The 57,480-nt window shown below is 73.2% G+C and carries 51 protein-coding genes and 1 pseudogene (1 of these 52 only partly in view); 33 read left to right on the forward strand and 19 right to left on the reverse strand.

Features of this window, described 5'->3' with window-relative positions; translation table 11 throughout:
• Together VGI02_RS14930 and scpA are read left to right on the forward strand one after the other, a co-directional pair.
• Positions 1-609 (forward strand): annotated as a pseudogene (locus VGI02_RS14930) (methylmalonyl-CoA mutase family protein); the annotation flags it as partial.
• Positions 606-2,846, forward strand: a complete 2,241-nt coding sequence (scpA, locus tag VGI02_RS14935) for a methylmalonyl-CoA mutase (protein ID WP_331628185.1) — start codon at positions 606-608, stop codon at positions 2,844-2,846. The pseudogene VGI02_RS14930 and the gene scpA, both read left to right, overlap by 4 nt.
• 6 nt (positions 2,847-2,852) lie before the next feature.
• On the opposite strand, the gene VGI02_RS14940 is transcribed toward scpA, so the two are convergent.
• Positions 2,853-6,164 carry a DEAD/DEAH box helicase gene (locus VGI02_RS14940; protein WP_331628186.1) on the reverse strand — a complete coding sequence of 1,104 codons (3,312 nt, stop codon included), beginning with the start codon at positions 6,162-6,164 and terminating at the stop codon, positions 2,853-2,855.
• Positions 6,165-6,303: 139 nt separating this feature from the next.
• Between VGI02_RS14940 and VGI02_RS14945 the strand changes: the two genes are divergently transcribed.
• From VGI02_RS14945 to VGI02_RS14965, 5 genes are read left to right on the forward strand one after another with little or no spacing between them, the layout of a single operon-like run.
• Positions 6,304-6,564 carry a type II toxin-antitoxin system Phd/YefM family antitoxin gene (locus VGI02_RS14945; protein WP_331628187.1) on the forward strand — a complete coding sequence of 87 codons (261 nt, stop codon included), beginning with the start codon at positions 6,304-6,306 and terminating at the stop codon, positions 6,562-6,564.
• Positions 6,561-6,962, forward strand: a complete 402-nt coding sequence (locus tag VGI02_RS14950; protein ID WP_331628188.1) for a type II toxin-antitoxin system VapC family toxin — start codon at positions 6,561-6,563, stop codon at positions 6,960-6,962. The genes VGI02_RS14945 and VGI02_RS14950 overlap by 4 nt, the downstream gene beginning before the upstream one ends.
• 10 nt (positions 6,963-6,972) lie before the next feature.
• On the forward strand, positions 6,973-7,965 hold the full coding sequence (gene meaB / locus VGI02_RS14955; RefSeq protein WP_331628189.1) for a methylmalonyl Co-A mutase-associated GTPase MeaB: 993 nt from the start codon (positions 6,973-6,975) through the stop codon (positions 7,963-7,965).
• Positions 7,966-7,991: 26 nt separating this feature from the next.
• Positions 7,992-8,249 carry a type II toxin-antitoxin system Phd/YefM family antitoxin gene (locus tag VGI02_RS14960; protein WP_331628190.1) on the forward strand — a complete coding sequence of 86 codons (258 nt, stop codon included), beginning with the start codon at positions 7,992-7,994 and terminating at the stop codon, positions 8,247-8,249.
• Positions 8,246-8,632 (forward strand): type II toxin-antitoxin system VapC family toxin, encoded by a 387-nt coding sequence (locus tag VGI02_RS14965; protein ID WP_331628191.1) that lies wholly within the window; start codon positions 8,246-8,248, stop codon positions 8,630-8,632. Before VGI02_RS14960 ends, VGI02_RS14965 begins: the two co-directional genes overlap by 4 nt.
• Here VGI02_RS14965 and VGI02_RS14970 read toward each other — a convergent pair.
• Positions 8,610-9,539 carry a LysR family transcriptional regulator gene (locus tag VGI02_RS14970; RefSeq protein WP_331628192.1) on the reverse strand — a complete coding sequence of 310 codons (930 nt, stop codon included), beginning with the start codon at positions 9,537-9,539 and terminating at the stop codon, positions 8,610-8,612. The genes VGI02_RS14965 and VGI02_RS14970 overlap by 23 nt on opposite strands.
• A 72-nt stretch (positions 9,540-9,611) precedes the next feature.
• Between VGI02_RS14970 and VGI02_RS14975 the strand changes: the two genes are divergently transcribed.
• The gene (locus tag VGI02_RS14975) at positions 9,612-9,848 is read left to right on the forward strand and encodes a hypothetical protein (protein WP_331628193.1); all 237 of its coding nucleotides are present in this window, start codon (positions 9,612-9,614) and stop codon (positions 9,846-9,848) included.
• 108 nt (positions 9,849-9,956) lie between these two features.
• On the opposite strand, the gene VGI02_RS14980 is transcribed toward VGI02_RS14975, so the two are convergent.
• Entirely contained in the window at positions 9,957-10,562 is a 606-nt protein-coding gene (locus VGI02_RS14980; RefSeq protein ID WP_331628194.1) for a TetR/AcrR family transcriptional regulator, read from the reverse strand.
• A gap of 76 nt (positions 10,563-10,638) precedes the next feature.
• Here VGI02_RS14980 and VGI02_RS14985 point away from each other — a divergent pair, with 76 nt between their 5' ends.
• From VGI02_RS14985 to VGI02_RS14995, 3 genes are all read left to right on the forward strand, one after another.
• Positions 10,639-12,015 carry a cytochrome P450 gene (locus VGI02_RS14985; RefSeq protein WP_331628195.1) on the forward strand — a complete coding sequence of 459 codons (1,377 nt, stop codon included), beginning with the start codon at positions 10,639-10,641 and terminating at the stop codon, positions 12,013-12,015.
• Between the two features lie 66 nt (positions 12,016-12,081).
• The gene (locus tag VGI02_RS14990; protein WP_331628196.1) at positions 12,082-12,810 is read left to right on the forward strand and encodes a response regulator transcription factor; all 729 of its coding nucleotides are present in this window, start codon (positions 12,082-12,084) and stop codon (positions 12,808-12,810) included.
• A 31-nt stretch (positions 12,811-12,841) separates the two neighbouring features.
• Entirely contained in the window at positions 12,842-14,377 is a 1,536-nt protein-coding gene (locus VGI02_RS14995; RefSeq protein WP_331628197.1) for a sensor histidine kinase, read from the forward strand.
• Between the two features lie 4 nt (positions 14,378-14,381).
• Here the strand turns inward: VGI02_RS14995 and VGI02_RS15000 are convergent, their stop codons facing one another.
• Together VGI02_RS15000 and VGI02_RS15005 are read right to left on the reverse strand one after the other, a co-directional pair.
• Positions 14,382-14,717: a DUF1918 domain-containing protein gene (locus VGI02_RS15000; RefSeq protein WP_331628198.1), complete on the reverse strand. Its 336-nt coding sequence runs from the start codon at positions 14,715-14,717 to the stop codon at positions 14,382-14,384.
• Between the two features lie 143 nt (positions 14,718-14,860).
• Complete coding sequence (locus VGI02_RS15005) at positions 14,861-17,401, reverse strand: ATP-dependent Clp protease ATP-binding subunit (RefSeq protein WP_331628199.1); 2,541 nt, start codon at positions 17,399-17,401, stop codon at positions 14,861-14,863.
• Positions 17,402-17,588: 187 nt separating this feature from the next.
• Between VGI02_RS15005 and VGI02_RS15010 the strand changes: the two genes are divergently transcribed.
• A complete protein-coding gene (locus VGI02_RS15010; RefSeq protein ID WP_331628200.1) occupies positions 17,589-18,611 on the forward strand; it encodes an NADP-dependent oxidoreductase in 1,023 nt (340 codons plus the stop codon).
• 16 nt (positions 18,612-18,627) lie between these two features.
• Here VGI02_RS15010 and VGI02_RS15015 read toward each other — a convergent pair whose 3' ends face one another.
• From VGI02_RS15015 to VGI02_RS15040, 6 genes are all read right to left on the reverse strand, one after another.
• On the reverse strand, positions 18,628-20,187 hold the full coding sequence (locus tag VGI02_RS15015; RefSeq protein WP_331628201.1) for an MFS transporter: 1,560 nt from the start codon (positions 20,185-20,187) through the stop codon (positions 18,628-18,630).
• On the reverse strand, positions 20,184-20,873 hold the full coding sequence (locus VGI02_RS15020) for a FadR/GntR family transcriptional regulator (RefSeq protein WP_331628202.1): 690 nt from the start codon (positions 20,871-20,873) through the stop codon (positions 20,184-20,186). The genes VGI02_RS15015 and VGI02_RS15020 overlap by 4 nt, the downstream gene beginning before the upstream one ends.
• A gap of 61 nt (positions 20,874-20,934) precedes the next feature.
• A complete protein-coding gene (locus VGI02_RS15025; protein WP_331628203.1) occupies positions 20,935-22,596 on the reverse strand; it encodes a prolipoprotein diacylglyceryl transferase in 1,662 nt (553 codons plus the stop codon).
• Positions 22,597-22,922: 326 nt separating this feature from the next.
• Positions 22,923-23,777, reverse strand: coding sequence for a MaoC family dehydratase (locus tag VGI02_RS15030; RefSeq protein ID WP_331628204.1), 855 nt, complete (start codon positions 23,775-23,777; stop codon positions 22,923-22,925).
• Positions 23,778-25,163: a 3-oxoacyl-ACP reductase gene (locus VGI02_RS15035; protein ID WP_331628205.1), complete on the reverse strand. Its 1,386-nt coding sequence runs from the start codon at positions 25,161-25,163 to the stop codon at positions 23,778-23,780.
• Between the two features lie 31 nt (positions 25,164-25,194).
• Entirely contained in the window at positions 25,195-26,484 is a 1,290-nt protein-coding gene (locus VGI02_RS15040) for an acetyl-CoA C-acetyltransferase (protein WP_331628206.1), read from the reverse strand.
• Between the two features lie 58 nt (positions 26,485-26,542).
• Between VGI02_RS15040 and VGI02_RS15045 the strand changes: the two genes are divergently transcribed.
• The 3 genes from VGI02_RS15045 to VGI02_RS15055 all read left to right on the forward strand — a co-directional run bounded on the left by VGI02_RS15045 (position 26,543) and on the right by VGI02_RS15055 (position 30,127).
• On the forward strand, positions 26,543-27,346 hold the full coding sequence (locus VGI02_RS15045; protein WP_331628207.1) for a TetR/AcrR family transcriptional regulator: 804 nt from the start codon (positions 26,543-26,545) through the stop codon (positions 27,344-27,346).
• A gap of 207 nt (positions 27,347-27,553) precedes the next feature.
• Positions 27,554-29,584 (forward strand): acyl-CoA dehydrogenase family protein, encoded by a 2,031-nt coding sequence (locus VGI02_RS15050; protein WP_331628208.1) that lies wholly within the window; start codon positions 27,554-27,556, stop codon positions 29,582-29,584.
• 75 nt (positions 29,585-29,659) lie between these two features.
• Positions 29,660-30,127 carry a DUF4190 domain-containing protein gene (locus VGI02_RS15055; RefSeq protein WP_331628209.1) on the forward strand — a complete coding sequence of 156 codons (468 nt, stop codon included), beginning with the start codon at positions 29,660-29,662 and terminating at the stop codon, positions 30,125-30,127.
• Between the two features lie 212 nt (positions 30,128-30,339).
• Here the strand turns inward: VGI02_RS15055 and VGI02_RS15060 are convergent, their stop codons facing one another.
• Positions 30,340-31,569, reverse strand: a complete 1,230-nt coding sequence (locus VGI02_RS15060; RefSeq protein WP_331628210.1) for a phosphodiester glycosidase family protein — start codon at positions 31,567-31,569, stop codon at positions 30,340-30,342.
• Positions 31,570-31,787: 218 nt separating this feature from the next.
• On the opposite strand from VGI02_RS15060, the gene VGI02_RS15065 reads away from it, so the two are divergent.
• From VGI02_RS15065 to VGI02_RS15105, 9 genes are all read left to right on the forward strand, one after another.
• Positions 31,788-32,879, forward strand: a complete 1,092-nt coding sequence (locus tag VGI02_RS15065) for a TerC family protein (protein WP_331628211.1) — start codon at positions 31,788-31,790, stop codon at positions 32,877-32,879.
• Positions 32,845-33,339, forward strand: a complete 495-nt coding sequence (locus tag VGI02_RS15070; RefSeq protein ID WP_331628212.1) for a DUF309 domain-containing protein — start codon at positions 32,845-32,847, stop codon at positions 33,337-33,339. The genes VGI02_RS15065 and VGI02_RS15070 overlap by 35 nt, the downstream gene beginning before the upstream one ends.
• 86 nt (positions 33,340-33,425) lie before the next feature.
• Positions 33,426-33,965: a type 1 glutamine amidotransferase domain-containing protein gene (locus VGI02_RS15075; protein WP_331628213.1), complete on the forward strand. Its 540-nt coding sequence runs from the start codon at positions 33,426-33,428 to the stop codon at positions 33,963-33,965.
• 48 nt (positions 33,966-34,013) lie between these two features.
• Complete coding sequence (locus VGI02_RS15080) at positions 34,014-35,357, forward strand: lyase family protein (RefSeq protein WP_331628214.1); 1,344 nt, start codon at positions 34,014-34,016, stop codon at positions 35,355-35,357.
• Positions 35,354-35,740 carry a 4-carboxymuconolactone decarboxylase gene (gene pcaC / locus VGI02_RS15085; RefSeq protein WP_331628215.1) on the forward strand — a complete coding sequence of 129 codons (387 nt, stop codon included), beginning with the start codon at positions 35,354-35,356 and terminating at the stop codon, positions 35,738-35,740. Before VGI02_RS15080 ends, pcaC begins: the two co-directional genes overlap by 4 nt.
• Positions 35,741-35,847: 107 nt before the next feature.
• Entirely contained in the window at positions 35,848-36,534 is a 687-nt protein-coding gene (locus VGI02_RS15090; protein WP_331628216.1) for a hypothetical protein, read from the forward strand.
• 220 nt (positions 36,535-36,754) lie between these two features.
• Entirely contained in the window at positions 36,755-38,764 is a 2,010-nt protein-coding gene (locus VGI02_RS15095; protein ID WP_414638283.1) for an MFS transporter, read from the forward strand.
• A gap of 82 nt (positions 38,765-38,846) precedes the next feature.
• Complete coding sequence (locus VGI02_RS15100) at positions 38,847-39,947, forward strand: DUF1275 family protein (RefSeq protein WP_331628218.1); 1,101 nt, start codon at positions 38,847-38,849, stop codon at positions 39,945-39,947.
• Positions 39,948-40,515: 568 nt separating this feature from the next.
• A complete protein-coding gene (locus tag VGI02_RS15105; protein ID WP_331628219.1) occupies positions 40,516-41,214 on the forward strand; it encodes a type IV toxin-antitoxin system AbiEi family antitoxin in 699 nt (232 codons plus the stop codon).
• 232 nt (positions 41,215-41,446) lie between these two features.
• Here the strand turns inward: VGI02_RS15105 and VGI02_RS15110 are convergent, their stop codons facing one another.
• Positions 41,447-42,268, reverse strand: coding sequence for a YceI family protein (locus tag VGI02_RS15110; protein ID WP_331628220.1), 822 nt, complete (start codon positions 42,266-42,268; stop codon positions 41,447-41,449).
• Entirely contained in the window at positions 42,265-43,248 is a 984-nt protein-coding gene (locus VGI02_RS15115; protein ID WP_331628221.1) for an MSCRAMM family protein, read from the reverse strand. The genes VGI02_RS15110 and VGI02_RS15115 overlap by 4 nt, the downstream gene beginning before the upstream one ends.
• A gap of 380 nt (positions 43,249-43,628) precedes the next feature.
• On the opposite strand from VGI02_RS15115, the gene VGI02_RS15120 reads away from it, so the two are divergent.
• Positions 43,629-44,924, forward strand: a complete 1,296-nt coding sequence (locus tag VGI02_RS15120; RefSeq protein WP_331628222.1) for an acyl-CoA dehydrogenase family protein — start codon at positions 43,629-43,631, stop codon at positions 44,922-44,924.
• Between the two features lie 6 nt (positions 44,925-44,930).
• On the opposite strand, the gene VGI02_RS15125 is transcribed toward VGI02_RS15120, so the two are convergent.
• Genes VGI02_RS15125 through VGI02_RS15135 form a run of 3 tightly spaced genes read right to left on the reverse strand, consistent with a single transcriptional unit; the run spans position 44,931 to position 47,034 of the window.
• Complete coding sequence (locus VGI02_RS15125) at positions 44,931-46,340, reverse strand: chloride channel protein (RefSeq protein ID WP_331628223.1); 1,410 nt, start codon at positions 46,338-46,340, stop codon at positions 44,931-44,933.
• 8 nt (positions 46,341-46,348) lie between these two features.
• Complete coding sequence (locus tag VGI02_RS15130; protein ID WP_331628224.1) at positions 46,349-46,666, reverse strand: DUF202 domain-containing protein; 318 nt, start codon at positions 46,664-46,666, stop codon at positions 46,349-46,351.
• Positions 46,663-47,034, reverse strand: a complete 372-nt coding sequence (locus VGI02_RS15135; RefSeq protein WP_331628225.1) for a YidH family protein — start codon at positions 47,032-47,034, stop codon at positions 46,663-46,665. The genes VGI02_RS15130 and VGI02_RS15135 overlap by 4 nt, the downstream gene beginning before the upstream one ends.
• Before the next feature lie 146 nt (positions 47,035-47,180).
• Here VGI02_RS15135 and VGI02_RS15140 point away from each other — a divergent pair, with 146 nt between their 5' ends.
• The 3 genes from VGI02_RS15140 to VGI02_RS15150 all read left to right on the forward strand — a co-directional run bounded on the left by VGI02_RS15140 (position 47,181) and on the right by VGI02_RS15150 (position 50,223).
• Positions 47,181-48,086 (forward strand): DMT family transporter, encoded by a 906-nt coding sequence (locus VGI02_RS15140; protein WP_331628226.1) that lies wholly within the window; start codon positions 47,181-47,183, stop codon positions 48,084-48,086.
• Positions 48,087-48,892: 806 nt separating this feature from the next.
• Complete coding sequence (locus VGI02_RS15145; protein WP_331628227.1) at positions 48,893-49,546, forward strand: hypothetical protein; 654 nt, start codon at positions 48,893-48,895, stop codon at positions 49,544-49,546.
• A gap of 53 nt (positions 49,547-49,599) precedes the next feature.
• Positions 49,600-50,223: a flavin reductase family protein gene (locus VGI02_RS15150; protein WP_331628228.1), complete on the forward strand. Its 624-nt coding sequence runs from the start codon at positions 49,600-49,602 to the stop codon at positions 50,221-50,223.
• Here VGI02_RS15150 and VGI02_RS15155 read toward each other — a convergent pair.
• Entirely contained in the window at positions 50,202-50,660 is a 459-nt protein-coding gene (locus VGI02_RS15155; RefSeq protein ID WP_331628229.1) for an acyl-CoA thioesterase, read from the reverse strand. The genes VGI02_RS15150 and VGI02_RS15155 overlap by 22 nt on opposite strands.
• Before the next feature lie 29 nt (positions 50,661-50,689).
• Here VGI02_RS15155 and VGI02_RS15160 point away from each other — a divergent pair, with 29 nt between their 5' ends.
• From VGI02_RS15160 to VGI02_RS15170, 3 genes are all read left to right on the forward strand, one after another.
• On the forward strand, positions 50,690-51,745 hold the full coding sequence (locus tag VGI02_RS15160) for an LLM class F420-dependent oxidoreductase (protein ID WP_331628230.1): 1,056 nt from the start codon (positions 50,690-50,692) through the stop codon (positions 51,743-51,745).
• Between the two features lie 77 nt (positions 51,746-51,822).
• The gene (locus tag VGI02_RS15165; RefSeq protein ID WP_331628231.1) at positions 51,823-52,275 is read left to right on the forward strand and encodes a MaoC family dehydratase; all 453 of its coding nucleotides are present in this window, start codon (positions 51,823-51,825) and stop codon (positions 52,273-52,275) included.
• Between the two features lie 34 nt (positions 52,276-52,309).
• Positions 52,310-53,521 carry an acetyl-CoA C-acetyltransferase gene (locus VGI02_RS15170; protein WP_331628232.1) on the forward strand — a complete coding sequence of 404 codons (1,212 nt, stop codon included), beginning with the start codon at positions 52,310-52,312 and terminating at the stop codon, positions 53,519-53,521.
• Between the two features lie 37 nt (positions 53,522-53,558).
• Here VGI02_RS15170 and VGI02_RS15175 read toward each other — a convergent pair whose 3' ends face one another.
• On the reverse strand, positions 53,559-54,374 hold the full coding sequence (locus VGI02_RS15175; RefSeq protein WP_331628233.1) for an enoyl-CoA hydratase/isomerase family protein: 816 nt from the start codon (positions 54,372-54,374) through the stop codon (positions 53,559-53,561).
• A 212-nt stretch (positions 54,375-54,586) separates the two neighbouring features.
• On the opposite strand from VGI02_RS15175, the gene VGI02_RS15180 reads away from it, so the two are divergent.
• Positions 54,587-55,117 carry a MarR family winged helix-turn-helix transcriptional regulator gene (locus tag VGI02_RS15180; protein WP_331628234.1) on the forward strand — a complete coding sequence of 177 codons (531 nt, stop codon included), beginning with the start codon at positions 54,587-54,589 and terminating at the stop codon, positions 55,115-55,117.
• Positions 55,117-57,480 carry the 5' portion of an MFS transporter gene (locus tag VGI02_RS15185; RefSeq protein WP_331628235.1) on the forward strand. 450 nt of this gene lie beyond the right edge of the window, so the window shows 2,364 of its 2,814 coding nt (coding positions 1-2,364); its start codon is at positions 55,117-55,119; its stop codon lies off the right edge, out of view. The genes VGI02_RS15180 and VGI02_RS15185 overlap by 1 nt, the downstream gene beginning before the upstream one ends.

Below are 57,480 nucleotides of genomic sequence, written 5' to 3' on the forward strand. Positions count from 1 at the left end.
TGGGCCAGCCGTGAGGCCAGCCTGGCCCGCCGCCGCGAGGCCGTCACCGGCGTCAGCGAGTTCCCCAACCTGGCCGAGCAGCCGGTCACCCGCCCGCCGGCCCCGCCCGCCCCCGGTGGCGGCCTGCCCCGGGTGCGCCGCTCGGCCGCGTTCGAGGCGCTGCGCGACCGCTCGGATGAGATCCTCGCCGCGACCGGCGCCCGCCCCCGCATCCTGCTGGCCGCGCTCGGGCCCGCCGCCGTGCACACCGCCCGCACCACCTTCGCCGCCAACCTGTTCCAGGCGGGCGGCATCGAGCCGGTGCTGAGCGAGGAGGCCGGCGGGACCTCCGGCGACCCGCCCGACTACCAGGCGCTGGCGGCCGCCTTCACCGCCAGCGGCGCCCGGGCCGCCTGCATCTGCTCCAGCGACTCCTTCTACGGCCGCTACGCGGCCGACGCAGCCGCCGCCCTGAAGGCAGCCGGGGCCGACTGGGTGGCCCTCGCGGGCCGGCCGGGCGACCGCCGCGACGCCTACGCCGCGGCCGGCATCGACGCGTTCGTCTACGCGGGCGGCGACGCCCTCGCCGCGCTCACCACCGCGGCCGAGAAGATCGGAGCAGCGCGATGATTCCCGACTTCAGCGCCCTCGGGCTGGACGACTCGCAGGGCCCCTCCTCCCCTGGTGGCCCCTCCTTCCCTGCTGGCAGTGCGGAGCAGTGGCGGGAGGCGTGGCGCCGGGAAACCGGCAAGGACGTCGACGAGGCGGTCTGGGACACCCCCGAGGGCATCGCGGTCAAGCCGCTGTACACCGCGGATGACCTGGCCGGGCTCGACTTCCTCGGCACCTACCCCGGCATCGCGCCCTACCTGCGCGGCCCTTACCCGACGATGTACGTCAACCAGCCGTGGACCGTCCGCCAGTACGCCGGGTTCTCCACCGCCGAGGAGTCCAACGCCTTTTACCGGCGCAACCTGGCAGCCGGCCAGAAGGGCCTGTCGGTCGCGTTCGACCTGGCCACCCACCGCGGCTACGACAGCGATAACCCCCGGGTGTACGGCGACGTCGGCATGGCGGGGGTGGCGATCGACTCCATCTACGACATGCGGCAGCTGTTCGCGGGCATCCCGCTGGACGAGATGTCGGTTTCGATGACGATGAACGGGGCCGTGCTGCCGGTGCTGGCGCTGTACATCGTGGCGGCCGAGGAGCAGGGGGTGCCGCCAGAGAAGCTGGCCGGGACCATCCAGAACGACATCCTCAAGGAGTTCATGGTCCGCAACACCTACATCTATCCGCCGAAGCCGTCGATGCGGATCATCTCCGACATCTTCGCCTTCACCTCGCAGCGGATGCCGCGCTACAACTCCATCTCCATCTCCGGCTACCACATCCAGGAGGCCGGGGCCTCGGCCGATCTGGAGCTGGCCTACACCCTGGCCGACGGGGTGGAGTACCTGCGGGCGGGCCGCAACGCCGGGCTCGACATCGACAAGTTCGCGCCGCGTCTGTCCTTCTTCTGGGGCATCGGCATGAACTACTTCATGGAGATCGCCAAGCTCCGCGCCGCGCGCCTGCTGTGGGCCAAGCTCGTGCACGGCTTCGGCGCGCAGAACCCGAAGTCGCTGTCGTTGCGGACGCACTCGCAGACCTCGGGCTGGTCGCTGACCGCCCAGGACGTCTACAACAACGTCGTCCGGACCTGCGTCGAGGCGATGGCCGCGACCCAGGGACACACCCAGTCGCTGCACACCAACGCCTTGGACGAGGCGCTCGCGCTGCCCACCGACTTCTCCGCGCGCATCGCCCGCAACACCCAGCTGCTGCTCCAGCAGGAGTCGGGCACCACCCGCACCGTCGACCCGTGGGGCGGGTCGGCCTACGTCGAGCGCCTGACCCGGGAGCTCGCCGGCCGCGCGTGGGCCCACATCGAGGAGGTCGAGGCCACCGGTGGCATGGCCCAGGCCATCGACGAGGGCCTGCCCAAGATGCGCATCGAGGAGGCGGCCGCCCGCACCCAGGCGCGGATCGACTCCGGGCGCCAGGCCCTGATCGGCGTGAACAAGTACCCGCTGCTCGGCGGCGAGGACGTCGAGGTGCTCAAGGTCGACAACGCCGACGTGCTGCGCCAGCAGGTGGGGCGGCTGAAGGAGCTGCGCGACGACCGCGACTCCGACGCCGTCGACTCCGCGCTGAACGCCCTGACCAACGCCGCGCAGGCCGCCCAGGACGGCTCGCGCGAGAGCGGCCTCGACGGCAACCTGCTCAAGCTCGCCATCGACGCCGCCCGGGCGCACGCCTCGGTCGGCGAGATCAGCGACGCCCTGGAGAAGGTCTACGGCAGGCACCGTTCGGACGTCCGGACGATCTCCGGGGTCTACCGTGACGAGGTGGGTGAGAACTCCGCGGTCGAGCAGGCCCGCGAGGCGGCCGCGGCGTTCGAGGAGGCCGAGGGTCGCCGTCCCCGCATCCTCGTCGCGAAGATGGGCCAGGATGGCCACGACCGCGGCCAGAAGGTCATCGCGACCGCCTTCGCCGACCTCGGTTTCGACGTCGACGTGGGCCCGCTGTTCCAGACCCCCGAGGAGGTCGCGCGCCAGGCGGTCGAGGCCGACGTGCACGTCGTCGGGGTGTCCTCGCTCGCGGCGGGCCACCTGACCCTGGTGCCCGCGCTGCGCGACGCGCTCGCCGAGCTGGGCGCCGAGGAGATCCTCATCGTGGCCGGCGGCGTGATCCCGCCCGGCGATCACGAGGAACTGCTCGAGAAGGGTGCCGCGGCGATCTTCGGGCCGGGCACCGTCATCGCGGACGCGGCGACGGAGCTGCTCGGTCAGCTGTCGGAGAAGCTGGGACATACGAAGGCCTGATCCGGCTCAGGACACCAGGGCGCGGATGTCGTCGGCGTCGAGGGCGGCGGCGAACGTGGCGCCGTCGTCCATCACGCCGGCGACGAGCGCCTCCTTGCGCTCGGCGAGCGCGCGGACCTTCTCCTCGATGGTGTCCCGCGCGATGAGGCGGTAGGCCATCACGGTGCGGTCCTGGCCGATGCGGTGGGTCCGGTCGATCGCCTGCGCCTCGGTCGCCGGGTTCCACCACGGGTCGAGCAGGAAGCAGTAGTCGGCCTCCGTGAGGTTCAGCCCGAACCCGCCTGCCTTCAGGCTGATCAGGAAGACCGGGGCGTCGCCGTCCTTGAACCCGGCGACGACCTCTCCCCGGGACCGGGTGCTGCCGTCGAGGTAGGCGTACGCGATCCCGGCGGCGTCCAGCGCCCTCCGCACGTGGGCCAGGAACCCGGTGAACTGGCTGAACACCAGCGCACGGTGACCGGCGCCGATGATGTCGTGCAGCTGCTCGACGAGGACGTCGATCTTCGCACTGCCCCCGGACTCGTCGGACTCCCCGATGAGCGCGGGATGCAGGCTGAGCTGCCGGAGCCGGGTGATCGACTGCAGGATCGTGAACCGGTTCCCGTCGACGTCGTCGAGCAGCTTGAGGATCTTCTGACGTTCCCGCTGCAGGTGGCGCTGGTAGATCCGCCGGTGGCTCGGGGTGAGCTCCACCGGAAGGACCTGGGTCTGCTTGGGCGGGAGCTCGGGCGCCACCTGTTCTTTCGTCCGGCGGAGCATCAACGGCCGGACCCGGCGTCGCAGCCGCGCGAGCAGCTCCGCCTCGCCGCCCCTCTCGATCGGCCGGGCGTAGGCCTCCCGGAACCGCTGCGGACTCGGGAACAGGCCCGGCGCGGTGATCGAGAGCAGCGACCACAGCTCCATCAGGTCGTTCTCCATCGGCGTGCCCGTGATGGCGAGCTTGAACGCGGCCGGGACGCGACGGGCGCACTGGTAGACCTTCGACTGCCGGTTCTTGAGGAACTGGGCCTCGTCGAAGAGCACCCCGCCCCAGTCCACGAGCTCGTGCGCCTCGGCATCGAGCCGGAAGAGCGTGTAGGAGGTGACCACCACGTCCGCGCCGGCAATCGCGGTCGCCAGGTCCTGACCGCGGCGGCGGCTCGTGTCGGTCAGGGCGACCACCGAGAGCCCGGGCGCGAACCGCGCCGCCTCGCGCTCCCAGTTCGGGACGACGCTCTTCGGCGCGACGATCAGGAACGGGCCACCGGCCGGTCCGCGCTCCCGGGCGTGGCAGATCAGGGCCAGGGCCTGCACCGTCTTGCCGAGCCCCATGTCGTCCGCGAGAACTCCGCCGAGCCGGTGGCGCCAGAGGAACGCCAGCCACTCGAAGCCCTCGCGCTGGTAGGTCCGCAGGTCCGCGGCCAGCGACGCCGGGACGGGCTCCGGATCCAGCGCCCCGGCCGCGAGCAGGCCGCCCACCTGGTCCTGCCACGCGCGGGCCTGTCGTTCCACGACGCCCAGAGCCGCCAGCTCCTCCCACCACCCGGCCTGGAACCGGCTCAGGCGGATCGGGCCGGACGGATCGTCCTGCAGCGCCCGGGCCTCCTCGATCAGGGCGCGCAGCGCGACCAGCTCCGGCTTCTCGAGCGAGAAGTAGGCGCCGTCGGGCAGCAACAGGTGGGTCTCGCCCTGGCTCAGAGCCGTGATGAGGGCCGCGAACGGGATCTCCCGCCCTTCCACGGTGATGCTGATGCCGAGGTCGAACCAGTCGGTGCCGGTGTCGGACTCGGTGGTCGAGACCCCGATCTCCAGCGCGTCGCCGACCTCGCGGTAGTCCACCGGCTCGCCGGTCCGCTCCACCCGGACGGACCCGGTGTCCTCGAGGACGGGAAGGACCTCCGTCGTGAACGCGACGGTGTCGAGGCCGGTGAGCCGTGCCGCGGCGAGCCCGTGCCGTCCCCGCAGGCCGAAGCGGTCCCAGTCGACCGGCACGTCGTCGAGACCGCGGAGCACCGCTCGCTCGGCTGTGGCGTCGCGGTACTCCTCGGCGGCCCCGGCCTCCCCGGGCGCCGCCCGCACGTCGTTGCCGCCGACGTCGTAGGACCACTCCCAGCTCAACCCGAGCGCGTGGTCGGCCTCGAACGCCGTCCGGAGAACCAGGACGGGCGGGCCGATCTCGGGCGCGGCGAACGAGCCGTCGGACGAGGTCACCGAGCGCAGCTCGGCCAGGCGCCGCCCGAACCGCTCCCGGAACCGGTCGAGCGCCTCGGGCGGGACGGTGATCCCGAGGTCGTCCAGCGCCGCCTGCCAGAGGGCGCGGGGCACCCGGCGGTCGAGACGGGCCAGCCACAGGCGGGACGAGCCGGGGGCCAGCCCCTCCGCCGTGGAGCGGTACACGACCCCGTGGGCGGTGTCCCCACCGAGGAACGCCACCGGCCGGGCGTCCGGATCGGGTCCGTCGTCCCCCGCGAATCGCAGGGCAGGCCGGATGGCCAGCGACTCCCCGTCCGGCTGCTGTGCCGGGTCCTGCTCGGGGTCCCGGGTGACGTCGAGCGAGAGCTCGGCGTGCCGGTAGCGCCCGAGGGGGCCGAGCCCGCGGCGGGCCTGCCGGAGGTCCAGGCCGATGTCGGCCGCTTCGTCGAGCAGGGGCCACAGCCGCTCGCTCGTGAGGGCGGCGAGGTCGATCCGCAGTTCGTCGGACCCGTGTCCGTAGTAGCGGTACGGGGAGAACCCGGTGTCGCCGCGTGCCGCGTGGTGGAGCAGGTAGAGCTCGCGGATCAGAGCCACGTGATCGGGCCGGTGCTCCCGCTGGGCCTGGGGGCGCAACATCCGGTTCCAGAGCAGGCCCCCGTTGACCCAGCCGCTCGACCCCGGCCGCAGCAGGCGGGCGTCGAGGCGCCCGTTCCCGTCGGCCGTGACCTCGATGGCGAGCGCACCGTCGGCCGTCGTCGACCTCGTCGTCCCGGGGAGCAGCGCCTCGAGCGCCGTCTCCCAGGACGGGGGGACGGGAGCCGCCGGGACGGCGCGGGAGTCCTGCGGGCAGGCGTCGAGCGCCGCGGCGGCGACGTGCTTGCACATGTCCCGCACGGGGCACGAGCACTCCCCGTGGACGAGATCGAGGTTCCCGTGCCCGTCGGAGTCGAAGGACACGATCGTCGAGTACACCTGGCCCTGCCCGCCGCGGACGACCGCCCGGAGCTGCATCGCGGCCTCGTGCCATTCGGCGAACAGGACGGCGCCGCCCTGGGCGTACCGCCGCCCGCGGGCGAGGTTCACGACACCGACCGCCCCGGCCACGTCATCGGCCCGGATGCCCGCCACCTGCACGTATCCCGCCACGTCCGACCCCCTGCCCACCGGCGATGGAGCGGACGGTAGCGAGGGGGTCCGACAGTCTCGTCACGTCGAGCGGGACCGGGACGGGCACGGCGTGGCCTACACTGTGCTACAGGCTGCTACAACTGTGGGAGGCGGTGCCATGACCGAGATCGCGTCACGCGAGCTGCGCAACGACACGGCCGGTGTGCTGCGTCGGGTCGAGGCCGGGGAATCGCTGACGGTGACCTCGAACGGGCGCCCGATCGCGCAGCTGGTCCCGGTGCCGCGAACCCGTCGCTCGGGAATGTCACGAGCCGAGCTCATCGATGCCGTCCGTGAGGCGCAGGCCGATCCGGGACTCCGTGACGACCTGCGACGTCTGGCCGGCGACACCACGGACGATCTCGGTCCCATCCGGTGAGCCCGGGGCGGGCGGTCATCGACACGAGCGTGGTGATCGCCTCGGAGAGCGGTCGCGCGCTCGACGAGTCCCGGTTTCCCGAGGACCCGGTCGTCTCGGTGGTCACTCTGACGGAGCTGCAGGCCGGGGTCCTCGCAGCTCCGGATTCCGAGTCGAGGGCCCGGAGGATGGCCACCCTCCAGCGGTTCTCGACCATCGAGGTCCTGGACGTGACCGAGGTCGTGGCGTCGGAATGGGCCCGCCTGCGGGTCCACCTCGCCGAGCAGGGCCGACGCGTCAACGTGAATGATCTCTGGATCGCCGCCAGTGCCGTCGCGCACGGGCTGCCGATCGTGACCCAGGACGACGACTTCGACCCCCTCGACGGCGTGCGCGGTCTCGTCGTCGTCAGAGTCTGAGGAGGCCCCCGTGAGCGACATCGATCTGGCGAAGTACGTCGAGGGCGTCCGCTCCGGCTCGCGGCTGTGGATCGGGCGGGCGATCACCCTCGTCGAGTCCACGCGGGCCGACCACCGTGACGCGGCCCAGGAGCTCCTCGTCGAGCTGCTCCCCGACGCGGGCGGCGCCCGGCGGATCGGGATCTCGGGGGTGCCCGGCGTCGGGAAGTCCACGTTCATCGGGGCGCTCGGCTCGCAGCTCACGGCGTCGGGCAGCAAGGTCGCGGTGCTGGCCGTCGACCCGTCGTCGTCGCGCTCCGGCGGGTCGATCCTCGGCGACAAGACCCGCATGGACGCGCTCGCCACCGACGACGACGCCTTCATCCGGCCCTCGCCGACGGCGGGCACGCTCGGCGGCGTCGCGAAGGCGACCCGGGAGACGATGGTCGTGATGGAGGCGGCGGGCTACGACGTCGTCATCGTCGAGACCGTCGGTGTCGGCCAGTCGGAGACCGCCGTCGCGGAGATGGTCGACTCGTTCCTGTTCCTCACCCTCGCCCGCACCGGCGACTCGCTGCAGGGCATCAAGCGCGGCATCCTCGAGATCGCCGACGTGATCGCGGTGAACAAGGCCGACGGCCCGCACGCCCGCGAGGCCAAGCGCGCCGCCCGGGAGCTGGAGTCGGCGCTGAAGATGCTGCGCGGGGAGCGCGACCCGTGGCAGGTGCCGGTGCTGACGTGCAGCGCGCAGGAGCGGTCGGGTCTCGACGACGTCTGGTCGGCGCTGGTCGGGCACCAGGAGTTCCTCTCCGAGCGCGACGAGTTCGCCGCCAAGCGCGCACGCCAGCAGGTGGACTGGACGTGGCAGATGGTCCGCGAGCGGCTGCTGGGGCGGCTGCGCGACCACCCCTCGGTCAAGGAGATCCGCTCCGAGCTCGAACGGGAGGTCCTCGACGGCGAGCTCACGCCTGCCCTGGCGGCCGACCGGATCCTGGACGCGTTCGGGAAATCTGACCAAGGTTGACCAAGTGACGGCGTAGTCTCGTCGTCGTGACCGACCAGGTGAACGTCTACGAGGCGAAGACGCAGCTCTCGAAGCTGCTGGAGCGCGTCGAGGCGGGCGAGGAGATCGTGATCGCCCGGCACGGCAAGCCGGTCGCGCGCCTCGTTCCGGAGCAGCGGAAGGCGTCGGGCAAGCGACGGCTCGGCACGTTTCCGGGGAAGATCGAATACACCGGTGAGTGGTGGGACGGCGACGATGAGATCGCGGACCTCTTCTACGGCGGTGAGATCGAACCGCCGCGATGAGAGTGCTGCTGGACACCCACGCCGTGGTCTGGGTCCTCCGGGAGCCCGACCGGCTCTCGGACCGGGCTCGTGCCGTCATCGAGGATCCTGGATCCGTGGTCGTCGTGTCGGTCGTGAGCCTGTGGGAGATCGTCACCAAGACGACCGTGGGGAAGATGAAGATCGGTCAGGATGTCCGATCGTGGTTGGCGGACGAAGGCATCGTCGAGCTCCCGGTGACCGGTGATCACACGCGTGCCCTCGCCGACCTACCCCTCCACCACCGCGACCCGTTCGATCGGATGCTCGTCGCTCAGGCACGCCACGAGGGCCTCACCCTGGTGACGGCCGACCGGCGGCTGGAGGTCTACTCCGTGGCGGTCATGCGGGCCGACGGGACGTGAGGACCTCGAGCATCGCGGCCGTGGCGGGGGAGGGCTGCGGCGGGGTGAGCGCCCGAATGCGCCGGACCAGACGCGGGCGCAGCCGTCGCAGCACCAGGCGCCGTCCCATCTGGTGCACGGCGAGGTCCGGGACGAGGGCCACCCCGACCCCGGACTCGACCAGCCCGCTCACCATCGGGAAGTCGTCGGAGTCGAAGGCGACGTGCGGGGTGAACCCGGCCGCGGCGCACATCTCGACCAGCTGCTCGCGGCAGACCTGACCGGAGTCCCGGATCCACGCGGCGTCGCGCAGCGTGCTGACGTCGATCTCGTCGGTCGGCGAGACCCCCGCGTCCTCGAGCGCCGGGTGGTGGGGCGGGAGGGCGACGTTGACGACGTCGTCGAGCAGCCAGGTCGCCGTCAGGCCCTCGGTGTCGACCGACGGGCCGGACGCGACCGTCGGGTCGCTCCCGGTGAGGTAGTCGAAGGTGATCGCGAGGTCGAGCTCGCCCTCGCGGACCAGGTCGGGGACCTCCTCGGGCTCCCGCAGCTCCAGGGAGAGCCGCACTCCGGGGTGGCGTCGGCGGAAGACACCGATCGCCCCCGGCAGCAGCCGGGCGCCCGCGCTCGCGAAGGCGGCCAGGCGCAGTCGGCCTGCGCGCAGCGCGGTGAGGTCGGCCACCTCCTCGTGCGCGCGGGCGAGGCGGGTGGCGACGACGTCGGCGTGCTCGACCAGGAGCGCCCCGGCCTCCGTCGGGACCACCCCGCGGGAGTGGCGGACGAGCAGCGGCGTCCTGACCTCCCGTTCCAGCGTCGCGACCTGCTGCGACACCGCGGAGGGGGTGTAGCCGAGCTCGGTGGCGGCGGCGCTCATCGAGCCGGCCCGGATCACGGCGCGCAGCACGAGCAGGCGGCGCGGATCAAGCATGAAGCTCAGCTTAACGCCGCATCCGTCGATTGTCGCTGGTCGCGAGGCGGGAACGGCCGGAGCATGGGGAGCGTGAAGACGACGTGGAGCGCTCTGACCCGGCTCTGGGAGGAGCAGAAGGAGATCTCGGAGCGGCTCAGCCTGCTCGACCGCCCATGGGAGGAGCGCTACCTCCACTGGGCGTTCGAGGGCGGCGAGTACGTCCTGCACGGCGACCTCATGCCCTCGACGCGGCGGCGCATGTCGACCACGCGGGGCGGCTGGTGCCTGCGCGCCGCCGGGCGTCCGTCGCCGCGCCCGCACCGGTAGGTCCGCGAGCCGGCGAGGTCGCGGCCGGCGAGTGGACCCGCATGGCTACCGCCGCAGCCCTCAGGGTCCACTCGACGATCTCCGACAGGCCTCCGGCCCCCGAAGTGCTCAGGTGACGGCGAGCCCGGCGAGCAGCGCCACGAACGGCGCGCGGCACTCGGCCCGGACCCGCTCGCGGTCCGCGGCCGGGGTGCGCGCGAGCAGCTGACCGGCCGCGCTGAGCATCCCGAACGCGACGCTGGTCAGGGCCTCGCCGCGCTGGGCCGGGATGCGCCCGGCCACCGCGAGCGCGTCGAGCATGTCGCTGACCAGGGCGTAGGAGTACTTCTCCTCGCAGAGGCGCCAGGCGTCCCAACCGAGCGCGAGCGGCGCCTCGCGGAAGACCAGCGTGCCGTACACCGGCTCGGAGCAGGCGAGCAGGAACTGGTCGAGCGCGGCGAGGGCGCCGACCGTCGGATCGTCCTCGGCCACGAAGGCCGCGCGGGCCGCGCCGTTCTCGGCGATCTCGAGCTCGTCGAAGAGCGCCTCGAACAGGCCGGGCTTGCTCGCGAAGTGGTGGTAGATCGCGCCCTTGGTCACCCGGGCGACCGCGGCGATGTCGTCGAGCGAGGTCCGGCCGAAGCCGCGCTCGGTGAACAGCTCGGCGGCCGCGTCCAGCAGGGCGCGCCGCGTCGCCTCGGTGTACTCCCCGCGGCGGCTCTTGACCTCTGGCACGACCCCGGAGCATAGTCCCGGTCAGTCACATACTCTGAGTATGTCTCTGACGGATGGTTCGCGAGAGGTGGTCCACATGTCCTCGGCTCCGGTGTCCACCCCGCCGCGCGCGGCGGCCGGGAAGCCCGTGCGCGGGTCCGCAGCGGTCCCCACGACGCCGGCCCTCGCCGCCCGTTGGGGGCTCTCGCACGGGCTGCTGCGCACCCTGCTCGCCTCCCGGGCCCGCGCAGGCAGCGCCGACGCGCGCCTGCTGCGCAACCCGGCGCTGCAGGCCGAGCCCTGGGAGCACTACCGGGACCTGCGCGCGCAGCGGCCGTTCGCGCAGGCGCCGCTGGGGAGGATCACCGCGCACCACGAGGTCGCGACCGCCGTGCTCCGCAGCGACGACTTCGGTGCGGCCGACCGCGACCAGGTGCTCCCCGCGCCGGTGCGTGCCGGGATGCGGCTGATCGGGCCCCGTCGCTACGCGGGCGTCGACACGCCGCCGTCCATGCTCGTCGTCGACCCGCCCGACCACGCCCGTTACCGCAGGCTCGTCTCGCGGGCCTTCACCGCCAAGGCGGTCGCGGCGCTGCGGACGCGCACCGAGGAGATCTCCGCCGAGCTGCTCGACGAGCTGGCCGGGACCCTCGAGCGCGACGGTGCGGCCGACCTGGTCCACGAGTACGCGGCGCTGGTGCCGGTCACCGTCATCGCCGAGATGCTGGGCGTGCCGCAGGACATGCGCGGGACCCTGCTGACCTGGGGCGACGGGGCCGCGGCGAGCCTGGACATGGGCCTGCCGTGGCAGCGCTACGCCCGCGCGGAGCGCTCCCTGGCCGCCTTCGACGGCTGGCTGCGCGGCCACCTGCGCACGCTGCGGGCCGCGCCGGGCGACGACCTGCTCTCGAAGCTGGTCGGGGTCTCCGACGACGACGGGACGGGTCTGTCCGAGCAGGAGCTCGTCGCCACGTCGATGCTCATCCTGGCCGCCGGCTTCGAGACGACGGTCAACCTGATCTCCAACGGCGCCACCCAGCTCTTCGCGCACCCCGATCAGCGGGCGCTGCTGGCCGAGGACCCGTCGCGGTGGCCGAACGCCGTCGACGAGGTGCTGCGTTTCGACTCCCCGGTGCAGCGCACGGCGCGGATGGCGCGTCGCGACACCGTGGTCGAGGGGGTCCCGGTCGCGCAGGGCGAGATCGTCGTGACCGTGCTGGGCGGCGCCAACCGCGATCCCGCGGTCTTCGCCGACCCCGACCGCTTCGACGTCACCCGCGCCAACGCCAAGGACCACGTCGCGTTCTCCAGCGGCATCCACTACTGCCTGGGGGCGGCGCTGGCGCGCATGGAGGGCGAGGTGGCGCTGCGGGAGCTCTTCACCCGCTTCCCGGATCTCGCGCCTGCCGGGGGAGCGACCCGGCGCCCGACGATCATCCTGCGCGGGTGGGAGACCCTCCCCGTCCAGGCGTGAGGCCGCACAGCCGACACACAGGAGGTCCTCAGCCCGGGCGAATCGGTCGGTGCCAAGGTGGTGCCCATGAACGCGACCCGTGCCGAGCTGCGGCGGCCCGACGGCAGCCCCGTCCGCGCCCTCGTCGTCGACGACGAGCCGACGCTGGCCGACCTCCTCTCCATGGCCCTGCGCTACGAGGGGTGGGACGTCCGCAGCGCGGGCGACGGGCTCGGCGCGGTGACGCAGGGGCGGGAGTTCCGCCCCGACGTCGTCGTGCTCGACGTGATGCTCCCGGACATCGACGGCTTCGAGGTGCTGCGCCGTCTGCGCGCCGACATCCCCGAGGTCCCGGTGCTCTTCCTGACCGCGCGTGATGCCGTGGAGGACCGGGTCGCGGGCATCACCGCGGGCGGCGACGACTACGTCACCAAGCCGTTCAGCCTCGAGGAGGTCGTGGCCCGGTTGCGGGGCCTGCTGCGCCGGGCCGCCGTCGCGACCGCGGTCCGCGGCGACGCGGGCCTCGTCGTCGGGGACCTCACGCTCGACGAGGACTCCCACGAGGTCTTCCGCGCCGGTGCGCAGATCGACCTCACGGCCACGGAGTTCGAGCTGCTGCGCTTCCTCATGCGCAATCCCCGCCGCGTGCTCTCCAAGGCCCAGATCCTCGACCGGGTGTGGAACTACGATTTCGGCGGCCAGTCGAACATCGTGGAGCTCTACATCTCCTACCTGCGCAAGAAGATCGACGCCGGCCGCGCCCCGATGATCCACACCGTGCGCGGCGCCGGGTACGTCCTCAAGCCCGCGGGATGACCGGCCGACGCCGAGGACGGGGAGGCGCCCGATGACCTGGATGCGCTCCCTGCAGGCCCGCATCGTCCTCACCACCGTGATCCTCATGGCCGTGGTGTGCGCGGTCGTCGGCGTCGGCGCGGCACTCTCGCTGCGGCACTATCTGGGCGAGCAGCTCGCCCAGGAGGTCTCGCGCACCGTCGGCTTCGCGGCCAACCCGCCCGACGACGGCACCGGGACGCACGGACCTCCCCCGCCCGACGCCGGCAGCGGCTTCGGCGGCGGGGACGGCACCAGTCGCATCCAGGTGCGTAGCGTCGACGGGCAGGTGGTCTCGGCGTCGACCCTCGGGAACTTCCGGTCCGCCGACCAGGCCCTCGACGCCGAGCAGGTGGCCCCTGTCCTGGCCGTCACCCCGCAGCCCGGCGGGCCGGGTGGGGTCGACCCGGACACCGCCCAGGCGGTCACGTTGCCGAGTCTCGGGACCTACCTCGTCGAGGCCCGTGCGGCGCCCGACGGTTCGGTCGTCGCGGTCGGCATCTCGACGGCGCGGATGGACGCGACCGTCGGCAGGCTGGCGGTCATCGAGATCGTCATCTTCGCGATCGGGGTGGCGGTGGCCGGCGTGATCGCGGCGTTCGCCACCGGCGCCACCCTGCGCCCGCTGCACCGCGTCTCCGCCACCGCGCGCCGGGTCTCGGAGCTGCCGCTCGAACGCGGCGAGGTGGAGCTCGACGACCGCGTGCCGGAGGAGGACGCCGATCCCCGCACCGAGGTCGGGCAGGTGGGCGTCGCCCTCAACCGCATGCTGGGCCACGTCGCGGGCGCGCTCGAGGTCCGCCAGGAGAGCGAGACCCGGGTGCGCCGGTTCGTCGCCGACGCCTCGCACGAGCTCCGCACCCCGCTCGCCGCGATCCGCGGGTACTCGGAGCTGGCCCGGCGCCGCGCCGACGAACTGCCGCCCGAGGTCGCGGCGATGCTCGAGCGGGTGGGATCGCAGACCGAGCGGATGACGCTGCTGGTCGAGGACCTGTTGCTCCTGGCCCGTCTCGACGCGGGCCGACCGCTCGCCCGCGAGCGGGTCGACCTCGCCCGGATCGTCGCCGACGCGGTCGCCGACGCGCACGCCGTGGCGTCCGACCACCACTGGTCGCTGCAGCTGCCCGAGGACCCGGACGAGATCGGGTTCGACGTCGTCGGGGACCCGGAGCGCCTGCACCAGGTCGTCGCGAACCTGCTCGCCAACGCCCGCACCCACACCCCGCCGGGCACCCACGTCGAGGCCGGGCTGAGCCGTCGCGGCGACCGCGTCCGGCTCGAGGTGTCCGACGACGGCCCGGGGATCGCCCCCGACCTGCTCGACCACGTCTTCGAACGGTTCGCCCGCGGCGACACCGGGCGCGCCCGCACCACCGGCAGCACCGGGCTCGGGCTGTCGATCGTGTCCGCCGTGGTCACCGAGCACGGCGGCACGCTGGGCGTCACGAGCGTGACCGGACAGACCTGCTTCGCCGTCGAGCTCGCCGCCGCGGACCGGGGCGGAACCGAGCTGCCCCCGGTCGCCGCGCCTGCGGCGCGGCGGGGCTGATCGCTCAACGCCGGAAGCGCTCGGCGACCTTCGTGGCCGCGTCGGCGACCGCGCGAGCGGCCTTCCCGGTGGTGTCACCCGCGGCGGCCCTGGCCTTGTCCTTCGCCTCGCTCGCGATCTCCCCGGCCCGGTCGGCGGCCTGCTCGAGACGCTCCGCGGGTGACGGTGGCTCGATCGTCGCGTCCGGACCCGGCGTCACGATGGACTCGGCCCCGGAATCGAAGCGCACCCGGTAGGGCGGCCCCTCGCTGCCCAGGACGGCGACGATCGTGCCCTTCCGGTCAGGGGTGTCGACGGTGTTGGCGTGCATGGTGATGCGGTCCCCGACGTTCGCGCTCATGACGATGCCTCTTCCCGACGATGTGGCTGGTAGCGCCCCAGTACCCCGTCACGTCCGGGAGATCACGGTCGTACCCGCACGAAGGGCCCCTCCGGTCGAGGAGATCGACCGGAGGGGCCCTGCGCTTGCGGACGTGCTGCGGGTCAGCCCGCGAGTGCGGGCTCACCCACCGAGAAGGTCAGCTCCTCGCCGCCGGGTGCGACGTCCACCCGGACCGACCGACCCGCGGTGAGCTCGTCGCCGAGCAGCATCGACGACAGCCGGTTGCCGACCTCGCGCTGGATCGTCCGGCGCAACGGCCGCGCCCCGAACTCGGGCTGGTAGCCGTGCTCGGAGAGCCAGTCGACGGCGGGCTCGGCGAACTCGATGCCGATCTCCAGCGACGCCAGCCGGTCCCGCGTCTCGGTGAGCAGCAGGTCGGTGATGGTCCGGAGCTGCGTCGAGTCGAGCCGCTTGAAGACGATCACCTCGTCGATCCGGTTGAGGAACTCCGGCCGGAACGACTCGCGCAGCCGCGGCATGAGCCGCTCCTGCAGCGACCGGTCCGGGTCGCTGGTGGCACCGGCGAAACCGAGCGCCTGGGTGTTCGTCGTGATCAGCTCCGAGCCCACGTTGCTGGTCATGATCAGCACCGTGTTCCGGAAGTCGACCGTGCGGCCCTGGGAATCGGTCAGCCGGCCGTCGTCGAGCACCTGCAGCAGCGTGTTGAAGACGTCCGGGTGGGCCTTCTCCATCTCGTCGAGCAGGACGACCGAGTACGGACGGCGCCGGATCTCCTCGGTCAGCTGCCCGGCCTCGCCGTAGCCGACGTATCCGGGAGGCGAGCCCACCAGGCGCGACACGGTGTGCCGCTCGGAGAACTCGCTCATGTCGACGCGCACCATGCGGTCCTCGTCGCCGAACATCGTCGCGGCCAGCGCCTTGGCGAGCTCGGTCTTCCCGACACCGGTCGGGCCGAGGAACAGGAAGCTGCCGATCGGCCGCTCCGGGTCGCCCAGTCCGGCCCGCGAGCGACGGACAGCCTCGGCGACCGCGCGCACGGCGTCGTCCTGACCGACGACCCGCTCGTGGAGCTGGGCCTCGAGGCCGAGCAGCTTGGACCGCTCGGTCTCGGTGAGCTGGCTGACCGGGATGCCGGTCGAGCGCGAGACCACCTCGGCGATGTCCTCGACGGACACCTCGAGCACTCCACCCTGACCGGAGGTCCGCTCGTGGCGCGCCTCCTCCAGGGCCGTGGTCGCCTGAGCGACCTCGTCGCGCAGCGCGCCGGCCCGCTCGTAGTCCTCGTCGGCGACGGCCTGGTCCTTGTCGCGGTGCAGCGACTCGACCTTCCGTTCCAGCTCACGGGTGTCGGTGTGCGGCGCCTTCGAGCGCAGCCGCTTGCGGGCACCCGCCTGGTCGACGAGGTCGATGGCCTTGTCGGGCAGGAACCGGTCGGTCACGTAGCGCTCGGAGAGCTCCGCGGCCGCGGTCAGGGCCTCGTCGGTGAACCGCACCTGGTGGTGCGCCTCGTAGCGGTCCCGCAGCCCGTGCAGGATCGCGATGGTGTCGGCGACGCTCGGCTCGGGGACCATCACCGGCTGGAAACGGCGCTCGAGCGCGGCGTCCTTCTCGATGGACTGCCGGTACTCGTCGAGCGTCGTCGCACCGACGATGTGCAGCTCGCCGCGGGCCAGGGCCGGCTTCAGGATGTTGCCGGCGTCCATGCCGCCACCCTCGCCGTTGCCGCCGGCACCGACCATGGTGTGCAGCTCGTCGATGAAGACGATGAGCTCGTCGGAGTGCTGCCGGATCTCGTCGACGAGCTTCGTCATGCGCTCCTCGAAGTCACCGCGGTAGCGGGTGCCCGCCACCATGCCGGTGAGGTCGAGCTGGACGATCCGCTTGCCGGTGAGCTGCTCGGGGACGTCGCCCGCGACGATGCGCTGGGCGATGCCCTCGACGACGGCGGTCTTGCCGACGCCTGCCTCACCGATCAGCACCGGGTTGTTCTTGGTGCGCCGGGAGAGGACCTCGAGGGTCTGGTCGACCTCGTCCTCACGACCGATGACCGGGTCCAGCTCGCCCGCCCGCGCCTTCGCGGTCAGGTCGACGCCGAACTGGTCGATGGTGGGCGTGTCGCTCTCACCCTGCTGGGCGCCCTGTCCGGCGCCACCCGGGCGGCCGCCGCTCGACGCCGAGCGCTGCAGCGACTGCGGGTCGACCCCGCGGGACTGCAGGGCCTTGCCGGTCGGGGAGTCGGGGTTGGCGGCGAGCGCCAGCACGATGTGCTCCGGCCCGATGTAGCTCGCCCCGAGGGCGCGCGAGATCTGGTGGGCGTCGAGCAGCGTGCGCTTCGCGGTGGGGGTCAACGTCGGGGCGTCGTCGCTGGCCTCGCTCCGCGGCAGCTGGGCGTCGGCGTACCGGGCCAGGTCCTCGACGTCCGCGCCGGTCCCCGCGATCAGGGCGCGCAGCGGGGGCACGGCCAGGCCGGCCAGGAGCAGGTGCCAGGCGTCCAGGTCGTTGTTGCCGCGCTCGGCTGCCTGCTGGGCCGCCGCACCGACCAGGCCACGGGCCTGCTCGGTCATGAGCGCGGTGATGTCGATCCGCTGATCACCCCGGGCCGACGCTCCACCGAGGAAGCGGGCCAGGAAGTCGTCGAACGGGCCGGACCCGGGTCCGCCGGGACCGAATGCGCTGGTCATGCGTACCTCTCTGGAGGGGTCCTGCCGCCTGCGGCCTGGTGCCTGCGGCGGCTGTCTTGGTCCTCAGCAAACCGGGCCGCGGATTCATTCCTGAGTCGATGTGACTCATGTCTGGCCGTGGCAGGGAAGTCTCGTTCCAGACACTGGACGTCCGATAATCGGCTCTCATCCCGGGTAGGCGAGGGGCATGAGCACTGCCCACGAGATTCACCTCGCCCGCCGGCCCCACGGCTTCCCCGACGCCGCCGACTTCACCCTCGTCGAGCGCGAGCTCCCCGAGCCCGGGCCCGGCGAGGCCGTCGTCGTGAACCGCGCGTTCTCCGTCGACCCCTACATGCGCGGCCGGATGAACGACGTGCCGAGCTACGTCCCGCCGTTCCGGCTGAACGAGGCGATGGACGGCCGCTCGGTCGGCGAGGTGGCGGCGGTGGGACCTGACGTCTCCGAGGTCGCCGTCGGGGACCTGGTCCTGGCCAACCTCGCCTGGCGGGACCGGGGCATCTCGAAGGCCGAGCACCTGCAGCGGGTGCCCGACGTCGCGGGCGTCGACCCGAGGGCCTACCTCGGCGTGCTCGGGGCGCCCGGGCTCACCGCGTGGGTCGGACTGCTGGACAAGGCATCCTTCCGGCCCGGGGACGCCGTCTTCGTCTCCGGTGCCGCCGGGGCCGTGGGCAGCCTCGTCGGGCAGATCGCGAAGGCGAAGGGCGCCTCGCGCGTGGTCGGCAGCGCCGGGAGCGCGGAGAAGGTCGCGTGGCTGACCGGCGAGCTCGGCTACGACGCCGCGTTCAACTACAAGGACGGGCCGGTCCGCGACCAGCTCCAGAAGGCCATGCCCGACGGCCTCGACGTCTACTTCGACAACGTCGGCGCGGACCACCTCGAGGCCGCGATCGCCGTCGCGAACGACCATGCCCGCGTGGCCGCCTGCGGGGCGATCGCGCACTACAACGACACGGCCGACGCCCCCACGCCCGGCCCGAGCAACCTCTTCCAGATCGTGAAGAAGCGCCTCGCGATCCAGGGCTTCATCGTCACCGACTCGCTGGACCGGTTCGCGCCGTTCCTCGAGGAGGTCACCCCTTGGGTAGCCGACGGCCGGGTCCGGTTCGCGGAGACCGTGGTCGACGGCGTGGACCACGCGGTCGAGGCGTTCCAGGGCCTGCTCCGCGGCGAGAACACCGGGAAGATGCTCGTGCAGGTCGGTGGCTGACGTCTCGCCGACCCACCTACGGAACGGGCGCCGCGCGCGGCTCGAGCACGACGTCGACGCGCCCGGGGGCGGCCCGGCGCGCGACCGGGGAGTGCTCGGGCGCGGCGCACACCAGCAGGCACGGGATCGGCGGCACGGCGAGCTCGTAGGCGCCGGTCCCGTCGGTATGCGTCGCGCCGAGCTGGCGACCGTCGTCGTCGACGAGGGTCACGGTCGCCCCCGACAGCGCCGTGCCGCCCGCGGTGCGGACCGTCCCCCGGAGGGTGCGCCGGACGGCGGTCGGGTCCGGCTCGGCCGGGCGCTCAGCGGGATGCGTGAGTGGCCCTATCGGCGTGCTCCCCTGTCCCCGCTCGTCAGGTGAGAGCAATAGGCCATCGCTGCCATCGGCGGGCGCCGTCCCGTGCACGTGGCGGTTCCGCGCGGCGCCGGCCCCCGCGGCGGCGAGTGGCACGAGCAGGACCAGCAGCGTGATGATCGGCGCGGTCCAGCTCCCGGTCGCGTCGTGGATCGCCCCGAGGGCCAGCGGGCCGGCCGCGGCGAGCACGTACCCGACGCCCTGGGCCATCCCCGAGAGCTCGGAGGTGTGCGCGGCGTCGGGGGAGCGCAGCGTGATGAGCGTGAGGCCGAGGCTGATCCCGACCCCCTGGCCCAGCCCGATCAGCGCCATCCACAGCGGCGCGAGCGACCCGGGCGCGAGGAGCAGGCCGAGGAGGCCGACCACCCAGAGCGTGATCAGCAGCGCGACCAGGTGGTACTGGGTGCGGCTGCGGGCGGCGAGCACCGGGGTGATCGCCGAGGTCACCAACGAGCACAGCCCCGCGAGCGAGAGCAGCAGCCCGGCCTCGGTGGCCGAGCGGCCCTCGTCGACGAAGATCGTGGGCGCCCAGGCGGTGAGCGCGTAGAACTGCAGCGACTGCAGGCCCATGACGAGCGTGACCTGCCACGCGAGCGGGTTGCGCCACAGTCCGCGGACGGGGGCCACCGGGGCGGCGGGCGGTGCGGCCGCGGCACGACGCCGGGCGCGGACGACCCACGGGACCCAGAGCACGACCGCGAGCGCCACGAGCACCGCCCACAGCGCCAGCGACGGACGCCACCCCAGCCCCGTCGCGTGCTCGACCGGCACCATCACCGCGGCGGCCAGGGCCCCGCCACCGGAGATCATCGTCGAGTACGCGCCGGTCATCACACCGGTGCGGTGGGGGAAGTCGCGTTTGACGACGACGGGCATCAACGTGTTGCCGATCGCGATCGCGATCCCGGCGAGCAGGCTGCCCGCGAGCAGCGCGGCCAGCGACGGGACCAGGCGCACGAGGATGCCTGCGGTGAGGACGAGCAGCGCCGCCAGCAGTGCGGTCTCGAGGCCGATCCGGCGGGCCAGCCGTCCGGCGAAGGGCGCGAGCAGGCCGAAGCAGAGGACCGGCAGCGTCGTCAGCAGACCGCCGACGGCGCCGCCGAGCGCGAGGTCGTCGCGGATCTGGGCGAGCAGCGGGGACACGGCGACGACGGCCGGGCGCAGGTTCAGGGCGATCAACAGGACCGCGGCGACGAGCACCGCGGTACGGGTGCGGCTCACGTCGGGTCCCCGAGGAGGGCGAGCAGCTCGTCGAGCAGGGCGTCGGACGCGCGCCCGGCGGTCTCGGCGTCGCCGGCGCGGATGGCCTCGACGAGATCGGTGTGCACGTGGAAGAGCGGCGAGCCCACCGCGTGCTGCTCGTCGACGGTGAGCGCGATGGTCGCGCCCAGGGCGTCGCCGAGGTGCTCCAGGAGTTCGGTCAGCACCGGATTGTGGGCGGCGGCGGTGACCAGCCGGTGGAAGGCGAGGTCACCGCGGACGAAGCCGTCGCGGTCGTCGGCGGCGGCCAGCTCGTGCTGGCGCCCGAGTGCGGCGGTGAGCCCGGCGAGGTCGTCGGCGGTGCGGTTCCGGGCGGCGAGGCGCGCGGCCTCACGCTCCAGGCCCCGGCGGACCTCGAGGACGTGGCGGGCGTCGGCGCGGCGGACGTAGCGGTCGAGGGCCGCGCCGAGGCCGCTGGCGGCTCGCACCCAGGTCCCGTCGCCCTGGCGGACCTCGAGCATCCCGGAGTGCGCGAGGGCGCGGACGGCCTCGCGCACCGAGTTGCGGCCGACGCCGAGCGCGGCGACCAGTTCGGGTTCCGGCGGAATCCGCGTGCCCACCGGCCACTCGCCGGAGACGACCATCGTCTCCATCTGGGTGATCACGTCGCCGATGACGCTCGCGCGCCGAGGGGTCTCCAAGGGCACGCAGACATCCTGACATCCCATGTCTGTCGGCGCTCGTTCCGGTGGGCCCGGTCACCGGGGATCAGGAGTGGTGCTTCGGCGCCGCGTGCTTCGCGCCGTGGTGCTGGGACGAGGGCGGAGCGCCCGCGGTGTCGGCGACCGAGCGCAGGTCGAACGACACGAAGTCGCGGCTCGAGGTCTGCAGGTAGTGCTGCGCGCCGACCTGCTCACCCGGGAAGAGCTGGAACGCGTCGGGTCGCGCCTGGCCCGTCGGGTGGAAGTACGCGCCCGACACCCACGCCGGGTTGATGTCGAGCTCCATCCCGCGCACCGCGCCCGCCGAGCGGAGGATCTCGCCGAGGGTGCACACCGACAGCGCCGGACCGGCGACGTAGACCTCCGCGCCGCTCGCGGTGACGCCGAACCCGGACCGGTTGATGTAGGCCGCCTGGCCGACGGTGGAGCCCCACTCGGCGGTGCCACCGGTCGCGCAGGTCGGGTTCACCACGCCGTGGTCGACCAGGGGGATCAGGTTCTGCCGGACCGCGGCGACGTCGGGGGACATGCGCACCTCGCTGCCCCACGCGCCCACATCGGCCGCCCCGTTCCTGTCGATCACCAGGCTCGCCGCCCCCGGCACGAGCGGCCGGGCCTCGCGGCCGTCGAGGTACCAGCCCCCGTGGCTGTCGCCCTGCAGCCGGAAGCCCGCGGAGAAGGCGCTGACGACGGTGCGCTGCTCGGTGGTGTCGACGGAGGTGGGCACCGACCAGTCGCCGCCCGGGTCCTCGGTGCCCGGGTGCAGGACGCCCCGCACCAGGGTCGGGTCCATCCACAGCACGCCGACCAGGAACGACGTGTGCGCCGGGTCCGGGCGGACCGTCGTCAGCCGCACCGCGTCACCGCGCGGGGTCGAGACGACGGGCTGCCACTGGCCCTCGCCCGGCAGCGGCGGGACGCCGGCCGGGGCCGGTAGCGGCCCGGGCGCGGGGTTGCCGCCGGGGTGATCGGCCACCGCGCCGTTCGCGAACGGGATCCCGCCCGAGGGAGCGCCGCCCGTCGCGGGCTGGTCCAGGTCGTACTGGCGCGCCTCGGCCCAGGTCACGAGCGGCCCGAGCCCGTGGTCGCGGCCCCACTCCGCCAGCCGGGCCGCCACGGTGTCCGACCCGGGCCGGGTGAGGGCGTGCACCAGCGACGGGGTCGCGGCCGCGGCGAGCACGAGGAGGACGACGGCGAGCGCGGCCGCCGTGCGCAGCAGCCACGGCGAGCGGAGCCGTCGGAATCGGCGGGGCCCGTCCTGGACCGGGATCGCCGTCGTGTCCTCGTCGGTCCCGTCGTGGACGGTGGCACCCGCGACGGTCGCGACGGGGACGGTGCCTGCGGCCGGCGGGCCGTCGTCGGCGGGCTCGACGGGGACCGTGTCGGACCCGGTGTCGACGCTTTCGGCCTCACCGGGGTCGGCGTCCGCGGGCTCGGTGTCTGGGTTCCCGGTGTCCTCGGCCTCGGCCTCGGCGTCGAGGCTCTCGATGTCGAGACTTTCGGTGTCCGTGGGCCCGGCGTCCGTGGGCCCGTCCTCGGCCTCGGCCGACGGGGTCTCGTCCTCGCGGGTGTCGACCGCGGGAGTGGCGACGGTGGGCCCGTCCAGCGCGTCCTGGTCCGCGGCCGAGGGGTCGTCGTCGGGGACGTCGACCCGCTCGGTCGGTCCGGTGTCCGAGGACGCCAGGGCGGACGAGGGATAGGGGGCCACGACAGCTCATCGTCCACCTGACCTGCGGCGTGACCGTGAAGCACCCCGCCATGTGGGTGTCCTCACCGACGCCTTCGGCCCGGTTCGTCCCGGGTTGTGACCGAAGCTCCCGGGTTCCCTGACCAAGATCGCGAACCGTGTGAGGAAACCCCCCGAGGACCGAACGGTCCGTCACAGCGATCGCGATCATGCTTGGCGGCCCCGGGGCCCGTCGGCGCGGACGTCGTGATCACGTTCCGGGCCACCCGCCGGCAGACGAGCGAAGGGCCCCTCCGGTCGAACAGATCGACCGGAGGGGCCCCTCGCTCGGGACGGAGAACCGCGCGCTACGCCGGACGGACCGTCAGCAGCAGGTGGTCCTTGCCCTTCTTCGAGCGCAGTGCCGCGTCCCAGCCGTCCTTCGTCGCGGCGGTGTACAGGTACGCCGTCGACGGCGTGCGCAGCGGCGAGCGGAACACGGCGTCCACGGTCGACGCCGGGTCGTAGCGCCCGGACAGCGCCGCGAGGACGCGAGCCTTCGACCACATGCCGTGCGCGATCGTGCCCGGCATCCCGAAGGCCTTCGCGGCCAGCGAGTTGATGTGGATCGGGTTCACGTCGCCCGACACCGAGGCGTAGCGCCGCCCGATGTCGCCCGGCACCGTCCACACCGCGTGCGGCCGGTCCCCGACGGCGGGTGCCGGTTCCGGTGGCGCGGCGTCGACGGCATCATCGGCCGAGGCGCCGCGCACGAAGTACGTCGAGCGCGAGCGCCACGTCCCGGAGCCGTCGCCCGTGTCGATCGTGGACACGAGGTCGACCTGGGCGCCCTTGGGGTGGGCGACCAGCCGCTCGGCGTGGACCGCCAGCCGCAGCGGCTCGCCCACCTCGAGCGAGCGCCGCTGGGTGATGACGTTGCGCAGGTGCACCATGCCCGGCGCGGGCAGGGGGAACTCGCGGTCGGTCATCAGCCGCATCTGCAGCGGGAACGCCAGCATGTGCGGGTAGGTCGGCGGGACGTCGCCGCCGACCCGGAACCCGCACACGTGCGCGTAGTCGGCCACCGCGTCGGCGTCGATCGTGGCGCCGGCGAGCTCGAGTGTGCGGTCGGGCAGCGCGTGGCCGCCCGAGCGCGCGGTGAGCAGTGCCCGGCCGTACAGCGCGCCCAGCGAGGGCGGTGCGTCCAGCGTCTCGGTAGCCACCTAGGCCCCCAGCAGGTTCTGGCCGCAGACGCGCAGGACCTGCCCGTTGACCGCGTAGGAGGCGCCCTGCGCGAAGTAGGCGATGGTCTCCGCGACGTCGACCGGCAGTCCGCCCTGGGTGAGCGACGACAGCCGCCGACCGGCCTCGCGGGTCCCCACCGGCATCGCGGCGGTCATGTCGGTCTCGATGAACCCGGGCGCGACCGCGTTGATCGTCGCCTTCTTCCGGGCCAGCAGCGGTGCGGTGGCCTCGACGAGACCGATGACGCCCGCCTTCGACGAGCTGTACGACGTCTGGCCGCGGTTGCCCGCGATGCCCGCCATCGACGAGACGGTGACGATGCGACCGCCCGGGTGGAACCCGAGGTCGTCGGACGAGGACATGAGGACCTCGTCGATCGCGAGCTGCGCGTTCAGGTTGACGTCGATCACCGAGTTCCAGCGGTCGGTGTCCTGGTTGGCGAGCAGCTTGTCGCGGGTGATCCCGGCGTTGTGCACGACGATGTCGATCCCGCCGTGGCGCTTGGCGTGCGACACGATCGCCTCGCCGGCGCCGTCGGAGGTGATGTCGAGCTGCAGCGCGGTCCCGCCGACGTCGTTGGCGGTGCGGGCCAGCGCGTCCCCGGCGGAGGGGATGTCCACGCAGACCACTTTCGCGCCGTCCCGGGCGAGGGTCGTCGCCACGGTGCGGCCGATGCCGCGGGCGGCACCGGTCACGACGGCGACCTTGTTCGCCAGCGGCCGGTCCCAGTTGGTGCCCGACGACGAGCCCGCGTAGCCCGGGACGGTGCCGACGTCCACCCGCTGCCCGTCGACGAACGCCGAGCGGGAGGAGAGGAAGAAGCGCAGCGTCGACTCGAGGTCGGCGCCGACAGCTTCTTCGGCGACGTGCACGAGGTTGACCGTCGCGCCGTAGCGGGCCTCCTTGGCCGCGGAGCGCACCAGGCCCTCGAGGGAGCGCCGCGCGGCGCGGACGGCGGGTCGGTCGGCCTCGGCGGGGACGTCACCGATCACGAGGATGCGGCCGGACGACCCGACGCGACGCATGCACGGCGAGAGGAACTGCTGGATCGCGGCGAGGTCGGCCGGCGAGGACAGGCCGGTCGCGTCGACGATCGCGGCGGCGACCTTGGAGGTCGACGAGCCGCCGCCGATGGGGGCGTTCGGGTCCTCGTGGACCTCGACGCCCGCCTCGGTCAGGACGGCGCGCACCCCCTTCGCGACGCGTCCGTTCGCCGTCGCCGAGCCGAGCAGCGCCGCCCCGGAGAGCAGCGGCTGACCGGGCTCCCAGCGCCGCAGCTTCGGCACCGGGGGGAGCCCCACGTTGCCGGCGATCGCCTTGCCGACGCCGGAGTTGACGAAGTCGGAGTACCAGTCGTGCGACATCTCTAGCTGTCCTTTCCGGATCCGGGCCGCTTCACGCCTCGAGGATGGCGACGACGCCCTGGCCGCCCGCCGCGCAGATGGAGATCAGCCCGCGGCCGCCACCCTGGGCGTGGATCGTCTTCGCCAGCGTCGGCACGATCCGGGCCCCGGTGGCCGCGAACGGGTGCCCGGCCGCGAGCGACGAGCCGTGCACGTTGAGCTTGGCGCGGTCGATCGAGCCGAGCGGGGCGTCGAGGCCGAGGCGCTCCTTGCAGAACTGCGGGCTCTCCCAGGCGGCGAGCGTCGAGAGCACGGTGGAGGCGAAGGCCTCGTGGATCTCGTAGTAGTCGAAGTCCTGCAGCGTGAGCCCGTTGCGCTCGAGCAGCCGCGGCACCGCGTACGCCGGGGCCATGAGCAGGCCCTCGTCGCCGTGCACGTAGTCCACGGCGGCGGTCTCGGCGTCGACGAGGTGGGCGAGCACCGGCAGGCCGCGCTCGGCCGCCCACTCGTCGGAGGCGAGCAGCACGGTGGCTGCGCCGTCGGTCAGCGGCGTCGAGTTGCCCGCCGTCATCGTCGCCTCGGCCTTGTCGCCCCCGGCGGGGAAGAAGGCGGGCTTGAGCTTGCCGAGCTTCTCCACGGTCGAGTCGGCGCGCAGGTTGTTGTCCTTGGTGAGCCCGAGGTAGGGCGTCATCAGGTCGTCGAAGAACCCGTCGTCGTAGGCCCGGGCGAGGTTCTGGTGCGACAGCGCGGCGAGCTCGTCCTGGGCGGTGCGCTCGATGCCCCAGTGCGCCGCGGTGATGGCGGCGTGCTCGCCCATCGCCATGCCGGTGCGCGGCTCCCGGTTGGCGGGGATCTCCGGGACGATCTGGTGCGGGCGCAGACCGGCGAGGGCCTTGACGATGCCCGCGGTGGACTTCGCGCGATTGGCCGCCAGGAGCACCTCGCGCAGGTCGTCGTTCACCGCGATGGGGGCGTCGGACGTGGTGTCGACACCGCCCGCGATGCCGACCTCGACCTGGCCGAGAGCGATCTTGTTGGCAACGAGGATCGCGGCCTCGAGGCCCGTTCCACAGGCCTGCTGAACGTCGTAGGTGGGGGTGGCGGCGGACAGGCGCGAACCGAGGACGGCCTCACGCGTGAGGTTGAAGTCCCGGCTGTGCTTGAGCACGGCGCCGGCGACGACCTCCCCCATGCGCTCGTCGGTCAGCCCGAAGCGGGCGACGAGACCGTCGAGTGCCGCGGTGAGCATGTCCTGGTTGGAGGCGCGCGCGTAGGCGCCGTTGGAGCGGGCGAACGGGATGCGGTTGGCACCGACGACCGCCGCGCGACGGGGGCTGGCCACTGGTTCCTCCAGGGGTGCTGGGCTTGGTTACTCGAAAGTAGCAGGTACCGTGAGTGCCGTGAGCCGTCGTTCGCAACGTCACGAGGACGAGGGGCAGGGCCGTCGCGACGGAGATCGTCGTGGCCGTCCGGGCTCCCCGTCCGATGCAGCTGCGGCCGGCGCCCCGCTCGGCGACGGTGCCGGAGCGGATGGAGCTGACCAGGACAGTGCCCCGCCGCCACGCCGTGACAAACGTTCCAGCCGGTGGGACGAGCACCGGCGGGAGCGGCGCAAGGAGCTGACCCTCGCCACGATCGTCGCCATCCGCGCCCACGGCGCGGACGTCGGCATGAGCCAGGTCGCGGCGCAGGCGCGCACCTCCAAGACCGTGGTCTATCGCCACTTCGCGGACAAGTTCGACCTGTACCAGGCGGTCTGCGAGCGGGTCGGCGCCGTCATCGTCGGCCAGGTCCAGGAGGCGATGCGCCAGGCGGGCCCGCCGGAGAAGACCCTGCTGGCCGGGGTGGACGCCTACCTCGGGCTCATCGAGGCCGACCCCGACATCTACCGCTACGTGATGCGCCCGCCGGCCTCCGAGCGCTCGTCGTCCTCCGGGGGCCCGAACGATTTCGTGGGCGACCTGACGTCGTTCATCGGCGACTTCGTCGGCGAGATCATCTCGACGGAACTGCATCGCCAGAACCGCGACGCGACCCCGGCCACCACCTGGGGGCACGCGCTGGTCGGCATGGTGCGCTCGGTGGGCGACCACTGGCTCACCGTGCGCCCCGAGGTCTCCCGCGAGACGATCGCCGGCGAGATCGCCGACCTCGCATGGGCCGGGCTCTCCCGCACCGTGAACGAGGCCGTCGCGTCGGCCTAGTCGTCAGAAGACCCGAGCGCTCACCCGGACGGCGTCGTCCGGCGCCCACCGGCGTGTCCAGGGTGACTCCCGTGGGAATCGCTGCCGTGACCATGAGCACCGCGTCGACGGGCTGACCAGCGGAATGTCGTTCCTACTCGCGGGTAACCTCGTCTCGACGGCGGTCGTCCGACCGTCGCCATCCCCGCCTCCCGGGAGGTCCGGACCGTGACCGCCAGCACACCCCTCGACCCAGGATCGGTCACCCCCGCGGCCGTCGTCGCCGTCCGCCAAGCCCTCGACGGACGCTGGTCGGCCGTCCGCGAGGAGATCCGTGCCCGCGACGACTTCGCCTCGCTGCGCGTCGCGCCCGGCGCCGACCCGGAGACCTACCGCGACCGCGTCTGGGAGATGCTCGGTCAGCTGGCCGCGGACGGGCACGCCCTGCACGGCTTCCCGACGTCGGTCGGCGGGCACGGCGACATCGGCGGCTCCGTCGTCTCGTTCGAGATGCTCGCCTTCGCCGACCTGTCGCTGCAGGTCAAGAGCGGGGTGCAGTGGGGGCTGTTCGGCGGCGCGATCCAGGCCCTCGGCAACGCCGAGCAGCACGCGCGCTACCTGCCGTCCGTGATGGACCTGAGCCTCCCCGGCTGCTTCGGGATGACCGAGACCGGCCACGGCTCCGACGTGCAGTCGGTGCACACCACCGCCACGTACGACCCGGCCACCGGCGAGTTCGTCATCGACACCCCGACCGAGTCGGCACGCAAGGACTACATCGGCAACGCCGCCCGTGACGGGCGCATGGCCGCGCTGTTCGTGCAGCTGTGGACCGCGCCCGCCGGCCAGGAACCCCAGCGGTACGGGGTGCACGCGCTCCTCGTCCCGCTGCGTGACGACGACGGCACCGTGCTGCCGGGCGTCGAGATCACCGACGACGGGCACAAGGAGGGCCTCAACGGCGTCGACAACGGACGCCTGGCGTTCCACGGCGTGCGGGTGCCGCGGGCGAACCTTCTCGACCGCTACGGCACCGTCGCCGCCGACGGCACCTACTCGAGCTCCATCGAGAGCGAGAACCGCCGCTTCTTCACCATGCTCGGCGCGCTCGTGCGCGGTCGGATCAGCGTCTCCGGCTCGGCGGTCGGCGCCGCGATGCTCGCGCTGACCATCGCGATCCGGTACGGCGAGGTGCGCCGCCAGTTCTCCGCGCCCGGCGGCGACGGGGAGATCGCCGTCCTCGACTACCTCGCCCACCAGCGGAAGCTGCTCCCGCTGCTGGCGCGCACCTACGCGCTGCGCTTCGCCCAGAACGAGCTGGTCGAGATGCTCCACGACATCCAGACCACCCGGGAGGCCGGCGGCGACGTCGACGAGAAGCGCCAGCGCGAGCTGGAGTCCCGCGCGGCCGGGATCAAGGCGCTCTCCACGTGGAACGCCACCGAGGTCATCCAGGTCTGCCGGGAGGCCTGCGGCGGGCAGGGCTACCTGTCCGAGAACCGGCTCGGCGCGCTGCGTACCGACACCGACGTCTTCACCACCTTCGAGGGCGACAACACGGTCCTGCTGCAGCTGGTGGCCAAGGGCCTCATCTCCGGGTACGCCGACGACTTCGGCAACCTCGACACGCTCGGCACCATCCGCTTCGTCGCCGACCAGGTGCTCGACTCGGTCGCCGAGCGCACGTCCCTGCACTCCCTCGCGGAGCGGCTGCGCGGCGCCGCGGGCGGGGACGACGACGAGGTCCTCGACAGCTCCTGGCAGATCAAGCTGCTCGACGACCGTGAGGAGCACACGCTCGACTCGCTCGTGCGCCGACTGCGCCCGGCGCGGGGCAAGGGCGTCAGCGCGGAGCGGGCATTCGAGATCTTCAACAGCACCCAGGACCACCTGCTGCGCGCCGCACGCAGCCACCTCGACGGGCTCGTGCTGGACGCGTTCAACCGGGCCTGCGAGGGCCAGCAGGACCCGGCGGCGCGCTCGCTCATGCGCCAGGTCTGCGACCTCTACGCGCTCTCGGTGATCGAGACGGACAAGGGCTGGTTCCTCGAGCACGGCCGGATCTCCGCCTCGCGGGCGAAGGCCGTGACCGCCGAGGTCAACCGGTTGTGCCAGAGCCTGCGCCAGCACGCCCGCGCGCTGATCGACTCGTTCGGCATCCCGGAGGAGTGGATCGGCGCGCCCATCGCCGTCGGCGAGGAGGCGCGGCGCCAGGACGAGGCCATCGCCCACGCGGGCTCGGGGGCGCATACCGCATGACGGGGGCTCACGACGGGTGAAGTCGAGCGTCCCGGGTGGTAGAAGATGCGCACGCATCCGAGAGAGGACGTCGACGTGAGCGCACCGGGCGAGGGCTACGGCCAGTGGAACACGGGTGCGCAGGCGCTGCCGCCACCGAAGCCGAAGAACGGCATGGGGGTCGCCGCCCTCGTCTTCGGCATCCTGGCCGTCCTGACGTTCTGGCTCCCGATCGTCGGCCTCGTGCTGGGTCTGATCGCGGTGGTCTTCGGCGTGGTCGGCCGCGGGCGCGTCCGGGCACAGCGGGCGACGAACGGCGGGATGGCGCTGACCGGGCTGATCCTCGGCCTGCTCGTCTTCCTGGTGAACGCCGTGCTGTCGATCGCGCTGTTCCTGTTCGGCTTCGCCTTCATCAACGTCGGCGGCGGCAACACCCTCGAGCAGTTCCAGCAGTGCATCAGCCAGGCTCGCAGCGCCCCGAACCCGGCGGCGGTCCAGCAGGCGGCGGAGCAGTGCGCCGGGCAGTTCGGCCAGCAGCTGCCGTCGGTGACCGGCGGCCAGTAGCCGGGCCCGTCGGGCGTCGTGGTGGGTGTCCGAACCGGGCGATGAGCCGCCTCGCGGCGCGTGGCACACCAGGGCTTCAGCCGAACGATCGTCCCTGGCGGCTCTTATTACTGAGACCCGGGGGCACATGGCGCCCGGTCCGGACGCCCCATTCAACTACACGACCCGTCGTGATGTTCCTGGACCGCCGCAGAAATTCTGCGTAGCCCGGATCATCGGCCGGCGGGCACCACCGCGAGACCGTCGCGGACCCGGCGCAGTGGCGTGTCGGACGGGCTGTTGACGACGGCGAGGGCGCCGCCGGCCGGGCGGCGGACCATCTGGGTGGAGCCGCCGCCGTCGAGGGCGACCGCCTGCGGGTAGCCCAGATCGACCACGAGCCGACCGAGCTGCGCGAGGGTCGCGCCCACGCTCGTCTGCTGCCTGCCGTCCACCGCGATCAGCGCCAGGGAGCGGCCGTCCGCGGACAGGCCGACGGCGGTGCGGGGTGCGCGCTCGGTGTCCTGCAGTCCGGGCCACGGCGCCCCGCCACGGACGAGGGGCAGCGCCCCCAGCGCGGTCCGCAACGGCGGTGAGCCCGCCGCACCCAGCGCCCAGTGCGGCGTCGCCCGGTCACCGACCCGCAGGGCGCGCAGGCGCCCGGCGCCCGCGTCGCGCCCGACGAGCGCCACCGCACCACCCGGGACCGGCCCGGTGCCCACCGGCCCGGTCGCGGCCACCCGCCCGTCGCGCACCAGCACCTCGACGGCGTCCGCGCTGCACGGGGCCTTCGCGTCGGTGTCGGATCCGCAGACCGTGCGCGAGCGCGGGAACCCGCCCCACGCCGGGGTGAACGCCGCGACCCCGCCGACCGGCACGACGTAGGTGTTGAGGCCGGTCAGGCCGACCGCGCCCGCCGAGGCGTCGACGGCCCCGGAGAAGCGCGCGGTGTCGATCCGCGCCGCACCGGAGCGGTCGATGCCGAGCACGGTGTCGGGGTCGGAGCCGGGCGGCCCCGGTGGGGCGGGCCTGCGGCCGGGGACGACGGCGGAGGTGATCGGCACGCCGTCGGCGAGCTCGACCCCGACGGGCGCCCCCGTGCCGCCCTCGTCGAAGAAGTCGCCGTTGACCGCGCCGATGGCGCCCGCCCGGCCCGCCAGGTCGGGCACCGTCGCCGTCGCGGTGACGACGGGCGAGCGGAGCAGCGCCATCGCCACCTTCCGGTTCCGCAGGTCGACCCGCACGACGTGGCCGTGCACCCGGCCCGCGGCCTGTGTCGTCGTGAACTCGCGGTACTCGGTGCCCGGCACGTCGTCGGCGGCGCGTGGCACGAGCACCTGGTCGAGGATCCGGCCCGGCGGCGGGGGTCCGGGCGGCGGCGGGCCGGCGAGCGCGCTCGGCGCGACCAGCAACGCCGTCGCCAGTGCCGCCAGCGCGCCGGCGAGGGGCCGTACCGCCCGCATCGGTCTCCCCTCGTCCCACGGTCGTCGCGGGCGGAGGGTTCCTTGATCGGGCGACACCGGGATGCGTGCGGCGGGCGCGCCGAGCAGAGTCTCCCTCGTCGGGTGACGTGGCGGACCTCACCAGGTAAAGGGAACTCAAAGCGCATCCCATTCGTCGTCAAGGGGAGCACCGCGACCGGGCTCCGCGTCGACGCGGCCGGAGCCCCGAGGAGGACAGCGTGACGGTCCCGTTCTGGGTCTGGGCGGCGACGATGGCCGGGATCGTCGTCCTGGTCGCCGTCGACATCTGGCACGCGCGATCGCCGCACGAGGTCAGCTTCCGCGAGGCGACGCTGTGGTCGGTGATCTACATCGTCGTCGCGATCGCGTTCGGCGTCGGCCTGTGGGTCTTCATGGGGTCACAGCCCGCCACGGAGTACTTCGCCGGGTGGCTGGTCGAGAAGAGCCTCTCGGTCGACAACCTGTTCATCTTCGCGGTCATCCTGGGCCAGTTCGCGGTGCCCAAGCGCCACCAGCAGAAGGTGCTGCTCTGGGGCGTCATCGGGGCTCTGGTGATGCGCGCGATCTTCATCCTCATCGGCGCCGCGGTGATCTCGGCGTTCGCGTTCGTCTTCGTGATCTTCGGGCTGTTCCTGATCTACACCGCGTACGGGCTGATCCGCTCGCACGGTGCCGGGCCGAAGGACATGAGCGACAACGTCGCCGTGCGCCTCACCCGCAGGCTCGTCACCGTCCACGAGGAGGACACCGCGGAGGGCGACGCGCACGACGGGCGGCTGACCCGCCGGATCGGCGGCCGCTTCGGGGTCACCCCGCTGTTCATCGCGGTCGCGGTGATCCTCTCGGTCGACCTGGTGTTCGCGCTCGACTCGATCCCGGCGATCTTCGGCATCACGCAGAACGCCTACCTGGTGTTCACCGCGAACGCGTTCGCCCTGCTCGGACTGCGTGCCCTCTATTTCCTGCTGGTCGGGCTGCTCGACCGCCTGGTGCACCTGTCCTACGGGCTCGCGTTCATCCTCGCCTTCATCGGCGTCAAGCTGATCCTGCTCTACCTCCACGAGGACGTCTCGACCTCGATCCCCGAAGTGCCGACCTGGCTCTCGCTCGTGGTGATCGTGGCGACGCTCGCGGTCGTGACCGTCACCAGCCTCGTCTCGACCCGTGGTGGGAAGGCCCGTGACGACGCGCCCGCCGAGCCCGCCGGGTCCGGCTCGACGGACCGCCCGGCCGAACCCGCCCCGGAGCACGGGCCGGCCGTGACAGGCTCGGAGCATGACGGCACCGGGAGCCCGACGCGCCGACCGTGACCGCGACCCGGCCGGGCGGGCCCGCAACGCCCGTCCACGCGACGCCTCCGGCCGGCCCCTCCCGCCGGGGGAGTCCGGGGTCGAGCGCGTCGACGAGGACGTCGTGCTCCCTCCGTCGGAGTCCCTCGCCGAGGCCCAGCGGCTGCTCGACGGCGGCTATCCCTTCCACGCGCACGAGGTCCTCGAGGGGGCATGGAAGTCGGGTCCCGACGACGAGCGCCCGTTTTGGCAGGGCCTCGCCCAGCTCGCGGTGGGGCTGACCCACGAGCAGCGCGGCAACCGCCGGGGCGCCGCGTCGCTGCTGCGCCGCGGCGCGGACAACGTCACCGAGGGCGCCGCGACGGGGACCGGGCACGGCGTCGACGCCGCGCGGCTCGCCGCCTGGGCGCAGCAGCGGGCGGACGCCGTGGAAGCGGGCGAGGAGGTCGGCGCGGGCGGGCCACCCCGGCTGCGGGACTGACGCCGGGCCGGCCCCGTTTCGTCGGCGCGTGACCCCGGGCACCCGGACCCGCCATCCGCACCGACCCTCCCGAGGAGGCCCCCGTCATGGCGAACGAGCTGTCCGGCAAGCGCATCGCGATCCTCGCGGCCAGCGGCGTCGAGCAGGTCGAGCTGACCCGCCCGCGCCAGGCCGCCGAGGACGCGGGAGCCACGACCACCCTCGTGTCCGTCGACACCGGCGAGATCCAGGCGATGAACGCCGACATCAACAAGGGCGACACGTTCGCCGTGGACGCATCGATCGATGCCGTCTCCGCCGACGACTTCGACGCGGTGATCCTGCCCGGCGGGACCTGCAACCCGGACACGCTGCGCCAGAACGCCGACGTGATCGCGTTCGTGCAGGCCATCGCGGGGTCGGGCAAGCAGATCGCCGCGATCTGCCACGCCCCGTGGACCCTCGTCGAGGCCGACCTGGTGCGCGGGAAGCGCCTCACGTCGTTCCCCAGCGTGCGCACCGACATCCGCAACGCGGGCGGCACCGTCGTCGACGAACAGGTCGTCGTCGACCAGGGCCTGATCACCAGCCGCAACCCCGACGACCTGGACGCCTTCTGCGCGACCCTGGTGAAGGAGTTCGCCTGAGCGGAACGCCCTGGCCGGGCGGTCAGGCGCGCGCGGCATGATGCGCCGGTGACTCCCGGCCTGTTCGACGAGATCCTCGCGCGCGGCGGCGCCCGGGAGAGCGTCGACGACACCGCGTGGCTCGCCGCGCTGCTCGACGTCGAGGCGGCGCTCGCGCGGGCGACCGCCGACGCCGGTGGGCTCGACCCCGACACCGCGGAGGCGATCGCGACCGCGTGCCGACCCGAGGGGTTCGACGTCGCCGCGCTCGCCGTGGACGCGGCGAGCGCTGGGAACCCGGTGGTGCCGCTGGTCGCGGCGCTGCACGAGGCGGTCCGGGCGAGCGCCGGGGACGGACCGGCCGCCGCGGTCCACCGCGGCGCCACCAGCCAGGACGTCCTGGACACCGCGAGCGCCCTCGTGACCCGGCGCGCCCTCGCCGTCGTCGCCGACGACCTCACCGCGGCGGCCGACGCCGCCGCCGGGCTCGCCCGGGACCACCGCGACCGCGCGGCCGCGGGCCGCACGCTGCTGCAGCAGGCGGCGCCGGTGACCGTCGGCCTGCGTGCCGCCGGGTGGGCGAGCGGGCTCGACGGGGCCGCGACCGCGCTGCGGTCCCGGCGCCCCGCGGTGCAGCTCGGCGGCGCCGTCGGCACGCTCGCGGCCTTCGCGGGACGCGGCCGCGCCGTCCGTGCCGCGCTCGCCCGGAGGCTCGATCTCGACGAGCCGCCGCTGCCGTGGCACACCGAACGCGGCCGGGTCGCCGAGCTCGCCGGGGTGCTCGGTCGCGCGGGCGCGGCGATCGGGTCGGTGGCCACGGACCTGGTCCTGCTCGCCCAGACCGAGGTCGGCGAGGTCCGCGAGGACGTGCCCGGGCGGGGCGGGTCCTCGACGCTGCCCCACAAGCGGAACCCGGTCGCTGCGATCTCGGCCCGCGCGGCGGCCATCGCGGTCCCCGGGCTGGTCGCGTCCCTGCTCACGGCGGCCTCGGGACACGAGTACGAGCGCGCCGCCGGGTCCTGGCACGCGGAGTGGCGGCCCACCTCGGAGCTGCTGCGCACCGTCGGGTCCGGGGCCGCCTGGCTCGCCGACGCCCTCGGTCACCTGGCGCTAGACCCGGCCCGGGTCGCGGCCTCGCTCGACGTCACCGGCGGTCTGCTCCTGGCCGAGAACGTCACCACGACCCTGCGCGGCCGCGTCGACGACCCGAAGGGCCTCGTCACCGCCGCGGCGTCGGCCAGTCTCGACGAGGACCGGCCGTTCGCCGACGTGCTCGCCGAGGCCCTCGCCGGCACCGACGTCACCCGCGCGGAGATCGACGCCGCACTCGACCCGGCGGCCCACGTCGGCGAGGCGGTCGATCTCGTCGACGCCTTCCTCGCCGCCCGCGCCACCCCGGAGGAATACCCGTGACCGACAGGCCCGACCTCGACCCCGCAGGCCTCGCGACCCGCCGCGAGGTCCTCGGCGACGAGCACGTCGACCGCGCCCTCGCGAACACCGACGACACCACCGCGGACTTCCAGGCGTTCATCACCCGCTACGCGTGGGACGGGATCTGGAACCGCCCGGGTCTCGACCGCCGCCAGCGCAGCATCGTCACCCTCTCCGTGCTGGCCGCGCTGCACCACGACGGGGAGCTCGCGATGCACGTACGGGCGGCGCTGCGCAACGGCCTGACCCGCGAGGAGATCCGGGAGGTCCTGCTGCAGGTCGGGGTGTACGCCGGGGTGCCGGCGGCGAACCGGGCGTTCGCGGTGGCCCAGCGGGTGCTCGCCGAGGTCCCGGAGGACTGAGGTCCGCCCCGATCGCGGCCGCGACGCACCCGTGCGCCGCGCGGGGAACCCGCCGGGGTGCCCACTACCGTGGGCGGGCACGAGACGGTGCGGTCGAGGGGACGAGGGTGCGAGGACGGATCGGGACGACGACGGGGGCCCGACGGCCGGTGGCGCCCACAGGGCTCACGACGGCCGTCGCCGGGGCCCTGGCCGCCATGGCGGTCCTCGCGGGCTGCTCGTCGGGAGAGGAGCTCGCGACACCGGCGATCCCGAGCTTCCCGGGGCCCGGCGCCGCGCCCGCGACGTCCGCCCCCGCCCCGCGGTCCACGATCGTGCCGACCGACTGCAACCAGATCCTGTCCAAGGACACCCTGCCGAACCTGCTCGGCCTGCCGCTGGGCTCGGTCGACGTGCGCTCGCTGCGTGACGTGCCCGCGCCGTCGGTCGGTCGTCTCGAGCGGGTGACCTGCACCTACTCCTCCACCGGCGGCGCGGGGGCACCGAACCAGGGCTCGCAGGTCCTCAAGATGCTCGCGAGCGGCTACTCCGACGCCCAGGCGGCCCAGGCCCAGGTGGCGGTCAACAACCAGGTGGAGCAGAAGTCGGGGGTCAACGGCGTCGACACCCCGATCGGGGCCGCGACCGGGACCTACTTCTCCGACCCGGACGGCCCGATCCTCGTGGTCGCCTACCGGCAGGTGACCGTGAGCCTCTCGGTCACCCGCGGCGCACTGTCCGCCGACCAGACTCGGTCGGTGCTGGTCGACCTCGCCCAGCGGGTCCTCCCCGTCCTCGTCCCTCCGGGGTCCTGAGCCGGGTCTCGTCGGTCACGGGCGCCCCGCTGGGTGCGCTCCGGGAACCCCGACGGCGTACGATTCATTTGCGTACGCTAACGACAAGGGGGACTGCCGCGTGACCACGGCGACGGCACGACCGACGGGTGCGACGCCGGAGCAGCCCGGACGGTCCGATCGCTACAAGTGGGTGGCGCTGTCGAACACCACGCTCGGCGTGCTGATCGTCACGATCAACATGTCGATCCTGCTCATCGCGCTGCCCGACATCTTCCGCGGGATCAACATCGACCCGCTGGCGCCGTCGAACATCAGCTACCTGCTGTGGCTGATCATGGGCTACCTCGTGGTGACCGCGGTGCTCGTCGTGAGCTTCGGTCGCATCGGCGACATGTACGGCCGCACCAAGATGTACAACCTCGGGTTCGCGGTCTTCACGTTCTTCTCGATCCTGCTCGCCGTCACGTGGCTGCAGGGCGACGCAGGCGCGATCTACCTGATCGTCATGCGGGTGCTGCAGGGCATCGGCGGCGCACTGCTGCTCGCGAACTCGACGGCGATCCTCACCGACGCCTTCCCGACCCACCAGCGTGGCCTGGCCCTCGGGATCAACTCGATCGCCGCGATCGCGGGCTCGTTCATCGGCCTGATCATCGGCGGTGTCCTCGCCCCGATCAGCTGGCACCTCGTGTTCGTGGTCTCGGTGCCGATCGGGGTCTTCGGCACGATCTGGGCCTACTTCAAGCTCAAGGAAACCGGCGAGCGGCACGCGGCGCGGATCGACTGGTGGGGCAACATCACCTTCGCCGTCGGCCTCATCGCGGTGCTCATGGGCATCACGTACGGCATCCAGCCCTACGGCACGCACGTCATGGGCTGGACGAGCCCGATGGTGCTCGGCCTCCTGATCGGCGGCGTCGTGGTGCTCGGCATCTTCGCGGCGGTCGAGATGAAGGTCGCCGAGCCGATGTTCCACCTGTCGCTGTTCCGCATCCGCGCGTTCACGGCCGGGAACATCGCGAGCCTGCTCGCCGCCCTCGGCCGCGGCGGCCTGCAGTTCATCCTGATCATCTGGCTGCAGGGCATCTGGCTGCCCCAGCACGGCTACGACTACGAGTCGACGCCGCTGTGGGCCGGCATCTACATGGTTCCGCTGACGATCGGGTTCCTCATCGCCGGGCCGATCTCGGGTGTGCTCTCCGACCGCCACGGCGCACGGGCGTACGCGACGGTCGGCATGCTCGGCGCGGCCGTGAGCTTCCTGCTGCTGAAGTTCCTGCCCGTCGACTTCTCCTACTGGGGCTTCGCGATCATCCTCGCGGTCAACGGCCTCTCGATGGGCCTGTTCTCCTCGCCCAACCGCGCCGCGATCATGAACTCGGTGCCGCCCCGTCAGCGCGGCGCCGCGGCCGGCATGACCTCGACGTTCCAGAACGCCGCGACGGTGCTCTCGATCGGCATCTTCTTCTCGATGCTGATCCTGGGCCTCTCGAGCTCGCTGCCCTCGGCTCTGCGCACCGGGCTCCTCGCCCACGGGGTCCCGGTCGACGCGGCGCAGCGCATCTCCGAGCTGCCGCCGGTGAGCACCCTGTTCGCCTCGCTGCTCGGCTACAACCCGATGCAGACGCTGCTCGGCCCGCAGGTCCTCGCCCAGGTGGGGCCGCAGCAGGCGGAGTTCCTCACCGGCCGGTCCTTCTTCCCGTCGTTGATCTCCGGGCCGTTCGGCGACGGCCTCACGTTCGCGCTGGTCTTCGCCGCCCTGTGCTGCGTGGTCGCGGCCCTGGCCTCGCTGCTGCGCGGTGGCAAGTACGCCTACCAGGAGCCCGCGACGGTCGTGGCGGACGGGACGAGTCCTGCCGTCGGCGAGGACGGGTACGGGGACGGGCGCGGCGCGGCGGTCACCGGGAACGGGCACGGCGGGAACGTGAACGGGAACGGGAACGGGCACGTCGTGCCGGGACCGCTGTCGGGGCGGCTGCTGCAGGGTCGGGTCATCGGGCCCGATGCCACCCCGACCCCCGCAGTGCTCACGCTGGTCGACGGGGCCGGGCGTCAGGCCGGACGCGCGGTCTCCGACGACGACGGACACTTCCGCATCGAGCCGCCGTCGGCCGGTGACTTCCTCGTCATCGCCACCCCGCAGGGCTCGGACGGGTCCGTCGCGCCTCGCGCCACCCAGGTGTCGGTGAGCAGCGTGCCGGTCGATCTCGACCTCGTGCTGGATCGCCGGGTGGCCGGCCGGACCTGATCGGGAGTTCCCTGCCCCCGGGTAATGATCATCACGGGTGCAGGTGATCCGATGTTCAAAATCATCCGGGATCGTCGGACTCGTGACCGGATTCGATCATCCCGAACGCCGGCCCGGGCTCCTCGGAGCCGTGACGGTCGTCCTGACCGCGGCCGCCGGCGCCATCGACGTCGTGACCTACTTCGCCTTCAACCAGGTCTTCGCCTCGACCATGACCGGCAACCTGGTCCTGCTCGGTCTCGGCGTCGGTCAGGGTGAGTGGGAGCAGGTCCTCGACAACGTCTGTGCCATCGCCGGGTACTGCGGCGGGCTCGTCGTCGGCACCCTCGTGTGCGGGGTCGCGATGCGCCGCCTGCCCTGGCGCAACGCCGTCGGGGTCGCGCTGACCGTCGAGCTCGTCCTGCTGGTCGCCGTCGGCCTCTACTGGTGGGGTGTCGACGACGGCTCCGTGATCGCCCAGGCGAAGGTCGTCGTGCTCGTCGTCGGGGCCGGCCTGGCGATGGGGATCCAGGCGGCGGCGATGCGCTACATCGGCCCGGCGGGCACCCCGACGAGCTTTCTCTCGGGCACCGTGACGAACTGGGTGTCGAGCCTGGTCGAACTGCATACTCCGTTCGCGTGGAACTGGAACTCGCCGCTGCGCATCGGCGTGATCGTCGTCGCGGCCGCGGGCAACGCCGTGGTCCAGCGTCAAATCCCGGACCTCGCGTTCGCCGCGCCGATCCTGCTCGTGCTGCTGGCGATGGTGATGATGGCCCGGGTCACCCGCGCCAACCACGGCGGTCTGGTCGCCGGTGAGCCGCAGTTCGCCCCGGTCCCGGGCGCGGCGGTCCCCGACGCGGAACCATCGAAGCCCGCGGTGCCGGCGGAGCCTGCGGAGCCGGCGGAGCCCGCGGAAGGGTCGGCCCCGGCCGGGGTGGGTCGACTGCTCGGGCGGGTCATCGATCAGGGCGGCGAGCCCCGGCCGGCCGCGGTCACGCTGGTCGACATGGCCGGTCGTCAGGTCCACCGCACGCACACCGAGACCGACGGCCGCTTCGACGTCCGACCGCCCGAGTCCGGTCAGTTCGTGCTGATCTGCACCCCGCACCGGATGGGCGGGGGAGCGCACCGTCCCCGGGCGATGATGGTGGCGGTGGACGGGGTCGCCGTGACCCACGAGGTCGTGCTCGGAGCCACATGACGGCTCGGCCCGGCTCATGATCGCAGGTCGGCGCCACGGAGGGCCGGCCACTCAGGCTCTCGCCTGTGGCTGCGCCGCTTCGTCGTGGTCTTCCACCCCGGCCGCCCCGCCTTGTCGCGGTCTTCCACCCCAGCCGCCCTGCCTTGTCGTTCTGATTCATCGCGACAAGACCGGCCCCGTACCGCAGAACGCCGCGACAAAGCGAGGACTCCCCGGTGGGTCTCGGCGTCGACCGGCGCGCGCGGTGCTCGGCGACGGATCGCGCGGGGCGTTCGGAGGAGTGAGGTGTCCACACCGGCATCGAGTCCCGCGGTTGTCCACATCGGCGGGCGCACCATTCACGTGTTCCGGGTCCACGCCCTCACCGTCGGCGTCATGTCCTGGTTCCAGCCCGCTCCCGACGACGCCGGCCTCCTCCGACGGAGCCACCTCGTCGCCGTCCAGGACCCCACGCTCGTGGACAAGGCGCTCCGGCGGAAGCTGATCACTCCGATCCATCGTGGGATCTACAAGGAAGGGGCCCCGCCGGAGGGCTGGGATCGAGGCTGGGCGGCATGCGCGACGGTTCGTGGGTGCCGTCGCGAGTCACCGCACGGCGGCGCGGGTCCACGGGCTCGAGGTGCCGGCCGGCGGTGCGGACGAGGTCACCATCCCGCGCGTCGAGCGCCGTCCGCACCGCTCCGAGCTGCGCTTCCACACGACGACCCTCGCGCCGGAGGACGTCGTCGACATCTGCGGCCTGGAGCTCACGACGGTGGCCCGCACCCTCGTCGACCTGTGCCGCTGTGAGGAGCAGTTCCGCGCGGTGTGGGCCGTCGAGCGAGCTCTCGCCCGGGAGCTGGTTAGCACCGAGCAGCTCGAGGCCGCGCTCGGTCGGTGTCGGGGTGTTCCCGGTGTCGCTCGCGCCCGCCATCGGATCGCCGTCGCTCGGCCGCTCTCCGGATCGCCGCTCGAGACCGCCGGCCGCCTGGCACTCGTCGATGACGGGCTCGCCGAGCCGGAAGTCCAGTTCCCGATCACCCGGGCCGACGGCCGGGAGGCGCTCGTCGACCTGGCCTACCGGGAGAAACGGGTCGGGCTCGAGTTCGACGGGCGGTCGGAGCACGGGATGGAGACGGCAGTCTTCGAGGATCGAGATCGCGAGAACCAGATCGTCCTCCGCGATCTCACGATCATCAGGTTCTCCTGGTTCGACGTGTTCGGTCGAGGCCGGGCGTACGTCCGGACGGTGCGCGGGGCGATCGGCGAGGTCTCCCCGCGATCATGAGAACTCGGGCATCGGAGCACGGGTCGCCGCGGTCGTCTTGTCGTGGCCTTCTGTGGTGCCGCGATCGTCTTGTCGTTGTGAATCAGAACGACAAGGTGAGTCGGGAGGCGCAGAAGACCGCGACAAGGCGGGCCGTGCGGTGCGGCCACGCCGGGACAGGTGCGCCCCGAGACCGGGGGGTGTCGCCCCACCGGGAGGCCGGCCGCGCGGCACGCACGACCGGCCCGGCTCCTCAGCCGGCGACCCGGACCGCCTCGATGTCGATCTCGATCCGCAGCGTCCGGCCGATCGCGAAGATGCCGGCGATCACGGACTGGTTCCACGAGATGTCGAAGTCGTCGCGCGAGAGCTGGGTGGTGGCGGAGAAGCCGGCCCGCTCGCCGCCCCACAGGTCGGGGCCCGCGCCGTGGTAGACGACGTCGAGCGCCACGCGGTTCCCGACGCCCTTGAGCAGCAGGTCGCCGTACATCGTCCAGTGGTCGGGGGTGTGGGCGACGATCTCCGTCGAGTCGAACCGGATGTCGTCGAACCGGGCCACGTCGAGGAAGTCGGGAGCACGCAGGTGCTCGTCGCGGCGCTCGTCGTCGGTGTCCACGCTGCGGGCCTCGATCGCCGAGGAGACCCGCGTGGACGCGAGGTCGGGCCCCATGTCGATGTGCCCGGTGAACCGGCGCAGCCGGCCGTGGACCTTGGTGATCCCGAGGTGGAACGCCGACGCCGAGATGCGTGAGTGCACCGGGTCGATGTCCCAACGTCCGGGTGCGGGCAGCTCGAGTGCACCGGTGCGGGTCAGCACGACCCGGCCGAGCGCGCCGAACTCCGGACCCCCGACGGGCCGCGCGGCCGGGGTGTGGCCGACGGCGGAGGTGATGACGGTGCACGGCCCGGCGGGGAGCTCGTCGAGGACGAACCCGCCGTCGTCGGCGACCGTGGTGCCGCCGATCTGCCGGCCCGCGGCGTCGATGACCGTCACGACGGCGAACGGCACCGGCCAGCCGTCACTGGTGACGGCCGTACCGCTGATCCGCTGGACGTCCCGCTGCGTGGCCGTCATCGGCGCCCGCCGTCGGCGTCGAAGCCGAGGTCGGTCGCGCCGGGGTTCTCGGCCGACGGTCCGGTGGCGTGGCGGCCGTTGTGGCCGTTGGTGTACGCGCCCGCAGGCACCGCGTCGCTGCCGAAGTCCTCGGCGCCGAAGCCGCGGGAGAAGGTGTGGTCGTCCTCGTACGCCGGGCCGTCGTCGACGGGGCCGAGCGCGGGCGGGGTCAGCGTCAGGGTCACCTCGGAGGGCTGCCCGGCGCCGACCTCGATCTCGCTGGCGACGGGGGCGTAGCCGCTCGCCGTGATCGTGTAGGTGCCGGGGGCGACCTCGGGGAAGGTGAAGGTGCCGTCGTCGCCGGTCACCGCGGCGCCGACGACGTTGCCGTCGGACCCGACGAGGGTGGCCAGCGCCTCCCCGACCGGGCGGCCGCCGGACGCGGAGCGCACGACGCCGCTGAGCCGCAGCTGCGTGGCCAGCGCGATGTCGCGGGTGACCCGGCCCTCGGACGGGATCTGCACGGTCTCGGCGATCGGCGTGGTGTCCGGCGCCGCGGCGGTGAGCGTGTACGAGCCCTCGTCGAGATCGGCGAAGCGGTACGAGCCGTCGGCGTTCGAGCGGGCCACGGCCACGACGGTGCCGCGGACGTCGGTGAGGGTGAGGACCACGCCCGCCGTCCCGGCGACGCCGCTCTCGTGACCGGTGCCGACGGTGCCCTCGAGGCTGGCGCCGCCGCCGGAGAGCCCGACGTCGTGGCGCAGCGGCCGGTCCGACACGGCGACGAGCGACGCCTTGGGCTGGTGGGTCGACGACGAGCAGATCACCAGGTAGGTGCCGCCCGTCGACGGCGCCAGCTGGTAGTGGCCCCCGTCGTCGGCCACTGCACGATCGAGCTGGTCGCCGGCGAGATCGCAGAGGGTCAGTGCGGCCCCGGGGAGCGGTGCACCGTCCCCTCGCGTCACCCGACCGAAGATCATGATCGGCTGCTGTCCGTCCACCGTCGCACTCCTCCGCTGTGCCTCTGGGCCGGCGTCCCCGTGGCGAGGTCACCGGCCTGACCGGATGTCACCGTGCCGGTATCCCGTCGTGGTGCACCCGCGAGCCGCGCCGCCCGTTCACCGGCTCCGACGTCCGAGCGGCCCGCTGATGATCCGACTCCACCGACGATGCCCCGTCCGGGACAACCCCGGCTCCGGTCGGTCGCTTCCCGCTCGGACCCACTGTGCTCGCCCACGCGGGGTGGCGGCCACCCGGACCCTGCCGAACCACCCTCATTTCACTTGAATAGTACAAGCATTTTGTCGGGCCCGCCCGGCGGGTGGCTCGGACCACCATGGTCAACGTGGCGTCCCCCGGGCCCCCGGGGGACGCTGGCGACATGGCCGCGCCGACCGAGTCCCTCGCCCCCGACCGCGCCGACGCGCCGGCGGGCTCGCCGTTCGACGACCTCCCGCGACCGCACCTGGAGCTCGACCCGGACACCCCGCACGTCGCGGACTTCTACGCCTACGCGGACCTGCTCACCGACGCCGAGCGCGAGCTGCTGCGCGGCGTGCGCGCCTATCTCGCGAGCGACGTCGCCCCGGTGGTCGACGAGGCCTGGGCGGCGGACGCCTTCCCGACGGAGCTGGTCGACGGGTTCGCCCGCCTCGACCTGGCGGGCCTGCCCTACGGGCTCTCCCGCTGGTCCGGCGAGCCCGCCCGGCGGGTCTTCATGGGATTCGTCCACGCCGAGGTCGCGCGGGTCGACGCGTCGGTCAACAGCTTCCTGGGCGTGCACTCGGGCCTGGCGATGGGATCGATCGACGCGTGCGGGACACCCGAGCAACGGGAGCGCTGGCTGCCGCCGATGGCGCGCATGGAGACCATCGGCGCGTTCGGGCTCACCGAGCCGCACGGCGGGTCCGACGTCGCGGGCGGCATGGAGACCACCGCCCGGCGCGACGGCGACCAGTGGGTCCTCGACGGCCACAAGCGCTGGATCGGCAACGGGACCTTCGCCGACGTCATCGTGATCTGGGCGCGCGACGTGTCCGACGGGGCCGACGGCAAGGCCGTCCGCGGCTTCGTCGTGGACCGGGAGACACCGGGCGTCACCACCGCGAAGATCGAGGGCAAGACCTCGTTGCGGATCACCCAGAACGCCGACATCACCCTCGCCGGGGTGCGGGTGTCCGACGACCGGCGGCTCGCCGGTGGGAAGGGGACCTTCGCCGACGCCGGGGCGGTGCTGCGACGCACCCGGGGCAACGCGTCGTGGGCCTGCACCGGGGTGCAGATGGCCTCCTACGAGCTCGCCCTGACCTACGCCCGGGAGCGGGAGCAGTTCGGGCGCCCGATCGCCGGCTTCCAGATGATCCAGGACGCCCTCGTCCAGATGCTCGGCAACACCACGGCCTCGATCGGCATGGCCGCGCGCAACGCGCAGCTGATCGACGACGGCGGCGGGTCGGACGCGCACTCGGCGCTGGCGAAGCAGTTCTGCGCCGACCGCATGCGCGAGACGGTCGCGCTCGGGCGCCAGGTCGTCGGCGGCAACGGCATCATCGTCGGCAACGGCATCGCCCGGTACTTCGCCGACGCCGAGGCGCTCTACTCCTACGAGGGCACCCGCGAGATGAACACCCTGATCGTCGGGAAGGCCGTGACCGGGCACAGCGCGTTCGTCCGGTAGTCGCTTCTACGAGCGGGACTCCCTCGGCTCCGGCCCCTGACGCTCCGGGTCCGGGGCGAGCGGGTCGGGGGCGCCGAGCACGCCCTCGCCGAGACCCGCGGTGGTGGTGGAGCGGGATTCGAGCAGCCGGGCGACCAGCGTGCCGAGGACCGCGGCCAGGGTGACCGGGACCAGCAGCCCCTGACCGGCGTGTGTGAGCTCCAGCAGCAGCACCACCGTGGCGAGCGGTGCCTGCAGCGACGCCGCGAGGAACGCCGCGGCCCCCACCAGGGCGTACGCCCCGGCCGGGCTCCCCGGCCACAGCGCCGCCCACGGGATCCCGAGCGCGGCGCCCAGCAGCGCGCCGGTGGCCAGGGTCGGGGTGAACAGCCCACCGGAGGCCCCGCTGCGCAGCGACGCCGCCGTCGCCAGCGGCTTGAGCACCGCGAGCGTGACGAGCAGCCACAGCGCCCCCGTCGCTCCGCTCGCCCCGAACACACCCCCCGTCGCTCCGCTCGCCCCGTCCAGCACGAGCTGGACCGGGCCCTTCCCGTTGCCGAGCAGCGCGGGGAACGGGATCGCGAGGGCGCCGATCGCGGTGAACACCGCCGTCGTGGCGAGCGGCAGCCGCCACCCCGTCGGCCGGGAACGCCGGGACCAGGCCACCAGATGCACGAACCCGACGGCGGCCACGGCGGCCACCGGAGCCACCGCCACCGCGAACACGATCACCGACGCGGTCACGGGCAACGCCGGGAAGTCGTACACCGGGCGGTCGCCGATCAGCACCCAGGCGCTCAGCACGGCCAGCACCGACATCACCGCCGCGGGGATCACGAGCGGCAGGGACAGCGAGCCGAGCAGCACCTCCAGGGTGAACAGCGCCCCGCCGAACGGCACGTCGTAGACGGCGGCGAGCCCCGCGCCCGCGCCGCACGCGATGATCAGCCGCCGCTGCGCGGTCGTCAGCCCGGCGAGCTCGGAGAGCCGCGACCCGATCGCCGCGGCCACCTCGCGGGGTGCGCCCTCGCGCCCGAGCGAGGCCCCCATCCCGACGATGACGATCTGCAGGACGCCGTCGAGGGCGGTCCGCAGGAACCCCATCCGGCCGGTCGGCGACCACACCGCCTCCGACACCCCCGACGAACGACCCAGCCACCGGCTGACCGGCCCGCGCAGCACCCACCAGCCCAGGCCCGCGATCACCCCGGCCAGGAAGAGCACGAGCAGCCGCCGCCACCACGGCGCCCGCTCGACGCCGACGAGGAACGTCTCCTCGGTGTAGCCGAAGGCCGCGTGCTGGACGACGTAGAGGAGCAGCGTCAGCGCCCCGCCGGCGAGCCCGGCCCCGACGCCGGTCAGCAGGACGACCACCCAGAACCGGGGCGCGAGGGTGAGCTGGCCGCGGGGCGCGTCGGGGACGTTCGGCTGCAGCACGACCTTCCCTACGCGATCAGGGCGAGGCCGGAGAGCACGGCGAGGACCACCACCGACCAGCCGAGCAGACCGACCGCGCGCCGGGCCGCCAACGGATCCGGGAGCGGACCGTGGCGCAGGACCCGGGTGCGGTGGCGGCCGTAGACCGCCGTGGCGATCGCGATGACGAGCGCGAGGCACGCCGGGACGAGAGCGAGCGTCACCTCCGCGTGCGAGAGCTCCCGTACCGCGAGCAGCGCGGCGTTGCCGACGAACCCCAGGGACGTCCGGCTCCAGGCGAGGCCCGTCCGCTCGGCCTGCAGTCCGGCGTCGGAGGGGCTGGTCACGTGACGCCGCGCAGCACGATCAGCACGAACCCGAACAGCGCGAGCAGCACGAGGCCCGCGGCCATCAACCACGGGATGCGCTGGGTGGGCAGCGGGCGGTCGCGGCGGATGGCGTGCTCCACCGAGCGCCAGCGCAGCACCCCGGACGCCGCCGCGATCACGGCCAGCGCCGCGAGCAGGCCACCGGTCACCGCCCGGGCCCCGGGGATCGTGAACGACGGCACCAGCTGGACCACGGCGACCCCGGCGGCGAGCAGTGAGAGCGAGGTCCGGAGCCAGGCGAGGAAGGTGCGCTCGTTGGCGAGGGTGAAGCGGTAGTCGGGCTCGTGCTCGTCGTCGGGACCCGGTGCCCCACTGGGCCCGCTCATCCGGACTCCCTCCGCTCCACCGTGCCGTGAGGCGCACAGCATCCCGGGCGGCAGGGGTGAGCGCACCTCTGGGCCGCTCCGCCGTACCGTCTCGGGACGACGGTGACGACGGGTCGAGGAGGCAGCACGGTGGGGCGGTCGGGCGCATGAGACCCCCCGTCCCGGGGCCGCCGCTCGAGGCCCATCCCGTCGTCGCGATCCTGCTGGCGCTCTGCTCGGCGTTCCTCTACGCCCTCGCCGCCGCACTGCAGCGCCTGGCGACGGCCCGCGCCGCGGACGAGGGCACCCACCCCCGCGACGGCCGGGAGTTCTTCGGTGCGCTCGTCCGGATGCCGCTGTGGTGGTCCGGGCTGGCGTCGATGGGCTGCGGCGCCGCGGTGCACGTGGTCGCGCTCGGCCTCGGGTCCGTCACCCTCGTGCAACCGGTCGGGGTGCTCGCGCTCGTCCTGGCGCTGCCCCTCGACGCCCGCCTGGAACGCCGCACGATCCGCGGCGCCGAGTGGGCCTCCGCCGCCCTGCTCGTCGCGGGTCTGGCCGGGCTGCTGACGCTCGCGCCGCACCACGGGGGGACCGGGGAGGCCGGTGCCGGCGGTCTCGTGGCGACGGCGGTCGTGGCGGGCCTCGCGCTCGCCGCGGTCGTCCTGATCGGCAACCGCCTCGGGTGGCGGTCCCGGGCGGTGTCGCGCGCGGCCGGGGCAGGCCTGTGCGCGGGAGTGACGTCGGGGCTGGTGCGCCCGGTGCTGCACGGGCTGCACCGCGGCCCGCTGGACGCCGGGGTCGTCGTCGCGGCGATCGCGGTGCTGGTGCTGCCGGTGATCGGGGTGCTGCTGCTCCAGACCGCCTACCGCGACGGCGGGCTCGACGCCGGGCTCGCGACGCAGACGACCGTCGACCCGGTCGTCGCGGGCCTCATCGGGATCCTCGTGCTCGACGAGCGATTCGAGGGCGGCGTGGCCGGGGCCGGCTTCGCGGTGCTGTGCGCGGCGGTCACCGTCGTGGGCCTGGTCGCCCTCATCCGGGCCGGGCCCACCCCGGCGCACCGGCCCGGGTAGGAGGCCGTTCCACCACCTGAACGACGGGGTCGCGCCGGATGCCGGGCACAGCGTCCTTCTGTGACGCAGAGTGTCGGTTGGGTCACGTCGTTCGTCCGATGGCGTGGACTGAAGGTTCCTCCTGTTCCACTCCGGCGCCGCGACGTGGTCCGGGCCACGTCACCGATCACCGTTTCTGCTGGTCATGGCCGGGAGAAACCCCTCACAGGGGTGGTCAGGGCCGGGCGGGTGGCGGCGTGTGTCCGTCGTAGGGTCTCCCGGCATGACCCAGACGCCGATTTACGACGAAGTCAGGCGTTCCTTCGGCCGTGTCGACCGGGCTCTCGAGCGCCGCTCCTTCCGGGGCGAGGACGCCGTGAACTCCGAACGGGGCTCCCGCCCCGTCATGTTGCGCGGCTCCGGCGGACGTCATCGACGCTCGGGGGAGTGACGGCGGCCCCGGGCCGGATCCGTCCGCCCCGCGCCCGTCGTCGGGAGGCCCTCCCCCGGGCCGTCCGGCGACGCCTCCGCCTCGTCCCCCCGCGCCACCGCCCGGGGGCGCGCCACCGGGCGACCCGGGACCCCGTCACGGAGCACCCCGGCCGACGGGCCCGCCGGCCGGGGGCGGTCCGACGGGCGCGCCCGGTGGCCGTCACGGCCCCGGGGGCCCCGCGGGACACCGACCACCGCCCGGCCCGTCCGAAGCCCCGACGACGGCCGTCCCGCCGATCTCGGAGCCCCCGGGTCCGGGCGGACCGGCCACGACCCCACCGGCCGCGGACAGCGGCCTCTCCGGCGTCCGGGTCACCGGCCAGGCGCTCGCCGCCGTGACCACCGCCGCCGCGGGCGGCTTCATCGGCGGCGCGGGCGGGACCGTCGCCGGCGCCGCGGTCGCCTCCGTCGTGACCACCGTCGGCGAGGCGATCTACCAGCGCTCCATCGAGCGCACCCGCTCCCAGGTGCGGAACCGCGTGGATGCGCGGCGCTCCCGCGCCCGGCCCGCGGCGGGCGCCACCGCGGTGATGTCCCAGGACCAGGCGGCCGAGGGCACCCGCGTCGCTCCGGCCGCCCTCGACACCACGGTCCTGCCCCCCGAGGCGGACGAGTCGCCGACCCGCGTCATCACCCTCGACGACGTGTCGCCACCGACCCGCTCGGGGAACGGCAAGCGGATCGCGGTCCTCGCGGCGACCGGCATCCTGATCTTCCTCATCGCGATGGTCGCGGTCACGGGGATCGAGCGCATGAAGGGGTCGCCGCTGTCCGGCGGCGAGGGCACCAGCGTCGGCGAGGTGTTCGGCACCCGCGCTGCCACGACCACCACCGCCGCCCCGACCAGCGGCGAGGAGACCACCTCGGACCGCGAGACGACGTCCGGGGCGCCCACCAGCACGCGCTCGACCACCAGCGCGACGGCCACGACCACCACGCGGTCGCGGGAACGGGCACCGGGGACCACGCTGGACGCGCCCACACCCTGACCCGTCCGGCACCGGACGGGTTCCGCCCCGTCGCCCGAGGAGGCCTCGCTGCCGTGCGCACCGACTTCGACCCGACCGAGATCGGCGCCCGCGCCTTCTACAAGCTGCTCAACGCGGTCATCGTCCCGCGGCCGATCGCCTGGGTGGCGACGACCTCGGCGGAGGGGATCGACAACCTCGCGCCGCACTCGTTCTTCACCGTCTCGTGCGTGGACCCGCCGGTCGTCCAGTTCACCTCGGTGGGACGCAAGGACTCGCTGACCAACGCCGAGGCGACCGGCGAGTTCACCATCTCGCTGACGCCGGAGTGGCTGTTCGAGGAGGTCAACGCGACCGCGACGAACTTCCCCCGCGAGCGCGGCGAGTTCTCGGAGGTGGGGCTGGCCAAGGAGGCCTCGACGCGGGTCGGCCCGCCGCGCGTGGCGCAGTCCCCGGTCGCGCTCGAGTGCACGCTGCACTCGACGCTTGGCCTCGGGAACTCGACGGTGGTGCTCGGGCGCGTCGTCCACGCCGCCGTGGCCGACGACGTACTCGTGGACGGGCACCCCGAGGTCGGGCTGCTCAAGCCGCTGGCCCGCCTCGGCCGGGACGAGTGGTCGACGATCGGGCGGATCCTGGACAAGCCGCGGATCCGCGTCGAGGACTGGCCGAGCGGCTACGAGCCCTCCGGGGACTGAGCGCCGCAGAGCCGGTCGAAGCCGTCGGGGTCGGCGGACACCGCGCGCAGCCGGCCGCGGGGCTCCGCCACGAGACGGCGGGTGCCGTGGTCGAGCATCCCCATGACCCCGGAGAGCGTCGCGCACACGGTGTCGCCCCGGCGGATCTCGCTGTCCATCCGGAACGACTTCCCGGCGCCGAACCGGACCGTCGTCACCACGTCCGCCGCGTCGCCGACCCGCAGTTCGGCCAGGAACCGGACCGTGGTCTCGAGGATCACCGGCCCCAGCCCCGCGGCCGCCAGCGGGGCGATCTCGACCCCGGCGGCGCGCAACGCCTCGGTGCGGCCGTGCTCGCCGAACTGGTGGTAGACGGCGTGGTTGAGGTGGCCGTTCGCGTCGGTCTCGTAGCCGCGCACGACCACCGTGACGCGGTGCTCCCCACTCGTGGTGCTCACGGACGCAGGATCGTGGCAGGCTCCCGGGCGTGCGCATCGGGATGGGTCTGAACTACAGCGGCGGGTTCGACGAGACGGTGGCCGAGCTCGCCGAACACGAGAAGGCCGGGCTCGACATCGTGTTCGTGCCCGAGGCCTACAGCTACGACGCGGTGAGCCAGCTCGGCTTCATCGCCGCCCGCACGGAGCGGGTCGAGATCGCCTCCGGCATCCTGCAGATCTACACCCGCACCCCGTCGTTGACGGCCATGACCGCGGCCGGACTCGACTACGTCTCCGGCGGCCGGTTCACCCTCGGTCTCGGGGCGTCCGGCCCGCAGGTCATCGAGGGCTTCCACGGGGTGCGCTACGACGCCCCGATCGGCCGGACCCGCGAGATCATCGACATCTGCCGCCAGGTGTGGCGCCGCGAGCGGGTCCAGTACGAGGGCAAGCACTACACGATCCCGCTGCCCGCCGATCAGGGCACCGGGCTGGGCAAGCCGCTGAAGCTGATCAACCACCCGGTGCGCGAGTCGATCCCGATCCTGGTCGCCGCGCTCGGCCCGAAGAACGTGGCGCTCGTCGCCGAGAAGGCCGACGGCTGGCAGCCGATCTTCTTCGTCCCGGAGAAGGCGCAGGACGTCTGGGGCGAGTCCCTCGCGGAGGGCACCGCCAAGCGCGAGGCCGGGCTGAAGCCGCTCGAGGTCTTCCTGCAGTCCTCGTTCTGCATCACCGAGGACGAGGACGTCGCGAAGCAGATGCTCGACGGGATGCGCGGCTTCGTCGCGCTCTACGTCGGCGGCATGGGCGCCAAGGGCAAGAACTTCTACAACGACGTCGCCCGCCGCTACGGCTACGTCGACGAGGCCGAGACGATCCAGGACCTCTACCTCGACGGGAAGAAGGAGGAGGCCGCCGCGGCTGTCCCGGAGGAGCTGCTGCGCGCCATCTCGCTGATCGGCCCGCGCTCCTACGTCGCCGAGCGGATGGCCGCGTTCGCGGAGGCCGGCGTCACCACCCTCAACCTCACCCCGCTCGCCGGCACCCCGGCCGAGCGGGTGGCGCTGACCGGTGCCGCGAAGGAGATCGCCTCCGGCCTGTGAGCAGGACCCGGCCGACGCACGGGCCGGTCGGGACGACGGATCGACGAGATCGACGAGATCGACGAGGAGACGCGACGGTGCGGACATTCCAGGGCGTGGAGGAGCTGCGGGCGGCGATCGGGGAGGACCTCGGCACCAGCGCGTGGATCACCGTCGACCAGAAGCGGATCGACCTGTTCGCGGACGCCACCGACGACCACCAGTGGATCCACGTCGACCCCGAGCAGGCCGCCGGAGGACCGTTCGGTGGCACCGTCGCGCACGGCTTCCTCACCGTCGCGCTCCTCCCGGCCTTCGGCTGGGACACGTTCACGGTCGAGGGCGTCTCGATGACGGTGAACTACGGGCTGAACAAGGTCCGGTTCCCCGCGCCGGTGCCGGTCGGGAGCCGCGTGCGCGGGCACTCGAAGTTGCTCGACGTCACCGACGTGCCCGGTGGCGTCCAGGCGACCATCGGGGGCACGGTGGAGATCGAGGACCAGCCGAAGCCCGCCTGCGTCGCCGAGGTCATGCTGCGCTATCTAAGCTGAGTTCGAAAATCTTGTCTCGCCGGAAGGACCTGTCGTGGTTGACGCCGTCGTCTGTGAGCCGATCCGTACTCCCGTCGGGGGGTTCGGGGGCTCGTTGCGGGACGTCGCGGTGCAGGAGCTGGGCGCGACGGTGATCCGTGAGTTGGTGCGGCGCACCGGGGTGAGGGCGGACCAGATCGACGACGTGGTGTTCGGGCACTGCTACCCGACGATGGACGCCCCGGCGATCGGGCGGGTCGCGGCGCTGGACGCGGGCCTGGAGGTGACGGTGCCGGGGCTGCAGATCGACCGGCGCTGCGGGTCGGGGTTGCAGGCGGTGCTCTACGCGGCGATGAGTGTGGCCACCGGCGGGGCGTCGCTGGTGCTGGCCGGCGGGGCGGAGTCGATGTCGGGGGCGTCGTACTTCACCGACGCGGTCCGTTGGGGCACCAAGGCGGGCGGGTTCGAGATGAAGGACTCGCTGGCCCAGGGCCGGGTGCTCGCCGGCGGGGTGAACCACCCGGTGAAGGGCGGGATGATCGAGACCGCGGAGAACGTCCGCAAGCGGTACTCGATTCCTCGTGAGGAGCAGGACCGGCTCGCGGTCCGCTCGCACGAGAAGGCCACCGCGGCGGTCAAGGAGGGCCGCTACGCCGACGAACTGGTGCCGGTGACCATCCACGGCCGCAAGGGCGACACCGTCGTCGAGTCCGACGAGCACATCCGCCCCGACGCCTCGCTCGAGTCGCTGGCGAAGCTGCGCCCGATCATGGGCCGCCAGGACCCGGACGCGACGGTGACCGCGGGTAACGCCTCGGGGCAGAACGACGGCGCGGCGGTGTGTCTGGTGACCACCCCGGAGAAGGCCGCCGAGCTGGGGCTGCGGCCGTTGGCGCGGCTGGTGTCCTGGGGCCTGGGCGGGGTGGGGCCCGAGGTGATGGGGCTCGGGCCGGTGCCGGCGACCGAGAAGGCGCTGGGGCAGGCGGGCCTGTCGCTGGCCGACATGGACGTGATCGAGCTGAACGAGGCGTTCGCGGCGCAGGCGCTCGGGGTCGCCCGGGAGTGGGGGGTCGACCTGATCTCCGACGAGCGGGTCAACCCGAACGGCTCGGGGATCTCGCTGGGACACCCGGTCGGGGCGACGGGAGTCCGGATCCTCTCGACGATGCTGCGGGAGATGGACCGCCGCGGATCGCGCTACGGGCTCGAGACGATGTGCATCGGCGGCGGCCAGGGTCTCGCGGCGGTGTTCGAGCGGGTCGCCTGACGGGTCCGGCGGGAACCCCTCCGCCGAGACGTCCGGCTCAGCGGGCCTGCCACCTCGGCGGGCGCTTCTCCCGGGCTGCCGCGGCGCCCTCCTTCGCGTCCTCGGTGGCGCCCGCGACGCGTCGCATCGTCTCCCCGAAGCGGATCGCGTCGGTCTGGGACATCTCCGGGCCGCGTCGCGCGACCTCCTTCACGGCGCGCTGGGCCAGCGGCGCACCGGCGAGCAGGCGGTCGGCGAAGCGTCCGGCGGCGGCCATGAGGTCGTCGTGCTCGACCACCTGCAGCGCCAGTCCCATCTCCTTCGCCCGCGCCGCGGACACCGTCTCCCCGGTGAGCAGCAGTTCCATCGCCGGTTGCCAGCCGATCCGCTGCGGCAGCCGGAGCGCGCCGACGATCGTCGGGACCCCGAGCTTGACCTCCGGGTAGCCGAACGTGGCGCGGTCGGAGGCGATCACGACGTCGCACCACGTCACCAGGGTCAGGCCGTAGCCCAGGCAGAGCCCGTTGACCGCGGCGATCACCGGCTTGTGGATCTCCCACCCGGACTCGAACGAGTTCACCGTCGGGCGCTCCCAGAACGAGCCGGGGAACTCGCCCGCCGGGTTGCGCTCGGAGGTGAAGTCCGCACCCGCGCTGAAGGCCCGCCCCTCGCCCGTGACGATGCCGACCCACGCCTCGTCGTCGGCGGTGAGCCGGGCGAACGCCTCGTTGAGGCCGTCGCGCATCGCGCCGTCGATGGCGTTGAGCTTGTCGGGCCGGTCGTAGGTGATCGTGGCGACGTGTCCGGTGCGCTCGTAGCGGACGCGATCGGCGAAGCGCTCGCGCACGTCGGGGTCCGGGGCCTCGTCGCTCATGGGCGCGCACGCTAGCGACGCGACGACGGGGGCGCGCTGCGTGAGAGCCGCTTTCCGGACGTTCATGCACGGGGAGCACGCCGATAGGGGACTTTTCTGGCGCCCCCCGAACTGATGGGCGGATCACACTCCCCGACCGGGTATCCCGACTGGCACCAGCGCGCGGGTCGGGTGCATAGTTGTACCGACCAAGCGATTGTACGGAGCACGCAATGAATGCAGTAGTCGGCGCCCGGCAGGTGCGCCCCGCCCCCGACGGGGCGGACGAGCGCTGGGTGACCTCGGACCGGCTCGGCCTCCAGCTCATCAGGCTCATCCGCCTGATCGAGCGCAAGCGGATGACCAAGGCGAAGGACGACGGCGTCGAGCGCGCCGCCTACGTCCTGCTCGCCCGGCTCGTCATCGACGGGCCGCACCGGTCGAACGCGCTCGCCGAGGCCGTGCACTCCGACCCCTCGACGGTCAGCAGGCAGGTGGCCGCCCTCGTCCGGATCGGGTACGTCGAACGACGCTCCGACCCCGCCGACGGCCGCGCGTGCCTGCTGGCCGCCACCACCGAGGGCCACCGGGTGTTCGAGGCGAACCGCGACCTGCGCAACCGCTGGATCTCCGACATCACGGGCGACTGGGACGAGACCGACCGCGAGCGGCTCGTCGAGCTGATGGACCGCTTCACCACCGCACTCGAGGACCACCACCCCCACGACGACGTCCCCGCCCCCCAGGGCGCGGAGGAGGACTGATGACCAGCACGACCGCGTCGAGCACCACGGCGGTCGGTAGCGGGGCAGGCGCGAGATCCGCGTCGACCCCGGCGCCCGCGGCGGGTGGCTTCACCCACCGCCAGATCCTGACGATCCTGTCCGGGCTGATGCTCGGCATGTTCCTGGCGGCGCTCGACCAGAACATCGTCTCCACGTCGATCCGCACCATCGCGGACGACCTCAACGGCCTGAACCTGCAGGCGTGGGCGACCACCGCCTACCTGATCACGGCCACCATCTCGACGCCGCTCTACGGCAAGCTCTCCGACCTCTACGGGCGCAAGCCGTTCTTCCTGTTCGCGATCAGCGTCTTCGTCATCGGGTCGGTGCTCTGCACGATCTCGACCTCGATGTACGAGCTCGCCGCATTCCGTGCCCTCCAGGGGCTCGGCGCAGGCGGTCTGATGAGCCTCGCGCTCACGATCATCGGCGACATCGTCCCGCCGCGGGAGCGCGCCCGGTACCAGGGCTACTTCCTCGCCGTCTTCGGCACGTCGAGCGTCATCGGCCCGGTCGTCGGCGGCTTCTTCGCCGGCACCGACTCGATCATCGGCATCACCGGCTGGCGCTGGGTCTTCCTGGTCAACGTGCCGATCGGCATCGTCGCCTTCACGGTCGTCTGGCGGGTCCTCAACCTGCCCCACAGCCGGCGAGAGCACCGGATCGACTGGCCCGGCGCCTCCGCCCTCGCGGTGACCCTGGTGCCGTTGCTGATCGTCGCGGAACAGGGCCAGACCTGGGGCTGGGGCTCCGTGAGCTCCATCCTCTGCTACGCCATCGGCCTGGTCGGTCTCGTCTCGTTCATCCTCGCCGAGCGCGCCTACGGCGACGACGCCCTGCTGCCGCTGCGACTGTTCGGCAACGGGGTCTTCTCGCTGACCACGATCATCGCCGTGATCACCGGCATCGGGATGTTCGGCGGGATCGCGATCGTCCCGCAGTACCTGCAGATCGTCGGCGGGGCCAGCCCGACGCGGGCCGGCCTGGAGATGCTCCCGCTGGTCGGCGGCATGATGGTCGCCTCGATCGTCTCGGGTCAGCTGACCAGCCGGACCGGCCGGTACAAGGTCTTCCCGGTGATCGGTCTCGGGCTGATGACCATCGGCATGACGCTGTTCCACTTCGTGCTCCACAGCGACACGCCCTACTGGCAGATCGCGATCCTCATGGTCGTCTTCGGCCTCGGGCTGGGTAACTGCATGCAGACCCTGGTGCTCGCGGTGCAGAACGCCGTGCCGGCCAAGGACATGGGCGTCGCGACGGCGTCGGCGACCTTCTTCCGCCAGATGGGCGGCACGCTCGGCGTCTCGGTGTTCCTGTCGATCCTCTTCGCGACCGTCGGGAGCAACATCACCTCGGCCTTCCGGTCCGCCGCCGCGACGCCGTCGTTCCAGGCCGCACTCGCCGACCCGGCGGTCGCGTCGAACCCGGTGAACGCCGCCGCGGTGAACCCGGCCGGCGGTGCCGCGCAGGTCGTCCAGGACTCGTCGATCCTGCAGCGGATGGACCCGCGCCTGGCGGAGCCGTTCTTCGCCGGGTTCGCGCAGTCGATGGACCTGGTGTTCCTCGTCGCCGCCTGCGTGATCTTCGTGGGCTTCGTGCTGATCTGGTTCCTCAAGGAGGTCCCGCTGCGCACGACGTCGGGCATCCAGGCCCGTCAGGCCGAGGAGTCCGGTGCCGGTGCCGGTGCGGGCCCCGGCTCGGTCGACGCCGCCGCGGAGATCACCGGCCCCGGTCGCGGTGCGATGGACCTCCCGGTCTCGGCACCTCCGGTCGGCGCAGCGGGTGCCGCCGGGGCCGACCGCCTGGTCCGGCTCGACGGCAGGCGCCCGACGCCGGGCCCGCGCCCGGTCGATCACGGCAGGCACGAGGCGCCCGAGCACCACGGTGACTCGGTCGTCCTCGGCACGCTCGCCGACGCCGCCGACCCGCAGGCCGGCGACACGACGGCCGACCCCGACCGGTTCGGCCGGCCGGTGGACGCCGCCCTCGTCGGGGTCCCGATGGCGCTGCACGCGCTCGACGGCACCGTCGTCGACCGCACGTTCTCGGCGGCCGACGGGTCGTTCCGGTTGCACGCCCCGATGCCGGGCAGCTACGTCGTCCTCGCAACGCCCGGCGTCTTCCGGCCCCACGCCGAGCTCGTCGCCCTGGACGGGGTGCCCGCGCGGCGGCGGTTCGCGCTGCGCCGGGCGACCCCGGTGGGCGGCGCGGTGCGCGATGCCGCCGACATCCCGGTGGTCGGCGCGACGGTGACCGTCACCGACCCCGGCGGCGGGGTGCGCGCGGTGCGGCGCACCGGCGCGGACGGCACCTGGGAGTGCCCGGAGCTCGAGCCGGGG

This window comes from Actinomycetospora sp., assembly GCF_036497245.1.
Taxonomy (GTDB): domain Bacteria; phylum Actinomycetota; class Actinomycetes; order Mycobacteriales; family Pseudonocardiaceae; genus Actinomycetospora.

Excerpts from the sequence above, each read along its gene's own strand:
- scpA (WP_331628185.1), top strand. The coding sequence starts at position 606 with ATGATTCCCGACTTCAGCGCCCTCGGGCTGGACGACTCGCAGGGCCCC.
- VGI02_RS14945 (WP_331628187.1), top strand. The coding sequence starts at position 6,304 with ATGACCGAGATCGCGTCACGCGAGCTGCGCAACGACACGGCCGGTGTG.
- VGI02_RS14965 (WP_331628191.1), top strand. The coding sequence starts at position 8,246 with ATGAGAGTGCTGCTGGACACCCACGCCGTGGTCTGGGTCCTCCGGGAG.
- VGI02_RS14970 (WP_331628192.1), bottom strand. The coding sequence starts at position 9,539 with ATGCTTGATCCGCGCCGCCTGCTCGTGCTGCGCGCCGTGATCCGGGCC.
- VGI02_RS14985 (WP_331628195.1), top strand. The coding sequence starts at position 10,639 with ATGTCCTCGGCTCCGGTGTCCACCCCGCCGCGCGCGGCGGCCGGGAAG.
- VGI02_RS14990 (WP_331628196.1), top strand. The coding sequence starts at position 12,082 with ATGAACGCGACCCGTGCCGAGCTGCGGCGGCCCGACGGCAGCCCCGTC.
- VGI02_RS14995 (WP_331628197.1), top strand. The coding sequence starts at position 12,842 with ATGACCTGGATGCGCTCCCTGCAGGCCCGCATCGTCCTCACCACCGTG.
- VGI02_RS15000 (WP_331628198.1), bottom strand. The coding sequence starts at position 14,717 with ATGAGCGCGAACGTCGGGGACCGCATCACCATGCACGCCAACACCGTC.
- VGI02_RS15005 (WP_331628199.1), bottom strand. The coding sequence starts at position 17,401 with ATGACCAGCGCATTCGGTCCCGGCGGACCCGGGTCCGGCCCGTTCGAC.
- VGI02_RS15010 (WP_331628200.1), top strand. The coding sequence starts at position 17,589 with ATGAGCACTGCCCACGAGATTCACCTCGCCCGCCGGCCCCACGGCTTC.
- VGI02_RS15035 (WP_331628205.1), bottom strand. The coding sequence starts at position 25,163 with ATGTCGCACGACTGGTACTCCGACTTCGTCAACTCCGGCGTCGGCAAG.
- VGI02_RS15060 (WP_331628210.1), bottom strand. The coding sequence starts at position 31,569 with ATGCGGGCGGTACGGCCCCTCGCCGGCGCGCTGGCGGCACTGGCGACG.
- VGI02_RS15070 (WP_331628212.1), top strand. The coding sequence starts at position 32,845 with ATGACGGCACCGGGAGCCCGACGCGCCGACCGTGACCGCGACCCGGCC.
- VGI02_RS15075 (WP_331628213.1), top strand. The coding sequence starts at position 33,426 with ATGGCGAACGAGCTGTCCGGCAAGCGCATCGCGATCCTCGCGGCCAGC.
- VGI02_RS15095 (WP_414638283.1), top strand. The coding sequence starts at position 36,755 with ATGTCGATCCTGCTCATCGCGCTGCCCGACATCTTCCGCGGGATCAAC.
- VGI02_RS15110 (WP_331628220.1), bottom strand. The coding sequence starts at position 42,268 with ATGACGGCCACGCAGCGGGACGTCCAGCGGATCAGCGGTACGGCCGTC.
- VGI02_RS15120 (WP_331628222.1), top strand. The coding sequence starts at position 43,629 with ATGGCCGCGCCGACCGAGTCCCTCGCCCCCGACCGCGCCGACGCGCCG.
- VGI02_RS15135 (WP_331628225.1), bottom strand. The coding sequence starts at position 47,034 with ATGAGCGGGCCCAGTGGGGCACCGGGTCCCGACGACGAGCACGAGCCC.
- VGI02_RS15140 (WP_331628226.1), top strand. The coding sequence starts at position 47,181 with ATGAGACCCCCCGTCCCGGGGCCGCCGCTCGAGGCCCATCCCGTCGTC.
- VGI02_RS15175 (WP_331628233.1), bottom strand. The coding sequence starts at position 54,374 with ATGAGCGACGAGGCCCCGGACCCCGACGTGCGCGAGCGCTTCGCCGAT.
- VGI02_RS15180 (WP_331628234.1), top strand. The coding sequence starts at position 54,587 with ATGAATGCAGTAGTCGGCGCCCGGCAGGTGCGCCCCGCCCCCGACGGG.